Below are 57,671 nucleotides of genomic sequence, written 5' to 3'. Positions count from 1 at the left end.
TCGACACGCTCAGCCCGAACGGTGTCTGTTGAAGCATCGGCTTGGCCCGACCCTCCCGCGCGCTTCCGCTCAGTCCTTCTTGTTGCGCCCCGCGAACATCATCGCGGCGGCCACCGCGGCCGAGCCGATGCCCACGCCGATGCCGATCGCGCCGAGCGGCCAGTTCTTGGAGATATCCTTCACGTCCTTGGGACCCGCGCGCTCCTCGGCGGCCTTGTGGTGCTTTGCAGCGGCGACGATTTCATTGGGTTCGTCGGGTTCCTGATCGGACATACTGGTCTCTCCCTTTTCACTTTTCACCGCGATATTCCGCGCGGAATCGATTGGCAAACAGGCTCAACGTTCCATCGGCGATCGCGCTCCGCAGATCGGCCATCAGCGCCTGGTAGAAATACAGATTATGCTCCGTCATCAGCATCGCGCCGAGCATTTCGCCCGAGCGGACGAGATGATGGAGATAGGCGCGTTCCCACGTGGCGCAGACCGGGCAGGCGCAGGCGGGATCGAGCGGTCCGCGATCTTCGCCAAACTTCGCGTTGCGGATGTTGATCGGCCCGGCGCGCGTGAACGCCTGGCCGGTGCGACCCGATCGCGTGGGCAGGACGCAATCGAACATATCGATGCCGCGTTCGACCGCGCCGACGATGTCGGTGGGCTTGCCGACGCCCATCAGATAGCGGGGCTTGTCCTCCGGCAACTGGCCTGGCGCGAAATCGAGGCAGCCGAACATGGCCTCCTGACCTTCACCAACGGCAAGGCCACCGACCGCATAGCCGTCAAAGCCGATGGCGGTGAGTTCGCCCGCACTTTCGGCCCGCAGCCGTTCGTCCAGTGCGCCTTGCTGGATCCCGAAGATCGCGGCGTTGGCGGCATGATCGCCACCGCCATCGAAGGCATCCCGGCTGCGTTTTGCCCAGCGCATCGATCGCGCCATTGCGGCCGCCTGAACCTCGCGCGTCGATGTCGTGGGCACGAGTTCGTCGAACGCCATGACGATATCGGACCCGAGCAGGCGCTGGATCTCGATCGATCGTTCGGGCGACAGCATGTGCCGCGTCCCGTCCAGATGGCTCTTGAAGGTCACGCCATTTTCATCGCGCTTCGTCAGGTCGCTAAGGCTCATCACCTGATAGCCGCCGGAATCGGTCAGGATCGGGCGGTCCCAGCCCATGAACGTGTGCAGCCCGCCAAGCCGCGCGACGCGCTCGGCAGTGGGGCGCAGCATCAGATGATAGGTGTTGCCGAGAATGATGTCCGCGCCGCTGCTGCGGACGTCGGCGGGCTTCATCGCCTTGACCGTGGCGGCGGTGCCGACCGGCATGAAGGCCGGCGTGCGGATCGCGCCGCGACGCATTGCGATCTCGCCAGTGCGAGCCTTGCCGTCGCGGGCGGATATGGTGAAGTCGAAACGGGGGGCATGAGGATCAGCGCTTCTTCTTTCCGGGCGCCGTCGCGGGGGCGGTGCGCAGGGTGAGCAGTTCGGCGCGGGTGACGGCACCGGATTTGTCGGTGTCGAAGCGATCGAAGAAGCGGTCGAATTCCGTCATCAGTTCGGCCAGCGTGATACGATCGTCATTGTCGGCATCGACCGAATAGGGGCTGGGCACGACATTCGCATCGCCGAGCCATGTTTTCGCCCAGTCGCTATAGTCGATATAGCCGATGTCCGGTTTCGCACCGGCGACGGTCCCGAAGCTGCGCGCGAGGCAGGCGTGGAGTTCGGCGCGCGTGACACTTGCGTCGGCATTCGCGTCGCACGTCGCGATCATCATTGCCGCGGGTTCGAACACGATCGTCGCGAAAGGCTGCGGGCGTGCACCGGGCGTGGCGGTGGCGGTGGAGGGCGGCACCTGTTGCGCGGTGGCGGGGCAGGCCAGCAGCGCGGCGGCAAAAGCGAGGATCGGACGCATGATCGGCCTTTCGGGCGGCAACGGGCCGGCATCGCCGCCGCCGTGGAAACAGTAGCCGGTGGCGATAGCATCGTTCGCGCCATCGCCAAGACCGGATCGGCATCGAACGGATTTTTGGGCGACGCGTCTTGGTGGAGTTGTGGACGGTCTGGTCATCAGGGAACGTCGGCGATCGCGTTTTGTCGACGTCGCGACAAAAATTTCGCCATCAGGATAGAATATCGCTGTGGATCAAGCGGTTGGGTGTCGTCGTACGACCGATGCCGAAACTTCCCGCCAATGATACCACCCCGCAATGGTCCTTCACCGTGTGGAACATGCGTCACATTGTCGCCCGCTGGTGCGGCCTGAACCTGAAGCGCGGCTGGGGATTGAAACCCGTCGCACAAGCCTGCCTCGCGACGGGGGTGGTGACCCACGGTCTGCGCGTCTTCATCGACGACGAAGACGAAGCGGTACATTTCTGGATGAAGTGGGCCGACTTTATCGCTTGAGAGGGCGCGTAGCAGTGGAGGCAATTCGTACACGTATCACTAAAGCGGCTTGTACCAATAGAACGACTATGCGCATCACGTACGAGCGGTCACGATCGGCCGTTTCTGGCGATCAGCCCAACGAACGTTACCTGCGACGTCAGGAAGGGCCAGCCGCGGTGTAGCCTTTGAGCAACAGGGTACAGGAAGGTCGAGCTTCGAGCCGCCCGCAGATGCTGAATCCCAGGCGGCAAAAGCGGATCATGCTCACGATGTACTGTCGTTCAGCCGACCCGCTGTATCTTGACCCCGCGCTGTCCGCCGATGTTTGCAATATACCCGCCGAGCGGGCCGCGTTTGATCGTTATCTTATCGCCCGTTCGCGGCGTTAATGTCCGGCTGGCTTCCGAAGTACGCCATCGGCCGCCTTCGGCCACCGTTATCGCCCAGGTGCCGTAGCCGGCCGGACTTGCGCTGACGACCGTCGTCGCCAGTTCGCGGACGACCGTTTCATCGTCCTCTTTTTGTCCCTTGCCCCCACCGAGCAGGGGGAGGTTCGGAAGCGAGAAGCCGAAAAGGGACCGCCGTGTTCGCTGCACCTCGCTTTTGTCGGCGATGACGATCGTCCCCTTGTCAGCCGCATCCACCAGGGTTGCGGCGGCCTTGTCGTAGCAGGCCAACCGCGGCGCCGACGCTTCGATCGCGCGACAATTGACTATACCCTCAAGCGCTTTTGGCTTGGGCGGATTGTCCGCCGCGCCAGCGGCCGAGCCACACAGCGCAGCCAGTGACATCAGATATCTTAGGTGCATCGGTTGTCCCCTTGTACTCGTTGGGGAAATCCTAACGCCAGCAAGATGGAAAATGCAATCGGTCCACGCGCGGCTCAGACTGTTGCAACTTTGCTACACTCCATTGGGATTGGCTCCCGCAAATAATCCGGTTCTTGCAGGATCCTCCCGTAAGCCCCTACACGGACTCATCAAAGTCGTAAAACGACGACTTCAATGGTCCGGGATCAGCGATGATTTTCGGTAAAAGGGGAATGGTAATGGCAGCAATACTTCGCGGGCGCCTTCTGGCGTCGAGTTTCCTCATCGGCGGCGTACTTATCGCTGCTCCGGTCGTCGCTCAGTCGACCAACAATACGCCGACGACACCTCCGGCCGGTACGACCGATCCGACCACGGGCGAGCGCGCGACGAGCGATGTGGGCGATGTCGCTCCCGAGCAGGATATCGTCGTCACCGGTTCGCGTATCGCGTCCCCCGCGCTGATCTCCGCTTCGCCGCTCCAGATCATCGATGCGCAGGACATCGATGATTCGGGCACCCCGAACCTCCAGAGCGTTCTGCTGCAGAACCCGGCATTCGGTACCCCGGGTATCAGCCGCACCAACTCGAACTTCTCCACGTCCAGCGCGGGTGTCGCGACCGTCGATCTGCGCAACCTCGGAGCCAACCGCACGCTCGTCCTGGTCGATGGTCGCCGGTTCGTTGCAGGTATCCCGGGCACTTCGACGGTCGATCTGAACACGATCCCGGCGCAGTTCATCGAGCGGGTCGACGTTCTTACCGGCGGCGCATCGTCGGTGTACGGCTCCGACGCGGTCGCTGGCGTCGTCAACATCGTCTACAAGAAGAACTATCAGGGCGTCGAACTCAACGGCCAGGTCGGCATCTCGGAAGAGGGCGATAGCGCTGACAAGCAGCTGAACCTGACGATTGGCGGCAACTTTGCCGAGGATCGCGGCAACGTCATCGTTTATGCCGGCTACACGAAGGAAGGCGCCGTTTTCTCGCGCGATCGCGCGCGCTCGGCAATCGATCAGTTCAGCACGGGCGCCGGGGTGACCGGGCTGGCGGACGATCTGTTCAAGGTCACGCAGCCGTTCTTCTCGGGCTTCGCGCCGCAAGGCACTCTGTTCATTCAGTCCGCCGTTCCCGGCTTCGACGCGAATGGTAATGGCAGCTTCACCGATATCGGTGATATCGCTGCTCGAGCTGCGGTTACGCGGACTTACGACCCGATCACGGGCGCACTCGTCACTACGTCCACGAACGGCAGTGCAACGCGGAATCCAACCGGGTTCAATCGCTCCGCATTCCGCACGATCGCTATCCCGACGGAGCGTTACCTGTTCGCCACCCGCGCGAACTTCGAAATCAGCAAGGCTGCCAACGTATTTCTCGAAGGCACTTACGCTTCGACCAAGGTCGTAACGGAGCTCGAGCCATTCCCGCTCGATTCGGCGGGCAATAACGGCATCTTCCCGGCGACCGGCGGTCGCTTTGCCATCGAGAATTTCCAGACCAACCCGCTGACTGGTGCTCAGGTGCTGACGCGCAACCCGCTCGTCCCGCAGGCTGTCTACAACCTTGCGGTCGATACGCCCCTTCGGGACACGAACGGCAACGGCGTGATCGATCAGAATGACGCAGGCGATGGCCTGCGTGACATCGGCTTCACCCGTCGTTTGAGCGATTTCGGCAACCGTGGGTCGGTGGCGGATCGCGATACGTTCCGTGTCGTCGCCGGCGTCAGTGGGGCAATCACCGATCGGTTCAACTACGAAGTGTTCGCGTCTTACGGTCAAACCCGTGAATCGCAGACGTCGGGTGGCCAGGTCAATGTCGTCAACTTCCGTAACGCGCTCGATGTCGTCACCGACGTTTTCGATCTGAACGGAAATGGCTCCACCGCGGATGCGATCTGCCGTGATGCGAATGCTCGTGCGCAGGGTTGCGTGCCGGCCGACGTATTCAATGGCACCGGCCGTCTCAGCCCGGCAGCGATTTCCTATATCTCTGCGCCGTCTTCGTTGACCAGCTTCACCAGCCAGTACAATGCCGGTGCGAACGTTTCGGGTTCGTTGATCGATCTCCCCGCTGGACCGCTCGGTGTTTCGCTTGGTACCGAATATCGTAAAGAAACGGCTCGTCAGACGTTCGACGCTTTGACGAATGCCGGGCTGAACGGCGGCAACAAGCTGGCCAATACGTCCGGCACCTTCGATGTCGTCGAAGGCTATGGCGAATTGCGCGTGCCCCTGCTGTCCAACACACCTTTCTTCCGTGAACTGACGGCGACGGGTGCGGGCCGGATCTCGCATTATTCGACCATCGGCACGACCTACAGCTATAACGGCGGTCTCGAATGGGCGCCGGTGGAAGATATCCGCTTCCGCGGTGTCTATTCCCGCTCGGTTCGCGCGCCGAACATCGGTGAATTGTTCGGCGGTTCGGGCCAGACGTTCCCGACCGGCCTGCAGGATCCCTGTCAGGGTGTGACGGCGACGACGGCCGGGACGCTGGGTATCCAGTGTCGTGCGAACGGTGGCGTGGCGGCGAACATCGCCGCAAACGGTGCCTTCACGCTGAACCAGGCGGACGTCCAGGGCGTCAGCGGACTGGATACGAGCAATCCTAACCTGAAGGCGGAAAAGGGCACGTCCTACACGCTGGGTGCGGTGATCAATCCGCGATCGGTACATTTCCTGCGGAATTTCTCGTTCACCGCGGATTACTTCAACATCACGATCAAGGACGCCATCACCTCCATTCCGCGGCAGTTCATTCTCGATCAGTGCTATCGCCAGGCGAACGCGGCATTCTGCTCGTTCATCACGCGTCGTCCGGCACCCGCCGGTGCGAACAGCGCGGGTTCGCTGGACTTCGTGAATGCGACCTCGAACAACTCGGGCGGTCTCAAGACTTCCGGTCTGGATCTCACGGCATCGTATCGCCAGGATATGACGGAGATCGGCCTGCCGGGTAAGGCGAACTTCAACGTTGCCTGGACCCACGTGTTCAAGGGCTATGTCGTTCCGCTGCCGGGTGAGGATCGTGATCCGTTCGTCAACGAAGTCGGCGCTTCGCGTAACAAGGTCTTCGGCACGTTCGCCTACGATCTGGATAACGTGGGCATCGTCTTCCGCGGCAACTATATCGGCCCGGCATTCCTGGATAATACGTTCCTTGCCCAGATCGATGACGGCACCGGAAATTCGACGTCGCCAACCGATCGTCGTGCGCGGATCAAGTCGGTATTCTATCTGGACTCGCAGGTTCGCTTCAAGGCAGGCGATAATTACGAGTTCTACGTTGGCGGGAACAACCTGCTGAACACGGCTCCCCCGCCGATCATCAGCGGGCTGCCGGGTAACACCACTGGCGCAGAAACCGACGCCGGAACGTACGATGCGATCGGCCGGCGCTTCTATGCCGGTGCAAAGATCAAGTTCTGATCAGCCGTCGATAATCCAAGCGTGAGAAGGGCGGCCAGTGGCCGCCCTTCTTTTTGTCCATGTTCGATTGGTCGCAAGGTTTCTACGGGTGCCGACGGTACGAAATTATCCCGACGACTGTTCCCTAGCGGGATTGCGGTATCGGTCGTTGTAACAGCGTATCAGCATCAGGATTTTACGACGGGGTGATCGGCATGATCCGCCGGTGCTATTCGGGCGTCAGCAACCGTCCAACCGAGCTTCAAGATTGCAATCATGGTGTTCGAGCCGCTCTATGTTGGGCTTATCAGACCAGTCGTGTGTAAGCATTGGCAACCGCTATTCGCGGTAAATTGAAGCCATTTTCGAACCAGTTGCGCCCAGCTTACGGCAGGAGCAGCGAGGCGTCCCCGTAGGAATAGAAGCGGTAGCCGCGGTCGATGGCGTGCGCGTAGGCTGCCTGCATCCGTTCCCGCCCCATCAGCGCCGAGACCAGCATGAACAACGTCGACCGGGGCAGGTGGAAATTGGTCATTAGGCCGTCGATCCCCCGAAAGCGATAGCCGGGTGTGATGAAGATCGCGGTGTCGCCGTCGAAGGGGTGAATCCGGCCGTCCGCGGTGGTGGCGCTTTCGATCAGGCGGAGGCTGGTGGTGCCGACGGCGATGATGCGGCCGCCAGCGGCGCGGGTGGCGTTGAGGCGGTCGGCGGTGGCCTGGTCGATGCGGCCCCATTCGGCGTGCATCTTGTGCTGATCGGTATCGTCCGCCTTGACCGGCAGGAAAGTGCCCGCGCCGACATGTAGCGTCAGCGTGGCGTGGCCGATGCCCGCCGTGTCCAGCGCGGCGATCAGCTCGGGGGTGAAATGCAGCGCGGCGGTGGGGGCGGCGACGGCGCCTTTCTCTGCGGCGAACATCGTCTGATAATCCTCCGCATCCTGAGCGTCGGTCGGGCGCTTTGCCGCGATATAGGGGGGCAGGGGCATGCGGCCTGCGCGTTCGAGCAGCAGTTCGACGGGTTCGTCGCCGGCGAAGGTCAGGATGAAGCTGCCGTCCTCCGCCTTTTCGGAGGCGGTTGCGGACACGTCCTGGCCGAAGTCGATCGTATCGCCCTCTCGCAGCCGCCGCCCGTTGCGGACGAACGCGCGCCAGCGGCGTAGTCCCTCGCGCTTGTGCAGCGTGGCGCCGATGCGGGCATTGCCCCTCCTGCCTTCCAACTGCGCCGGGATAACGCGCGTGTCGTTGAAGACGAGCAGGTCGCCGCGGCGAAGCTGGCCGGGCAGGTCGCGGACGATCAGGTCTCGCGTCTCCGCACCGTCCAGCACGAGCAAACGGGCGGTGTCGCGCGGGCTTGCAGGGCGTAGGGCGATCCGCTCCGCCGGCAGGTCGAAATCGAACAGGTCTACGTTCATGGTCGCATGGCCACCCCGGCGCGCGGGGCGGGGATCACTTCGCCGGGGGTGCCGTGGGGCTTGGAACAGGCTTCGGCGCGGCTTTCGGCGCGAGCTTCGGCTTGGCGGGCGCCTTCGACCCGGTCGGTGCGCTCGGCAGGCGAACCGGTGGCGTCAGGATGGCAGGCGCCGGCGCGACGTAGGGCGGAGGCGAATCCGCCGCGACATAGGCGTGGAGGATCTTGGACGGGTTCACCGGCGGCTCGCCGCGTTCGATCGCGTCGACATATTGCATGCCTTCGAGCACGCGGCCGAACACGGTGTATTTCTTGTCGAGGCTGAGCCGCGGCTGGAAGACGATGAAGAACTGGCTGTTGGCGCTGTCCTCCGCTTCGGCACGGGCTGCGGCGACCGCACCGCGCACATGCGGGAGATAGTTGAACTCCGCCTTCACGTCGGGCAGTGGCGAGCCGCCGGTACCGTCGCCCTTGGGATCGCCGCCCTGCGCCATGAAGCCGTCGATCACGCGGTGGAAGGCGAGGCCGTCGTAGAAATGCTGGCGAGTCAGCGTCTTGATCCGCTCGACCATCAGCGGGGCGACGTCCGGCCGCAGCCAGATGACGACGCGGCCGCCGGTCGACAGGTCGAGATAGAGCAGGTTCTGCGGGTCGGTCGCTGAGGCGGGCGCCAGACGCGGGGTGACGACGGTTTCGGTCTTCACGTTGTTCAGCGGCTTGGCCTTTTCAGGCGCCTTCTGCGCGAGTGCCGGACCCGCCACGACGGTGGCGATCAACGCGCCGGCAAACGCAAACATCCTGGTCATCGAACGCATATATCCCCGCGAAAATCGGCTTGTTGCCGCCGTCTAGAGCAAATCCGCGATTGCGCCAACGTGAACGTTGGGGTGGGTGAGTGCGGCCTGTTTCTCGACTTCGCTCGAAACGAGCGGGGGAGGGGGCGTGTTAGGGGTTGTTCGGGCCGGGGCGAAGATATTGCCGTCAGCTTCCCTTGCGCCCGATCTTGGTGACGCGCGCGATCACTTCGTCGGAGACGAGGGGCGGGACGAATTTGCGGATGTCGCCGCCGTACAGGGCGATTTCCTTGACCAGTTTGCTGGCGATGGGCTGCAAGGCCACGTCGGCCATCAGGAAGACGGTTTCGACGCGCGGATTGATCTGCTGGTTCATGCCGGCCATTTGATATTCGTATTCGAAATCGGCCACCGCGCGCAGGCCGCGGACGATGACGCGTGCGCCTTGCGCCTCCGCAAAGTCCATCAGCAGCGAGTCGAAGCTGACCACCTGAACATCGCCGTCCACGTCCGCGACCTCGCGCCGCACCGTATCCATCCGCTCCTCAACGCTGAACATGGGCGATTTGGACGCGTTGGTCGTCACGCCGATGACGAGCCGGTCGACGAGCTTCGCGCCGCGTCGGATGATGTCCATATGGCCGAGCGTGATCGGATCGAACGTTCCGGGATAGACACCGATGCGGATGGTCATGTGCTTTCCCCCAGGCCTTGTAACGGTATCAGTCCCGGCAAGCGCCGGAACCCGATCTCAATGATTTCGCGCGGTGACGAAGCGGGCGATGTCGCGCAGCAGATCCGCCTCCGGACCATAGCTTGCGAGATGGGCAATCGCCTGATCGACCAGCATCCGTGCCTGTTCGCGCGCCCGGTCCAGCCCGAGCAGCGAGAGGAACGTCTCCTTGCCGGCATTCTCGTCCTTGCGCAGCGCCTTGCCGGCCAGTTCCTCATCGCCTTCGACGTCCAGTATGTCGTCGGCGATCTGGAATGCGAGGCCCAGATCGCGGGCATAGCCGCGCAGATGCTTGCGCCCCTCCACCGGTACGCGGCCGAGGATCGCCCCGGCCTCGACCGCGGCGGCGATCAGCGCGCCGGTCTTCATCGCCTGCAACCGGGTTACGGTCGGCAGGTCGAAGCTGGTCTTTTCCGCCTGCAAGTCCATCATCTGGCCGCCGGCCATGCCGTTCGGGCCGGACGCGCGCGACAGATCGGCAAGCAGTTCGACGCGGACATAGGGGTCGGCATGCGTCAGCGGATCGGCAAGGATCTCGAACGCCAGCGCATGCAGGCAATCGCCGGCCAGGATCGCGGTCGCCTCGTCGAAGGCCTTGTGCGTGCTGGGTTTGCCGTGACGCATATCGTCATCGTCCATCGCCGGCAGATCGTCGTGGATCAGCGAATAGACGTGGATGCATTCCAGCGCGACGCCGGTGCGGCCGGCACAGTCGCGGTCCACCCCGAACAATTGCGCAGTGGCGTTGACGAGCATCGGGCGCAGGCGCTTGCCTCCGCCCATCGCGGCGTGACGCATGGCGCGGTACAGGTCCGCGCGGGGATCGTCGGGCACTTCCAGCAACAGGTCGAACCGGCGATCGATGTCGGCTGCGACTTCGTTCAGCGCGGCCTGCAGGGTGGCGGAGGGGGCGTGCGGTTGCGCGGCCATCACGGTCATCCAGCCACGAAGGGTTGCGTACCCGCGGCGCGACCCTCGGCATCGGTGCGGATCGCCTCGATCCGGGCTTGCGCCGCATCGAGTCGATCCTTGCAGCGCAGGCGCAGGCGATCGCCGCGTTCGTACAATGCGATCGCGCCGTCCAACGGCTCGTCACCGGATTCGAGCCGGCTGACGATATGTTCGAGTTCCCGGAGCGCGGCTTCGAACGAAAGGTCTTCTACGGGGGTTTCCATGACGCGTGCTATGGCCCGTGGGTATCAACTGGGTCAAGGATACGTCGCGGCAAGTTTGCGTTAAGCCTGCGATCCAGCGATAGGAAAACCATGTTCACCAGCATCAATCCCGCCACCGGCACCGCCGGGGAAAGCTTCGCCGAACTGACGGCGGACGAGATCGAGACGCGCGTCGCGCGTGCCGCCGAAGCGTATAAGAGCTGGCGCGCGACCGATTACGACACGCGCAGCCGGTTGTTGTCCGCGATCGCCGATCAGTTCGATGCCAATCGCCAGCGGCTCGCCGAGATCGCGGTTCGGGAAATGGGCAAGACGCTGAAGTCCGCGCTGGCGGAAGTCGAGAAGTGCGCCGTCGGGTTCCGTCACTATGCGCAGGAAGGACCGGCGATGCTGGCGACGCGCGAATTCGCCACGGCGGGCGGCACGGGCAAGGCACGCTGGCTTCCGATCGGGCCGGTGCTGGCGGTGATGCCGTGGAATTTTCCGTATTGGCAGGTCGTCCGTTTCCTGGCGCCGACGATCATGGCGGGGAATGTCGGGCTGCTGAAGCATGCCTCCAGCGTGCAAGGCGTTGCCGCGGCGATCGAGGAGATGGTGATCGCGGCGGGCGCGCCGGCGGGCGTATTCCAGAACCTGGCGATCAAGTCGGGCAAGGTCGATGCGCTGATCGCGGACGACCGGATCGCGGCGGTCACGCTGACCGGTAGCGAAGGCGCGGGCATGAAGGTCGCCGAGGCGGCGGGGCGCGCGTTGAAGAAGGTCGTGCTGGAACTGGGTGGATCGGACCCGTTCATCGTCATGCCCTCCGCCGACCTGGACAAGGCGGCGAAGACCGCGGTGACCGCACGCATCCAGAATACCGGGCAATCGTGCATCTGCGCCAAGCGGATGATCGTCCATGCCGATATCTATGACGCGTTCCTGGAGAAGTTTTCCGCCGGGATGAAGGCGGTCAAGGCCGGCGACCCGATGGACGCGGCGACCGATATGGGCCCGCTGTCGAGCGAGGAGCAGCGCCAGACCGTGCTCGACCAGATCGAGATGATCCGGGCCGAAGGCGCGACCATGCTGTTCGGTGGCGAAGCCTTGCCCGGGAAGGGCGCCTATATGTCCGCCGGTATCCTGGTCGACGTGCCGATCGACCATGCGGTGGCGCAGGAGGAACTGTTCGGGCCGATCGCGATGGTGTTCAAGGCGGACGATATCGACGCGGCGATCCGGCTGGCGAACGACGTGCCGTTCGGGCTGGGATCGTCCGTCTGGACAGAAGATGCGGATGAGCGCGAACGCTTCGAACGCGAGATCGAAGCGGGGATGACCGCGGTCAACCAGATGCTGGCCAGCAGCCCCGAAGCGCCGTTCGGCGGCATCAAGCGGTCAGGCCACGGCCGCGAACTGGGGCCGTACGGTCTGCACGAGTTCATGAACCTGAAGACAGTATTGGGCTGATCAGTGGGCGCCCGGTGGCGCCTGCTTCAGTTCGATGCGGAGCAGGCGGAACGGCGCGGTGCCCATGTTCCTGACGGCATGGGCACCCTGTCGCGGCACCCAGAGTGCGGGGGCGGGCGTCCGCCGGGCAATGCGCGACGGCCGATCTCGACGAGGTTGCCGCCGCGCAGCTCGTAGCTGATATCGACCGATGGCTGTGCGTCCTGGATGTGGAGGACGCTGGGCCAGCGGTGTTCGTGGACCGGTTCAGTCTCGCCGGGCGCGACCTCGACCTGAAGCACGCGGACCTGATCGTTTTCCAGCAGGATCTTGTGGTTGCCCGGCGCGGCGACGACCGCGTCCAGATCCGGTGCGGGGCCGGCGGAGACCGTTCCGGAAAGTACGAGCGCGACAAGCATCAGTTTCATCGACCATTCTCCCTGATCGGCAGCATGTCAGGTCGGTCGATCGTCTACCAGGGGCAAATAGAGTCGGCGCGTTGCTAAACGCTCGTCTTACGTGCCCTCTGCCGTGACTTCGGCGATCAGGTCCTTGCGGCTTAGTTTGCCGATCATCGTCTTGGGCATCGTCAGGCGGACGACGACCTGATCGACGCGTTCGTGGCGGCCGAGTTGTGGGTTGAGCCAGTCGCGCAGTTCTTCCGGCGTCGCGGCGATGCCGTCGTTCAGCGTCACATAGGCGCGCGGATGTTCGCCGCGATACGGATCGGGCAGGCCGATCACCAGCGCCTCCTTGATCGCTGGATGATGGTACAGGATCGCCTCGATCTGGCTTGGGAAGACCTTGAAGCCGCTGACCGCGATCATGTCCTTCAGCCGATCGACGATGCGGATGAAGCCGTCCGCATCGATCGTGCCGACATCGCCGGTGCGAAGCCAGTCATGCCCATCGGCGTCGGTGACGAAGACTTCGCCGTCGGCATCGGGGCGGCCCCAATAGCCCTGCATGATCTGCGGCCCGCGAATGACGATCTCGCCCGGTTCGCCGTCGGGCGCGGGGCTGGTGGGATCGCCCTTGTCGACCAGCTTGACGATCGTGGCGGGGATCGGTTGCCCGATCGTGCCGGGTTTGCCGTCCTGTTCGTACGGGTTGGCGGAGACCACGCCCGAGCTTTCCGACAACCCATAGCCTTCGACGACGGTCGCGCCGGTGGTCGCCTCGAACTTCGCTTTCAGTTCGGCGGAGAGCGGTGCGCCGCCGGAGATGCAGACGCGGAGGCTGCTGAAATCGGTCCGCGCGGCCTGCGGGTGATCGAGCAGCGCCTGATACATGGTCGGCACGCCGGGAAGCGATGTCGCCTTGGTCCGGTGGAGCGCGGCAAGCACCTGTCCGGCTTCGAAGCGGGGCAGCATGACGATGCAGCCGCCGTTCAACACGGTGCGGTTGAGGACGCAGGTGTTGGCGAAGACGTGGAACAGCGGCAGCACTCCGAGGATCCGGTCCGCCTCGCCGACATGCGGGTCGAGGCCCATGATCTGGCGCGCATTGGCGGACAGGTTCTGGTGGCTGAGCATCGCGCCTTTGGGCACGCCCGTGGTGCCGCCGGTATATTGGATCAGCGCGATCGTCTTCAGCGGATCGATCGTCGCACGATCGTGGCGCCCGTCATTCGCGATGAGTTTCGAAAAGGCGAGGATGCGCGGATCGTCGGGACGTTCCGCGGTCTCGGACCGTTTGAACAGGCGGTAGAGCAACGACTTGGTCGGCGGGAGCGCGCCCGCGACGGAGCCGACGACGAGCCGTTCCAATGCGCTGCGTTCCAGAACCTTCAGCGCGGTCGGCAGCACGGCTTTCGCGGAAACGGTGAACAGCAACCGCGTACCGGAATCCGCCACCTGATGCGCGAGTTCGTCGGCGGTGTAGAGCGGCGAGAAGTTCACCACCGTCGCGCCGAGTTTCAGGATGCCGTAATAGGCGGCAAGATAATGCGGCACGTTGGGAAGGAAAAGGCCGATCCGGTCGCCCGGCCCATAGCCCAAGGCGGCCAACCCGGCGGCGACGCGGTTCGCGCCGTCCAAAGTTTCGGCATAACTGTAATGCCGCCCCAGAAAGTCGATCAGGGGTGCCGTGCCCGCCTTTGCGGCCGCGGCATCGAACGCATCGACCATCGACAGCGGGGGAAATTCCGTCTGCCACCGCATCGGATGACGATAGGCGTTGGTCCAGGCGGCAACGGGATCGGATGTCGGGTCGGTCATTTACATTCGTGTAAGCAAGCGATGCTTCGCTCGCAACCCCGCCGATCGAGCGCGTCAGACCAGTCGTTTGGTCCACGTCACGAGCACGGATACCGCGACCAGCCCGAGATCGAACGCGGCCTGCACCCGGGCCGGGGAACGGTCGGTCGAATCGTGCGTAAGGATGCGGATGTCGGCGCTGGGGTGGCGAACCGCGACGATTAGCAGAAGCGCGGCGGCAACGACCAGTACGACGGTGGGGCGGATGGTATCGGGGCTACGCATGCCGGCTCCTCCCCGGTTGTCTGTCCCGCATCCGTAACAATAACCGGCCGCCGCGGCAAGCGGGTCAGGCCGCGACCGCGACCGGAAATCGAGACGTATCCTTGCCACGAACACGATCGCGACCTGCCGACTTCGCCTCGAACAATGCGGCATCGGCGGCGCAATACATCGCCTTCCAATCGGCTTCCCGAAGGAGCGTGCCCCAGTGCAGCCCGATGCTGGCGGTCACCCCCAGATCATAGGGCATGGGCGCGGTACGGAGCGCGGTCAGTACCTTCTCCGCATCGACCGGCTCGCCGGGCCCAGACACGATGGCGAATTCCTCGCCCCCGACCCGCGCTACCAAAGCGTGCGGATCGCTTGCGATACGCAGGGTGCGCGCCACGACCCGCAGGACATTATCCCCGCCGTCATGCCCTATCGTGTCGTTGATGCGTTTGAAGTTATCGATGTCGAGCAGCAGCAATTGCTGTTCGCCTTCACGCCCGATCGCCTCCCGCAGAAAGGCGCGGCGGTTCATCAGCCCCGTCAGCGGATCCGCATCGGCAAGCAACCGTGCCGCCATTTCCTGTTCGCGCGCGACATCGCGTTCGCGCGTGATCAGGAGGATCCGGTATGCGATCGCCAGGCTAGACAGCAAAGCCTCGAACGCCATCGAAAGGATCGTCGAATTGTCGAGCCAGAAGCTGTAGTCGATCAGGTTCAGGCCGCTGGCGGTGCGCGTCGCGGCGAGCAGGATCGGCGTGATCCACGCGGTGATGAACAATCCCAGGAACTGGCTCTTCCTGCGCCACGCCGCGACCATGATGGGAATGATCGCGACCAACAGGATCAGGAAGCCGAGACTAAAGGCGGTATCGAATTGCTTGAGGTGCCACGGTGCCAGCAACGCGACGCCGAATGCCGGAAGCGCCACAGCGAACGACGCCATGCGGACCATCCGGCCCAGCCACGGCGTCACGATGTGCGGTTCGAAGAAATGCCGCAGGAAATTGATCGCGGCGATCCCCGTCGCGGCGAGAAGGACGTAGTTCATCCTGAGCCGTGCGTTGTTCTCCACCGCAGGAAATGCCCAAGCGAAAGCGCCCGACGACGTGAAGGCATAGAGCAGCATGCCGACCATCATCAGGCAGTAGAATGGCAGGAATGCGTGACGGAGCGCGCGGGCGAGCCCGACATTGTAAAGCAATAACGCGATGCAGATTCCGGCAAAGGCGGAATAGACCGCGCTCATGATCGAGTTCGATTGTGCCGACTGGCCGCTTGTCGCGATCGTCGGGGCCAGCACGATGCCGCGCAGGTTCGCCGACCCCTCGATGTGCCAGAGCAGGCGGATCGGGCGCATGTCGCGGCGTGGCAGCAGGCGTTCGATGATCGCACCAAGTTGCAGATGGCGCGAGGCGTCGTGTGCGTCCGTGACGATCGCGTCGATCCGCTCGGCGGGATAGAGCGCGTAGAGCGTCATCCGGTCCTGACGCAGGCTGGCCGTGCGGACGAGAAGCGGACGGTTCAGTTCGCCCGGAGGAAGGCGGTTGCCGATGACCCAATAATCGCCGGGGCCGAAATCGGGCTGCGACGTGGAGCAGTCGAATTTCCCGGCCATGTCGAATGCGCGGCGGGCGGTCATGCCAGGGACATCCCGCAGCACGCAGATCCGCATCGAATCGCCGGTTATCCCGCCGCCGCCCTGCGCCCGCACCGGTACGGCGAGCAGCATCGCGCAAACGCAGATCGCCAAGAACCACAGGCAGAAACGAAGCATTCAGCCGATGTACGGCGACGAACACGAACATAAGGTAAATGACGGGCCAACCATTCCCGCGAGGATCGGGCGTGGCAGGCTGTTTTGTGCAGAGATGCGTGGGTAGCGCCGACGGCGCAAGCGCCGGTCCGATCGGGGTTCGGAAATGGGGCTTCTTCGTGTGGGTCGCTTCGGCGAACGAATCACGGGGACCGCCGTTTCGAGCCTCCGTCCATAAGGTAAGGAAAAGCCGGGGAAGATCGCTCTTCCCCGGCTTCATGTCACTTGGCCTCTGCGGCTTCTGCCTTGCCCTTTTTGCGGGGCTTTTTCGGCGGGGCGGGGGTGATTTCGAAGGCCAGCGCGCCGTCCTTCATCTTCACGTTGACCTCGCCTCCGTGGACCAGCTTGCCGAACAGCAATTCCTCGGCAAGGGGCTGCTTGATCTTTTCCTGGATCAGTCGGCCCATCGGGCGCGCGCCGTACAGCTTGTCATAGCCCTTCGACGTCAGCCACGTCTTCGATTCGTCGTCCAGGTTGATGTGGACGCCGCGATCGGCCAGCTGCAGTTCGAGCTGCAGGATGAACTTGTCGACCACGCGGGCGACGACCTCGGTCGGCAGATATCCGAACGGCACGATCGCATCGAGACGGTTGCGGAATTCCGGCGAGAACATCTTCTGCACCGCCTGCTCGTCCTCGCCTTCACGCGACAACTGACCGAAGCCCAAGGTCTCGCGTGCCATGTCGGACGCGCCGGCATTGGTCGTCATGATCAGGATGACGTTGCGGAAATCGACCGTCTTGCCGTGCTGATCGGTCAGGCGACCATTATCCATCACCTGCAACAGGATGTTGAACAGGTCGGGATGCGCCTTCTCGATCTCGTCGAGCAGCAGCACGGAATGCGGTTGCTGATCGATCGCATCGGTCAGCAGACCGCCCTGGTCGAACCCGACATAGCCCGGAGGTGCACCGATCAGACGGCTGACCGAATGACGCTCCATATATTCGGACATGTCAAAGCGCTGGAGCGGAATGCCCATGATCGTGGCGAGCTGCTTGGCGACTTCGGTCTTTCCGACGCCGGTCGGGCCGGTAAACAGATAGTTGCCGATCGGCTTTTCCGGATCGCGCAAGCCCGCCCGGCTCAACTTGATCGCCGAGGCCAGCTTCTCGATCGCGGAATTCTGACCGAACACGACCCGCTTCAGATCGGTTTCGAGCGATTCCAGCGCCTTGGTGTCGTCCGTGGAGACGGATTTCGGCGGGATGCGCGCCATCGTCGCGATCACGGCCTCTATCTCGCGCGTGGTTATCGTCTTCTTGCGCTTGTTCAGCGGCACCAGCATCTGCATCGCGCCGACTTCGTCGATCACGTCGATCGCCTTGTCCGGCAGCTTGCGGTCGTTGATGTAGCGCGACGACAGCTCCACCGCCGCCTTGATCGCGTCGGGGGTGTACTTCACCTTGTGGTGATCCTCGAACGCGCTGCGCAGACCGGCGAGGATCTTGATCGTATCCTCGATCGTCGGTTCGTTGACGTCGATCTTCTGGAAGCGCCGCAGCAGTGCGCGGTCCTTTTCGAAGTGGTTGCGGAATTCCTTGTACGTCGTCGAACCGATGCAGCGGATCGTGCCGCCCGACAGCGCAGGCTTGAGCAGGTTCGATGCATCCATCGCGCCGCCGCTGGTCGCGCCGGCACCGATCACGGTGTGGATTTCGTCGATGAACAGCACCGCGTCGGGCAGCTTTTCGAGTTCGTTGACGACCGCCTTCAGCCGCTCCTCGAAATCCCCGCGATAGCGCGTGCCGGCGAGCAGGGCGCCCATGTCGAGCGAATAGATGACGGCGGGCAACAGAACTTCCGGCACGTCGCCCTCAACGATCTTGCGCGCCAGGCCTTCCGCAATCGCGGTCTTGCCGACGCCGGGATCACCGACATAAAGCGGGTTGTTCTTCGACCGGCGGCACAGGATCTGCACGGTGCGATCGACCTCGGGCCCACGACCGATCAAGGGATCGACCTTGCCGCTCTTCGCCTTCTCGTTGAGATCGACGGTGAACTGCTTGAGTGCGGATCTCGGCCTTGCCCTTCTCGCCCGCCTTGGCCGGTTTCTCTTCTTCGGCACCCTTCACTTCGCGTTGCTCCGGCGCCGCGCCACCCTTGCCGACGCCGTGGCTGATGAAGCTCACGGCATCGAGGCGGCTCATGTCCTGCTGCTGCAGGAAGTAGACGGCGTAGGATTCGCGCTCGCTGAACAAGGCGACGAGCACGTTGGCGCCGGTCACCTCGTCGCGACCGGACGACTGGACGTGCAGGATCGCACGCTGGACGACACGCTGGAAGCCGCTGGTCGGCGACGGATCGGTCGCGGCCTCCACCTTCAGCGCCTCGAGTTCGGTATCGAGGTAATGCGCGACGGTGGCCTTCAACTCTTCCAGTTCGACGCCGCAGGATGTCATCACTTTCGACGCATGTTCGTCGTCGATCAGCGCGAGCAGCAGATGTTCGAGCGTGGCATATTCATGACGCCGCGACGATGCGGCTTCGAGCGCCTTGTGGAGCGTGGTTTCCAGCGCAGAGGCGAAAGATGGCATTTTCGGTTACTCCCAAAGGGCATTCGAGCGGGCCGCGGACGACGAGCGACCATTTTCCACTATGTTGGAAGGCGGGCCACCCGCATCAAGCACTTGAAAAACACGTCGGCCATTCCTGTCCCGCCGACGAGTCCCCAGGCGCGTGAGGGTCATCTCCTGAATAGGCCGTCGGCGCTTGCGCGATGGTTAACGGCGCGTTCTTTTTTCCGCGCGTCCGTTCGATCTCCGCCTCGAGCGCGGCGATCCGGGCGTCGAGTTCGGCGACCGACAGCGGGTCCAGATCCTGCCCCAGCAACACGGCCAGCGGATCGTCGCCCTTCCCGGCGAAGGTATCGTCCCATTCCTTTGGCAGGTCCATGCCATGAAAGTTGACCCTGCGAGCAGCGATGTCAATAACGCCCAGGCCGGTTTTTCGGCCATACAGGCGTACAAGATGAGCGATATTCCCAAGACGATGCGTGCGATCGATCCAGAGGCTCCGGGCGGGCCGGACGTACTGACGATCGTCGATCGACCCGTTCCGGTTCCGGGTGCGGGCGAAGTGTTGGTCCGCGTGGCCGCCGCCGGGGTCAACCGGCCCGAAGTGATGCAGCGCCAGGGCAAGTATCCGCCGCCGCCCGGTGCCCCGTCGATCCTGGGGATGGAGATTTCCGGCACCGTCGTCGCCGTCGGGGACGGGGTGATGGCCGAAGCGATCGGCCAGCCGGTCTGCGCGCTGATCACCGGCGGGGCCTATGCCGATTATGCCGTCGCGCCGTGGGGCCAGTGCCTGCCCGTGCCGCAAGCGGTGAGCATGGTCGAGGCGGCAGCGATGCCCGAGACCCTGTTCACCGTGTGGACCAACCTGTTCGAACGAGGATATGCGACCGAGGGCGACACCGTATTGGTGCATGGCGGCACCAGCGGGATCGGCACGATGGCGATCGCCTTGTGCAACCTGTTCGGCGTGACGATCGTCGTGACGGCTGGATCCGACGAGAAATGCGCCGCCGCCAAGGCGATCGGGGCGGACCATGCGATCAACTACAAGTCCGAGGACTTCGTTGCTCGGGTGAAGGAGATCACCGGCGGAAAGGGCGTCGCCGTGGTGCTCGACATGGTCGGCGGAGACTATGTGCCGCGCAACCTGCAATGCCTTGCGGACGATGGCCGACACGTGTCGATCGCGGTGCAGGGCGGGATGATGGCGACGGTGCCGTTGTTCGAGATCATGCGCCGCCGCCTGACGATGACCGGTTCGACGCTGCGCCCGCGCGATACGGCGTTCAAGTCGCTCGTCGCGGACGAACTCGCGCGCACCGTGTGGCCGCATGTCGAACAGGGGCGGTTGAAGCCGATCATCGACCGCACGTTCCCGCTGTCCGAAGCCCCCGCTGCGCACGAACGCATGGAAGCGGGCGATCATGTCGGGAAGATCGTGCTGACGATGGACTGAGCGGACGACGGTTCCGGCGCGGTAGCGGGGAGGGCGGCGGAGTCCGATTCCGCTGGAAGCTGCGCGACGGTCGATCTACCTTGATGCCTATGGGGCGCGGGCATGATTGAATTTCTGATGGCGGGGGAAAACGTCGTCTTCGTGTCGGCGCTTCTGCTGATGGTGCTGATTGGCCTCGTCCAGGTCATCGGGCTGGGCGTGGACACGCACATCGATGCCGATCTGGATTCGCATCCCGATCTGTTGTCGTGGCTCGGCGTCGGGCGGCTGCCGCTACTGATGCTGCTGGTCGTGTTCCTGACGATGTTCGGTAGCGTCGGGCTGATCGGCCAACAGGCGATCCATGACAGTAGCGGCGATCTTCTGGCGGCCTGGATCGCGATCCCCGCGGCCGGGCTGATCGCGCTGCCGCTAACGGGGTTCGCGGCACGCATCCTGGCGAAGATACTGCCGCACGATCACACGACCGCGATCGATCTGGACGATCTGGTCGGCGAGGCCGCGCGCATCGTCACCGGCCGGGCCGAGCAGAATTCACCCGCGCGTGCCCGCGTCGAGGACCGGCACGGCCAGGCGCATTACGTCATGGTCGAGCCGAACAACCCGGCCGAGTCCTTTGCGGAGGGTGAGGCAATCTTAATCGTTCGCCGCGAAGGCAACATCTTCCGCGCAATATCCCGCGGCGATCATCGCCTCCCTTATCTCGGAGCCTGATACTCATGAACGAAGTCGCCACGCAGTCCGGATCCGTCGTGCCGTACCTGATCTATTCGGGCGGCGCGCTCGTCGCCTTGCTCGTGCTCGGGCTGATCCTGGCGAAGCTGTACAAGCGTGCGTCTAAGGAGATCGGGTTCGTCCGTACCGGCTTCGGCGGGGAAAAGGTCGTGATCAATGGCGGGGCGCTCGTCCTGCCGGTGTTCCACGAGACGATGCCGGTGAACATGAACACCGTGCGGCTCGCGGTCGAGCGGAAGAACACCGATGCGCTGATCACGCTCGACCGGCTGCGGATCGATGTGAAGGCGGAATTCTACGTCCGCGTGCGCCCCGATGCGCAATCGATCGCGACTGCTGCGCAGACGCTCGGCATGCGCACGATGCATCCCGATGCGCTGAAGGAACTGGTCGAGGGCAAGTTCGTCGATGCGCTGCGCTCGGTCGCGGCGGGCATGACGATGAACCAGCTGCACGAACAACGCGCCGATTTCGTCCAGAAGGTGCAGCAGGTGTCGTCCGCGGATCTCGCGATGAACGGCCTCGAACTCGAATCCGTCTCGCTCACCGGGCTGGACCAGACATCGATCGAGCATTTCAATGCGAACAATGCATTCGACGCGGAAGGCCTGACCAAGCTGACCGAGCAGATCGAGCTGCGCAAGAAGGCGCGCAACGATATCGAGCAGGATACGCGCATCCAGATCGAGACGAAGAACCTGGAGGCGGAGCGGCAATCCTTCCTGATCGGTCGCGATACGGAATTCGCGCGGCTGGAGCAGGAGCGCGAGATCGAGTTGAAGCGTGCCGGTCAGGCCTCCGAAGTCGCGCGCGAGCAGGCGTTGCGCACGCGCGAGGCGGATCAGGCGAAGATCGATGCCAAGCAGCAGGTCGATAGCAGCCAGATCCAGGCCGATCGCGCGGTGAAGGAAGCGCAGATCGCGCAGGAGCAGGCGCTGGAACTGGCCCGGCAGGAACAGGAGATCGCGGTCCAGAACAAGAGCCGCGAAGAGAGCCAGGCGCGCGCCGAAGCGGACAAGGCCCGCGCCAGTGCGGTCGCGGCGGAAGAGCAGGTCGGCACTGCGCGCGAGACCGAGATTGCCGAACGTCAGAAAAGGATCGAACTGATCGACGCAGCGCGCGAGGCGGAGCGTGCCGCAATCGGCATCCGCGTTCAGGCCGAGGCCGAGAAGCAGGCGGCGACCGATCGTGCTGCCGCCGTGTTGGAAGCAGCGCGTGGCGAGGCCGAAGCGGCGAAGTTGAAGGCCGAGGCCGACCGTGTCCGCTTCGAGGTCGAGGCGGCGGGCCAACGCGCGGTGAACGAGGCGTCGAACATCCTGTCGTCGGACCAGGTATCGCTGACGACGAAGCTTGCCTTGCTCAAGGTCCTGCCCGAACTGATCCGCGAAGCCGCCAAGCCGATGGAGGCGATCGACAGCATCCGGATCGTGCAGGTCGACGGCATCACCGGCGGTGGCGGCGGGGCGGCGGGATCGGGCAATGGTAGCGACGGGGGCGACGGGAACCTGGCCAATTCGGCGGTGACCGCGGCACTCAAATACCGTGCGCAGGCGCCGTTGATCGATGGATTGATGAAGGAATTGGGGCTGGACGGTTCCTCGCTCGAAACTCTCGTGCAGTCCGGGGCGAACGCCGCGCCGGCCGCTCCGGTCAAGCCGATCGTTCCCTCCACGCCGGCCGGGTGACCGGCTGAGGTCGCCGGGCCGGATGCAGAACTGCAACATCCCCGCGATGTCGCTGTAACAATCCGCGTGCATAGCTTTCCTCCGTTGGGGTCACCTGAACGGGGGAAACGACATGAACGTCGTCACCAGTATCGCCGCCACCGCTATCCTGGGGGCGTCGCTCGGCGATTTTGCGGATTTCGCGCAATCGGCACCGGCCATTCCGGAGCGGATGATCGGCGGTCGCCGTCAGTTCCGGACGATCTGGATATCCGACGTCCATCTCGGCACGCGCGGCTGCAATGCCGGGATGCTGATCGACTTCCTCGATCATGTCGACAGCGAGACGATGTATCTGGTCGGCGATATCGTCGATGGATGGCGGCTGAAGAAGAAACTGTACTGGCCGGTCGCGCATAACGACGTTGTCTGGCGGCTGCTGAAACGTGCGCGGCGCGGTACGCGCGTCGTCTATATTCCGGGTAATCACGACGAGGTCTTCCGGCAGTTCACCGGGCTGGATTTCGGCGGCGTGGAGATCGTGCGCCAGGCGATCCACGAGACTGCGGACGGGCGCCGGCTGCTGGTGCTGCACGGCGACGAATTCGACGCGATCACGCTGGCGCATCGCTGGCTCGCGCATGTCGGGGACGTCGCCTATCACGTGCTGATGGCGCTCAATCGCGGGCTGAATGCGTGGCGGCGGCTGTTCAACATGCCCTATTGGTCGCTGTCGAAGCACGCCAAGGCCAAGGTCAAGAAGTCGGTCGAGTTCATCTCGAACTACGAGCAGGTCGTCGCGCAGGCGGCGGCGCATCGCGGGGTCGACGGGGTGGTGTGCGGGCACATCCACACCGCGGAATATCGCGAGATCGACGGCACGGCTTATTATAACGACGGCGACTGGGTGGAGGGCTGCACCGCCCTGGTCGAGCATTTCGACGGGCGGATGGAGATCCTGCATTGGGCGGACGAGATCGCCGCGCGTCAGCCGCAGGCCGATCTCGCGCTGCTGGCGGCCTGAGCGATGCGGATCGCGATCGTCACCGACGCCTGGAGCCCGCAGGTCAACGGCGTCGTCCGGACGTTGCAGGCGGTCGGCGCCGAACTGCGCCGGATGGGGCATGACGTGCTAATCGTATCCCCGGACCTGTTCCATTCCATCCCCTGTCCGACCTATCCCGAGATCCGGCTGGCCTTTGCCACCACCGGCGCCGTTGCCCGGTTGCTGGAGGATTTCGCGCCGCACGCCATTCATCTCGCGACCGAGGGGCCGGTATGTATCGCGGCACGGCGTTGGTGCCTTTCGCGCGATTTTCCGTTCACCACCGCCTATCACACGCAGTTCCCGGACTATGTCGCCGCGCGGACCGGGCTGAACCCGGAATGGATCTGGCGCTATATCCGCTGGTTCCACGCACCTGCGCAGGCGATCCTGGCCTCCACCGCGTCGATCGCGGGAACGCTCGCGGCGCATGGCCTGCCGCATGTCCGTCCGTGGGGCAGGGGGGGTGGACCTGACGCAGTTCCACGCCGGCGTCGTGCTCGATACCGCGATACGGAGCCTGCCGGGTCCGGTGCAACTCTATGTCGGGCGGGTGGCGGTCGAGAAGAATATCGAGGCTTTTCTGAGCAGCGCGCATCCCGGCAGCAAGGTGGTGATCGGCGACGGTCCGGCGCGCGCCGCGCTGGAGACGAAATATTTCGACGCGCATTTTCTCGGGCCACGGTTCGGCAGCGAACTCGCCGGAGCCTATGCCGCCGCCGACGTCTTCGTCTTTCCGAGCCGCACCGACACGTTCGGGCTGGTGATGATCGAGGCGCTGGCGTGTGGCACGCCGGTAGCGGCCTATCTGGTGACCGGCCCGATCGACGTGCTGACGCCGGATACGGGCGCGATGGCGAACGATATCGATACCGCGATCGCGCGCGCGCTGTTGCTCGATCGCGGTGCGTGCGCCGCCTATGGATCGGGCTTCACCTGGGCGGCCAGCACGCGGCAGTTCCTGAATGCGCTCGTCCCTGCGTTCGAGCGCGAAATACTGGCTGCCTGATCGGTATTATACTGTTCTTGCCAGTGGGGGGTATTGGCACTAGATCAGGAAGCTGACGCGGCCGCTCCGAAAGGGGCGGCCCTTATTGTTTCTAAGGAGTTTCTCCGTGGCCCAGCCGCTTATGCCGCATGCGACCGCTTCCTGGCTGGTCGACAACACCGCGCTCTCGTTCGAACAGATCGCAGAATTCTGCGGGCTGCACATCCTCGAGGTCCAGGCGATCGCCGACGATACGGCGGCGACCAAGCTGACTGGTCGCGATCCGATCCGCGCGCACGAACTGACTCAGGAAGAGATCGACAAGGGTCAGGCCGATCCCGATTACACGCTGAAGATCATCAAGGGGCCGGAGCAGGTCCGCCGCACCAAGGGCCCGCGCTACACGCCGGTGTCCAAGCGGTCGGACAAGCCGGACGGTATCGCCTGGATCATCCGCAATCACCCGGAAATCAGCGACGGCGCGATCGGCAACCTGATCGGCACGACGCGCACGACGATCGCCGCGATCCGCGACCGCAGCCACTGGAACATCGCGAACATCACGCCGAAGGATCCCGTGACGCTGGGCCTGACGACGCAGCGCGAGCTGGACGCCGCCGTCGCCAAGGCGGGCAAGGCGGCCGGTCTGGAACCGGTGGTCGACACGCGGCTGGATGGCGACCGCGAGGCGCTTATCGCCGAACTGCGCCAGCAGCGCGCACAGGCTGCGATTGACGCGGAGGCCGTGGAAGCTGGCGAAGCGGCACCGATCGAGCGCACCGCCGAGAACCTGTTCAAGAGCTGAGGCCGATAGCGGCCGGTGGCCCCGACGGGGCGCCGGCCGAACAAGTCGTTGGCGTTGGCGCAATTCCGTTGCTAACTGCAACCTTATGTCTAGCGCCTCCACCGCACCGCTTCCGGCCGATGTCGCCGTCCCCGACGACGGCTTCACGCCGACGACCCATAAGGGCCTGACCTATCCGTTCGGCGGTGCCGAGCCGGAGGCTGGCGGCGTCATGCAGGTCGTACCGGGGCTCAACTGGGTCCGGCTCCAGGTTCCCGGCCCGTTGAAGCACGTCAATTGCTGGTTGCTCGACGATGCGGACGACCGTGGCAGCGGCGTCGCGATGATCGATACCGGCATGGCGACCGATGCCGCGCGGGATGCGTGGAAAGCGGTGTTCGCGGGTCCGATGCACGGCGTGCGTGTGACGAAGATGATCGGCACGCATTATCATCCCGATCATATCGGGCTGGCCGGGTGGATGTGCGATTACCATGCCGCGCCGATGATCATGACGCGCGGCGAATGGCTGACGGCACGCATGCTCGTCGCCGATGCGCGCGACGGCATCCCCGGCGAGATGATCGCCTATTGGCGCGCGGGCGGCTGGGACGATGCGCAGATCGCGCATGCCAGCGCGCGCGGCTGGGCTGCCTTCCGCCGCATCGTGACCCCGCTGCCGATCAGCTATACGCGCATCCGGCACGGCGACACGCTGACGATCGGCGGGCAGGACTGGCGGATCGTCGTGGGATCGGGGCACAGCCCGGAACATGCTTGCCTGTTGAACGAACAGGCGGGAATCCTGATCGCGGGGGATCAGGTCTTGCCGCGGATCAGCCCGAACGTGTCTTTGGGGGTCACCGAACCCAATGCCGATCCGCTCGGCGAGTGGTTCGCATCGATCGCGCGGCTGAAGGAATTGCCCGACAGCCTGCTGGTCCTGCCGGGGCACGGCGATCCGTTCACCGGGCTGCATGCGCGGCTGGATGCGATGGACCGTGAACATCGCGAGCGGTTGGACGAACTGCATGTCTTCATCGGCACCGACGGGGACACCGGCAAGCGCGCCGTCGACGTCTTCGGGCGGTTGTTCCGCCGCGCGATCGGCCCGGATATGCTCGGCATGGCGACGGGCGAGGCGCTCGCGCATCTCCGCCGGCTGGAGGTCGAGGGGCGCGCGGTGAAGGACGTGCGCGACGGCGTCTGGTGGTACCGCGCGGTCTGAGCGTCGCGCGCTGGCGGTCGATCCGGAGCGTTATCCGGTGCTGCCGGGTGCGGCCGGACCATCGACCGTCGCGTTCCGCCGCCACAACAGCCATGCCATTCCGGCAAGCAGCCCGGTCGCGCCGATCAGGATCGCCCATAACAGCCAGCTTCGCCCATCGGCCAGCCCGCCGCGCTCGACCGGCAGGAGGTCGAGCCGTGTTTCCGGTGCGGTCACGATCGCATCGGGCATCCGCCGTGCCGGATCATCGATCAGGCTGTCCAGCGCGAGATACTGGCTCGCCGCGCCCGGCCGACCGACCGCAAGCGTATAGGGCGCCTGTCCTGCCGCGAGGAACGCGATCGATTTGGGCGCGAAGACCAGTCGGATCGCGGGGGGCGCCGAGAAGCCAGCCGTCCGCTTGTCCGCCTCGATCCGTATCGTCCGGTACGATCCGCCCGACAGGGCGATCGTCGCGGGGTCGGTCGCGCGAGCGACGCCGCTCCCGATCCGGTCCCACGGAAGCTCGTTCGTATCGCGGCCAGAAATCGTCACCGGCACGATCAGGTCGTTGCCGGATGGCACGACACGGATTGCCGCCAGTGGTGTCGCGAACGGCAGGCGGAAATCGATCGTCCGGCCTGTCGCGCCGGCCGGTAGCGTCGCATCGGTCGCGACACCCGCCCGCGCTTCCGCGGGTCGCGTTTCCAGTGTCGCGCTCCGCATGGCGATCGGCGCGAGCAGGCGCGCACTGCTTTTCCACGTCACGCGCAGGTAGTCGCGGAGCAGATCCGCACCGTCGAGCGTAAGCGCAGGCGTGGTTTGGGCAGCGCCCGCGCCGCGGAAGACCACATCCTCGCCGATCTGCCGCCATTCCTTCAGGTTGCGGCTGGCTTCCACCGTGAAGGTGACCGGCTGCGACACGGGTATGTCGGCATCCAGCGTCAATCGCCTCGCGCCGCCGGATATCGATCGGGTGTCGAACAGCACGCCCAGCAACGCGGTCTCGCCGGGCGTATCGCGCACCGAACCATCCAATTGCGCCACGCGCGCCCGGCCTTGTTCGTCCAGTTGTAACGACATGCCCGTCACGCGCAGGCCGTCCGATGGGCCGAGGATCGGCATCGCCGGAACCGTATTCCGCCTGGGTGCCGGGGCGATTGCGGGCGCGTGGGCAACCGGCATCTGACGTCCGCGCGCGTCGAACACGCGGACATCGGCAAGCGCGTTCGCCTGTGATGCCGCCAGCGCAGCGGCGGGCAGCGCGATCCGCTGGACCCCGCCGCCCGGTGCCGCCGTCACCGCGAAGCGTGACCGGTACGACTCCGGCGTATCCGCGCCTTCGGGTGCCGCACCCGTCAGGACGAGTGCCGCCAGCGCGAGGACGTATCGGTTCATATCGCAATTCCACCCGTGTCGTCGCCAGTCGTTTCAGTTTGGCGTGGGGGAAGCGGCGCGAGATATCCGACGACCAGCATCAATATGCCGACCGCGATGAACGCCACGATCCGCGCGCCACCATTCGCCGCGTTCAGGTCGATCAGGATCAGCTTGGCGACGGTAAGGCCCAGCAAGGCCGCGCCGATCACCCAGATGGTCCGTTGCGCGCGGCGATGCGCGATGACCATCATCGTCAACGCGATCAGCGTCCACAGGATCGCCAGTCCGGTTTGCACCAGCACGCTGTCGAACATCGCATCCCCGTCCCAGGCGACGCCCGCCAGATGATGTGCCGCGCGCAGCCAGACGGTGTTGATTGCGACGAAGGCGAGGCCGGCCAGGCCGCCAAGACTGCCGGGACCGTGCAGCACCGCCACGCCGCGTGGCGCCGGATCGGCGGTCGTTACCGTTCGACGCCACAAAGCGAGCGTGAAGATTGCCAGACCGATCGACAGGTCCACGGGGTTGATCAGCGGGACATAGGGCAGGGGCGCGGCATTGCCGGACGAGAACACCGCCACCAGAAAGGCGTCGGCGAAGGACAGTACGGCCAGCGGGACTGCGGAATACCAGGCATAGTCCGTCGCATGCGTGTCGAGCGGCCAGCGCCCGCCCTTGCCGATCGCCCGCCCGGCCCAGCCGGTGAGGATCGCGAGGATCGCAACGAGGCTGGCGAGGAAGGACACCATCGCCCATGCCGATTGCCACAGGTGAAGCCGGTCCACCGCGACCCACAGGCAATCCGCCAGAAGCAGCGTGCCGACCCAGACTCCGCCGATATGCGCCAAGTGCAGCGCCGCTGTCTGCCACGGTTCTTTCCCGTCGCGATCGTTCCGATAGGTCAGGTGCAAATGCAGCGCGACCGCCGCGATCCAGATCGCCCAGGCGGGCGACGACAGGACGTGCGTGGACGAACCGATCGTCGCGAGGACGCCGATCGCCAGCGCGGCGACGCTGGTGAAGCTCGGCCAACGCGCGACCGACCAGCCGGTACGCCTGGCGACATGCTGGCCGAGCCAGGCGCTGGCGATATATGCCAGCATCGTCAGCAAGGCCTGCGTTCCGTCGCTAAAGACTGCCGTCGGCATACGTCCGGCATAGGCTTGCGGTGAGGATCGGTACGCTTCGGCGGCGAAGGCCAGGACCCAGAAGACGAAGCCGAACAGGAACGCCGGTGCGGCAAGCCCCGCCTCGACCTGCCAATAGGTGCGACCGATCCGCGAGTCTGCGGCGGGCATCGGGCGGCGCATCCACCACGCGGTGATCAACGCGGCGAGGGCGACGATCATCGCGCCGACGAAGCCGGGATTGGCGATCGGCAGCGCGGCGACGTTGTCGTGCAGCCCGCCGAGATACAGGATCGCCGCGATCAACTGCAACGCGAGGCCGAACATGCGGGGCATCCAGCGTGCCTGTCGCATGCCGACCCAGAATGCGCCCGCACCCTCCAGTGCCCATGCGGCGGAGGTCCAGCGCGCATCCAGCGCGAGCGGGACGGCGAGCGTCACGAAGCCGATGCCGATCGCCAGCATCGTCTCGTTCATCACGCGGAGCCGTTCGGGGTCCTTGCGCATCGTGACGGTCGTGATGCCAAGATACAGCGCGGCAAAGCCGAGCGCGGCGAAGGCGCTGCCGAATGCACGGTCGTGGACCAACGCCACCTGCAACCCGAACCCGGCAATGGCCGGTCCGAACAGCAATGTCGTATCGACCATACCGCCGAGCTTTGCCGGCGTTGACCGTGCGAACAGGATCGCGGTCGCGACGTAGATCAACACCGAGGCGATCAGGAAGATCTGCGTCGGCCAGAAGTCCGTCGCGGCATAGCCAGTCGCCTGCCACAGCGTGGCGAAGCCGAACGTCGCGAAGAACCCCGTCAGGTTCAGGCCGCGCCACGTCTGGCGCTGCGCGATGAACAGGATCGCCAGGTTCAGGACCGTATAATAGGCGAAGACGCCGGAGATGCTGCCGCCGCCGTCGCTCAGCAGCAAGGGGACCGCGAATCCGCCGAGGAAGGACGTGACGGCCAGTGCCTGCGATCGTTGCAGCAAAGCGAGGGCGCAGCCGAGTGCGCAGACCATGATCATCAGCACGAAGGCCGCGGCCATCGGAACGGTGTCGTAGAGGCGGGCCGCCGCGAACAGGGTAAGGTAGATCGTCGCGATTCCCCCGCCCTGCAATGCGAGACCGAAGCCGGGGCGGCGTTCCCGTGTGCGGAATCCGACGACCAGCAGGACGATGCCGAAGGCCGCGACGAAGCTGAGCCGGACTTCGATCGGGAGGATGCCGGACGCGGCGGCGTAGCGCGCCAGGAACGACAGGCCGATGAACAGGACGACCAGTCCGACACGGACGATCGTATTGCCACCCAGCAGCCAGTTCCGCGCGGCGGCGAATGCGATCTCCAGGATATTGGGTCGCGGCGGTGTGCGCTCGATCTCGACGGCCGGGGGTATGTATGCGGGCGCGGGGGCGGGATGTCGGTTGCCGGCACGATCGAGACCGGCGGTTCGGACACCACCCGCGCAGCTGCACGGGGTGTCTGGGGAATGACGGGATCGGCGGGCGCGAAGGTGCGTTCGTCCGCCGCAACGGGCGCGGACCGGGTGGCCAGCATCGTTTCGATTTCGGCACGCAGGCTCGCAGTGGCGGCGGCGACCTCCGCGCGGATGGTCCGTCGCATCAGCCAGCCGACCACCAGCCCGACCAGTCCGCCGATCACGAAACCGTAGGATCTCGAAGCCGCTCCACAGCCATCCGACCAACGCAGCGATGATCGCGACCGATAGCACCATCTTCGCTTCCCCCTGTAACGTGCCGGGCACGATGGCGCATTTGCCGCGACGGGTCGAGGCGGATCAACGGTTCACGTATCGACACGTGCGGAGAACCGATTGCTGCATACCAAAGCGGAAGGCGAGACTGATAATTGGTATGCGCATTCGGTTGACAATATTCCAAGCCCTTGCAACGATACGCGAAACAAGAATCGTATCAGGGAGGATGTTCGGATGGGGGCGACCTATCGCTGCGGCAATCGCCGTTGGCACCGCACGGCCTATGCCGCGACTTTGCTGGGCGCCGTGTCGCTCGGCAGCATGGCATCGGCGCAGGTCGCGCCTCCGGTAGAACCGGCACAGGGCGAACAACCGTCGCCGACCGGCGTCGCGGAGGACCAGACGGCGGACATCGTCGTCACCGGCATCCGCAGTTCGCTCGCCAGCGCGCTGGCCGAGAAACGCAGTTCCGACAATCTGATCGAAGTAATCCAGGCCGAGGATATCGGCAAGCTGCCCGACCAGAACCTTGCCGAAGTGCTGGAAAACGTGACCGGCTTGCAGATCACGCGTCAGGCCGGTGTCGGCAATGCGGTGCAGATCCGCGGTACCGATGCCAACCGGACCGAGATCAACGGCGTGTCCACGGTCGGGTCCGGCGCAGGCCGTTCGGGGATCAGCTTCGAGGATTTGCCCGCCGCATTGATCGCGTCGGTCGAGGTGACCAAGGTGCCGACCGCGCAGACGATCGAAGGATCGGTCGGCGGCACGATCAACCTGCGCACGATCCGTCCGCTCGGGCTGAAGGGCCCGTTGATCGCGGCACGCGCGCAGGTCGAGAATAGCGACCTGTCCAAATCCACCTTACCGCGCCTGTCCGCGACGGTCGGCAACAACTGGAGCACGGGGCTGGGCGAGATCGGCGTGGTGCTGAGCGGCAGCTATGCGCGTCTGGACGTGGCCAATTTCGCGCCGCGCGTCGACCGCGATGCCGTCGTCCTGCCGGGCACCAGCGCGAGTTCGCAGGCGTTTCCGTTCCTGCGTATCCAGTTCCTGCAACAGGGTTTGGATAATTACGAATATGAGACGTATAACGGCACTGCGGCACTCGAATGGAAGCCCAGCGACACGCTGAAGCTGTATTTCGATGCGACGCTGAACAACCAGCGGCGCACGCAGGAAAGCCACCGCATCCAGGTGTCCGGCACCGCCACGCCGTCCGTGGTCGATGCGATGAACAACACCGCGTATGAGACAGTGAACTTCGGTACGCTGGATGGCCCGAACGGTTCGATCGATCTGGGCAGCGTTCAGGCGGCGCTGGCCGGGACGATCGGGATTGGCGGCGCGACGGGGCAGGTGATCGACCCCAATTTGCGCATGTCGAGCGACACCGGCGCGCGCGTGACGCGCAGCCGCGTGTTCGATATCGGCGCGGAATGGGATGCCACCGACGACCTGAAGCTTCGCGCGGAAGGATCGCTATCGACGTCGAAATCCCGATTCCCGAACTTCTCGACCACGCTCGACTTCATCAATCCGAAGGGGCCGCAGCCGGTCATCGGACGGAGCATCGACAATGGCACGCCGCTCGAATTCGACCTGCGCAACGGCACGCTGCAATTCGGCATCGATCAATCGAGCCCCTTCGCCCCGACCAAGGCGCAATTGCTCGATCCCGCCAACTATAAACTCCAGCAAGTCACGCAGGGTGCGAACTCGACCGACAACCAGGAACGCGCCGCGCGTTTCGACCTGACCTACGATACGTCGAAGCTGGTGTCGTTCCTGACCTCGGTCGATGCGGGCTATCGCTGGAACCGGACGTCGGCGGAGAATGGCGAATTCTCGAACAACGTCACCTATACGAACACGACGACCGCGTTCAATCGACCGTCCGGCAATCTGTTCGCCGACATCCTGGTTCCGGGGCCGAGCAACTTCAACGCGGCCGACGGGCGCAGGCTGTATTTCCCCGATTTCCTGCTGATCGACGGCGAGCGGTCGTTCAACGATCCGGCAGGCGTGCTGAACGCGCTGAACACCGCGATCGCCGCGAGCAATGCCGCGCGCACCGTAGGCCCGGCAATCCCATTGCTGACCACGCCGACGGAATCCTTCGCCGGCTTCTTCAGCATCCGCGAGACGACCAACGCCGCATATGTGCAGGCGAACATGGCGACGGACATCGGCGACGTGACGGTGCGCGGCAATGCCGGCGTGCGGTGGCTGAGCACGCGCCTGTCCTCCATCGGCAACAATATCGCGAACGGATCGGTCACCGGCCAGACGGTAGCGAAGAGTTCGTACAAATTCTGGCTGCCACGCTTCAGCCTGGTCGTCGAACCGGCGGAGAAGGTGCTGGTGCGCGCCGGCATCGCGCGCGACATAAGGCGGCCGAATTTCGACACGCTGTCGACGTCCTTCTCCTTCGGCACCGGCGCGAACACGCCCGTCGCGGTCGGCAATCCCGATCTCGTGCCCGAAGCGGTCTGGTCGTACGATCTGTCGGCCGAATATTATTTCGCGCCGTCCAGCCTGGTCAGCGTCGGTTTCTTCCACAAGAGCCGCACCAACCTGTTCGCGCAGCGCCAGCAGGATCCCGCGCCCAATCTGGATGCGCAGGGCAATCTGAACATCGATATCACGCCGCCGTGCGAGAATGGCGGCATCTACAACCCGATCGCCAATCGCAACGTGAACAACCCCGTTCAGGGCACGGGCATCTGCGTGCCGATCAGTTCGACGTTCAACGTGCCGGGAACGACGACGCAGACGGGCATCGAGGTCGCGCTGCAATACAATTTGTCGCAGTGGGAAAGCAGCCTGGGCTTTGCGTCCGGCTTCGGCTTCATCGGGAACTTCACGTACCAGAAGACGGGCGGATCGGCGCGGGAATATCGTTCGGCTGACGGGCCGCGCACCGTGTTCTCCCTGCTCGGCAAGCCGAATTCGCAGGATCTGATCACGCTGACGAACCTGTCCAAATATTCCTACAACACCACGTTGTTCTACGACAAATACGGGCTGAACGCGCGCCTGCGCTACACGTGGCGGTCGAGCTACGTTTCCAACGATCCGTTCTTCTTCGGCCTGCCACGGATCAACGGCTCGCGTGGGCAGCTGAATGCCAGCCTGAACTACGACGTCACCGACAACATCAACATCGGTGTCGAGGGCATCAACCTGCTGCGTGGCGACCAGAACCAGTATTGCGTCAACGACCGCGCATTGCTGTGCTTCCAGGGGCTGACCGACCGGCGATTGACGGCGGGGATCAGCGTCAAGTTCTGACGGGCGGTTGCGGCCAAGTTGCATACCAGTTTGATTTACTGGTTGTAACCACGATCCAAAATCCGTAGTCCAGTTGAAGAGAGGCAGCCTGTGAGAGCGAGCATCGATGCATAACAAGGCGAGGATCATCGCGTTCGCGCTGTGCGGTCTGGCATCGACGGAATGTCTTGCGCGGACGTTCCCGGTCGCGACGCAGCCTGCCTACCGTGCGGCGATGCAGGCGGCAAAGGCGGGCGATACGATCCTGCTGGCGGACGGCGTCTGGCGTGATTTCGAAATGGTGGTGGATGGGCGCGGCGCGCCCGGCCGCCCGATCACGATCGCCGCGCGAACGCCGGGCAAGGTGATCCTGTCCGGGGCATCCAATCTGCGGATCGGCGGCGAGCATCTGGTCGTTTCCGGCCTCGTCTTCCGCGACGGCGCGTCGCCGACGAAGGAGGTCATATCGTTCCGCCGCGATGCGAAATCGGTCGCGTCGAACGTGCGCCTGACTGAAGTCGTGATCGATCGGTTCAACAAGCCGGACCGGCGCGCGGAGGATGTGTGGGTCGCGATCTACGGTCAGGACAATCGCGTCGATCACAGCTGGTTCGCGGGTAAGGGCAATGCGGGCGTAACGCTCGCCGTGATCCGGCCCAAGGGGCAGCCGCAGGAAAACCGCGCGCGCATCGACCACAATTATTTCGGCCCCCGTCCGCCGCTCGGCAGCAATGGCGGCGAGACGATCCGCATCGGCACCAGCGAGGAATCGCTGTCGGATCTCGAAGACGATCGTGGAGCGCAATTACTTCGACCGGTGCGACGGCGAGGTCGAGATCATCTCGGTCAAATCGGGCGGCAACGTCATTCGCGAGAATACGATCTTCCAGTCGCAGGGGTCGATCGTGCTGCGGCACGGCAACGGCAATCTCGTCAGCCGCAACGTCATCCTGGCGGGCGGCAAGGCATCGACCGGCGGCATCCGCGTCATCAACCGCGACCAGATCGTGCGCGACAATTATATCGAGGCGAACCGCGGCACCGATTTTACGTCGGCAATCGCGGTGATGAACGGCGTGCCGAATTCCGCGATCAACCGCTACACGCAGGTCGAGAATGCCGTGATCGAACGCAACACGATCATCGATCCCGCGCGCATCCTGTTCGGGGCGGGCAACGATGCGGAGCGTACAGCGCCGCCGATCAAAAGCCGGTTCGCCGACAATCTGATCGCCGCGCAGAAGGACCCGTTCCGCAGCGAAGGCGACGTGTCGGGGATCGCGCTGTCCGGCAACGTGATCGATTTCGCGTCATCGACCGCGGGTCTGACGCGCCGCGCGCTGAAACTCACGCGCGCCGGAAACGGCCTGCTTTATGCGGCGGGCGTCGAAGCCGGTGCGCCGCGCGATCTGGCGCCAGTGACGAAGGCGGAGGTCGGGCCGGCCTGGTATCCAAAGACCGAGCTGGCGTCGGGGTTCGGGACCGGGCGCACGCATGCGGTTCGGCCCGGCGGGCTGGCCCGGGCGAGCGCCGTCGCCGGGGCAGGGGACGTTCTTCGTTTAAGCCCTGGGGCCTATGCCGTGTCCGCGCCAATCCGCGTCTCGAAACCGCTGACGATCACCGGCCCCGCCACCGCGCGCATCACCTATTCGACGCCGGTCCTGTTCCAGTTGGCGGAGGGCGGCAGTGTTAGGATCGAAGGGACGACGATCAGCGGCAACGGAGCCGTGGTCCGGTCCGCGCCGACATCGACAATCGCGAGCTATGCGGTCGAACTGGTCGGCACGGCGTTCCGGAACATCGACGGCGACGTGATCGCCACGACGCCGGCGACGCTTGCAGATCACGTCACGATCGATCGCGCCAGTTTCGACACCGTGTCGGGGACGGTCGTCGCGGCGGCGGCGGAGACGACGAAGCTCGGCCATTATCCGATCGAGCGCACCGTCATCACCGACAGCCGGTTCGCCGGTGTCGGGCGCATCGCCGATGTCGCGCGGCTCGGCACCGACGAAAGCACGTTCGGGCCAAGCTTCACGATGACGGGATCGACCGTGGCCGGCGGCGGGACGCCCGCAATCACCTTGTCCGGCGTCCAGTCCACGACGATCGCGCGCAATGGTTTCGACCGCACCGGGGGGATCGAGATCGCGCACAGCGTCGGCGCGCCGGACACGATCATCACCGGCAACCGCTTCGCCGGTACGCCCGCGCCGAAGATCGCGAGCCTCTATCGCCAGGGCACGCCGCGCGTGACGCTGAGCGACAATATCGGAATTGCCCAATGATCCGTACGCTCGCGCTCGCCGCATTCGTCGTCGCCGCGCCGGCCTTCGCGCAGGATGCGAAGCCCGTGCTGAACGATCCCGCGGTGCTGGCGGAAATGGGGCGCGAGGCGGCGCGATTGCCGTTGCTGGCCAGCGATCTGGCGCGGACGCGCGCGCAACTGGACGCATCGATCCGCGACGGCGTCAACGTGCCCGTGCCAAAGGATCCGGGCGGCGGCGCGACGCATGAGCAGCATCGCCGCAACTATCAGGCGATCTATGGTGGCGGGTTGCTGTACCGCATCACCGGCGAGCGGAAATATGCCGATCACGCGCGCGCGCTGCTGCTCGCCTATGCCAAGCTGTATCCGACGCTCGGCAAGCATCCCGCGGCGTCGAACCAGGTGCCGGGGCGGCTGTTCTGGCAGAGCCTGAACGACAGCGTGTGGCTGGTCTATGCCGCGCAAGGGTATGACGCGATCCGCGATACGCTGTCCCCGGCGGATCGCGCGACGATCGATGCCGACGTGTTCCGGCGGATGGCCGATTTCCTGTCGGTTGAGACCGCGGCGAGTTTCGACCGGATCCACAATCACGCGACCTGGGCGGCCGCCGGGGTCGGGATGACGGGGTATGTTCTGCGGGATCCGAAGCTCGTCACGCGCGCGCTGAAGGGCAGCGACGGCAGCGGCAAGGCCGGGTTCCTGCGGCAGCTGGACCTGCTGTTTTCGCCCGACGGTTATTATGCGGAAGGGCCCTATTATCAGCGCTACGCCCTGCAACCGTTCGTTATGTTTGCCAATGCGATCGCGAAGAACGATCCGGCGCAGAAGATCTTCCAGTATCGCGGCGGGATCGTGCTGAAGGCGGTCACGACGGCGATCCAGCTGACGTATGACGGCTATTTCTTCCCGATCAACGACGCGATGCCGGACAAGAGCCTGAAGACCGACGAACTGTATCAGGCAGTCGCGATCGGTTATGCCGCGACGCGCGATCCGGCGTTGCTGGATATCGCCAAGTGGCAGGGGCGGACGGTGCTGACCGATGACGGTCTGGCGGTCGCGCGCGATGTCGCGGCGGGGAAGGCGAAGGCGTTTCCGTTCGCGTCCAAGCTGTTCCGCGACGGGCCGGACGGCGATCAGGGTGCGCTGGCGGTGTTGCGCGACGGACCGGGCGACGATGCGCAGGTGCTGGTCGCGAAGAACACCGCGCAGGGCATGGGGCATGGCCATTTCGACAAGCTCAACTGGCTGCTCTACGATCACGGCCAGGCGATCGTCACCGATTACGGTGCGGCGCGGTTCCTGAATATCGAGGCGAAATCGGGCGGGCGCTATCTGCCCGAGAACGACAGTTGGGCGCAGCATACGATCGCGCACAACACGCTGGTGGTGAACGAGACGAGCCACTTCGCCGCCAAGCTGAAACCGGCTGAGGCGGTTGCGCCGAAGCAACTGTATTTCAGCGGTACCGGCGACACGCAGGCGTCGATCGGCGAGATGACCGGCGCCTATCCCGGCGTCACGTTCCGCCGCACGTTGGCGCAGGTGCGCGTGCGCGGGCTGGGCAGTCCGATCGTCGTCGACGTGCTGAAGGTGAAGGGCAATGCGCCGGCCCGGTACGACCTGCCGCTGCACTATAACGGGCATTTGATCGACACGGGCTTCGCGCTGAAATCGAACGTCACGACGCGTCCGGTGATGGGTGCGAAGAAGGGCTATCAGCATCTGTGGGTCGATGCGACTGGCACACCGGATGCGACCAACGGGCGGGTCACGTGGATGACCGCCGGGCGGTTCTACAGCTACCGCATGGCGACGCCGGGGGTGCAGGTGATCCTGGCCGAAAGCGGCGCGAACGATCCGAAATTCAACCTGCGCCGCGAACCCGCGATCATCCAGCGGCTGGACGGGGCGAAGGACGCGACGTTCGTCAGTCTGCTGGAGGCGCATGGCCGCTACGACCCGTCCACCGAAATGGTTTCGGGCAGCGCGAGCGCGGTGGCGAGCGTGACGCAGGCCCGCGCCGGCGATGCCGATATCGTCACGATCACGTTGGTCGACGGCCGCCGCGTGATCCTGGCCGTTGCCGACGACGCCAGCCCCGGCGGCAAGCATTCCGCAACCGTCGCGGGGCGCGCGTTCGACTGGACCGGGCCGATCGGACGCATGGATCGCGAGGCAGGCAAATGAAGAGCGGCGAACAGAGGTCCGGCCTGCGCTGGGCAGTGATCGCGATGATCGCCGCGGCGACCGTGATCAACTATATCGACCGCAACGCGCTGGCCGTGATGTGGCCGCAAGTGTCGAAGGACATCGGCGCGGACAAGTCGGACTATGCGCTGCTGGTCACCGTCTTCATGCTCGCTTATGCGTTCGGCCAGGCGCTGTTCGGGCGGATCTTCGATGTCGTCGGCACGCGGATGGGGTTCGCGATCGCGATCGTCATCTGGTCGGTGTCGATCGGCCTGCATTCGGTCGCGCGGACGCTGGGCGTGTTCGCCGTGCTGCGCGTCACGCTCGGCATCGGCGAGGCGGGCAACTGGCCCGGTGCCGCCAAGGCCAACGCCTTGTGGTTCCCGGCCAAGGAACGCGCCTTCGCACAGGGGATATTCAATGCGGGCGCGTCGCTCGGCGGGATCATCTCCGCGCCGTTCGTCGCCTTGCTGTTCGCCGGGTTCGGCTGGCAGGGGACGTTCCTGATCATCGCCGCCTTCGGCCTGTTGTGGCTGTTGCCGTGGCTGTGGCTGTATCGCAGCGATCCGGCGACGCATCCCTGGCTGAGCGAGAACGAGCGCGCGCACATATTGGGCGGAAGCGGCGCGGAGGATATCGCCGCCACCGCCGCGATCACCGGCTATTCGCCCAACTTCCGCGAGATGCTGTCGCACAAGCAAAGCTGGGCAGTGATCGTCAGCCGCTTCTTCCTCGATCCGGTCTGGTGGCTGTTCGTGTCTTGGCTGCCGATCTACCTCGCCGAGACGTTCGGGTTCGACGTCAAGCAGATCGGCTATTTCGCGTGGGTGCCGTTCGTCGGCGCGATGCTGGGCAGCCTTTCGGGCGGATGGATGTCGGGCGCGTTGATCGGGCGTGGCTGGAGCGCACTGAACGCGCGGCGCGTGATGATCACCGCAGGCGGCGTCATCATGATGCCCGCCTTGCTGCTGACGATGGGCGCGGCGGATCCGCTTTATGCGGTGCTGCTGATCGCGGTCGTGCTGTTCGGGTTTCAGGTCGCGATCAACAATATCCAGACGCTGCCCGCCGATTTCTTCGGCGGCGGCACGGTGGGATCGCTGGCCGGGATCAGCGGTGCGGCGGCAGTGGCGGGTACGCTGATCACGACGTGGCTCGTCCCCGAACTCACCAAGGTCAGCTTCGCGCCGATCTTCGCGATCGCCGCGGGGCTGGTGCCGATCGCCATCCTGTCGGTGTGGCTGCTCGGCGGCCGCACCGCCCCCATCCAATCCAGAACTCATTCCAATCAACAAGGGTAAGCTCATGAAATTCGCAGGCAAGGTCGCTCTGGTCACCGGTGGCGGACGCGATATCGGCAAATCGGTTTCGGAAAAGCTCGCCGCCGGCGGCGCGCGCGTGATCGTCAATTATCGCAGCGACGAGGCGGCCGCGCAGGCGACCGTGGACGGCATCCTGGCCGCAGGCGGCGACGCGGTGCTGCACCGTGCCGACGTGACCAAGGCGTCCGAAGTCGCGGGTCTGGTCGAGGCAGCGGGCGAGCGGATCGATATCCTCGTCAACCTGGCGGGCGGCATGGTCGCACGCAAGACGCTGGCCGAAATGGACGAGGCGTTCTTCGACCAGGTGATGGAGTTGAACCTGAAATCGGCCTTCCTCGTCACCAAGGCGGCATTGCCGAAGCTTGGCAAGGGATCGGCGATCGTCAACGTCGCGTCGCTCGCGGGTCGTGACGGGGGCGGTCCGGGCGCGTCGATCTATGCCACGTCCAAGGGCGCGTTGATGACGCTGACCCGGTCCTGGGCGAAGGAAATGGGGCCGCAGGGGATCCGCGTGAATGCGGTGTGCCCGGGGCTGATCGGCACCAGCTTCCACGACATCTTCTCCAAGCCGGAAGGGCGCGCGGCCGTCGCGGGCAACACCCCGCTGCGTCGCGAAGGCCATCCGGACGATGTCGCCGACCTGATCGCGTATCTCGCCTCCGACGAAGCATCGTTCCTGACGGGGACGTGCGTCGACATCAATGGCGGGCTGGGCTTCTCGTGAGGGGCGCGCTGTTCGTCGCCGCATGCGTCGCGGCATTGCCTGCCGCCGCTCAGCAGAAACCCGCGCGGACGGACGCGGCGAAGCTGGACGCGTACAAGATCGTGCTGGTCGGGGATTCGACGATGGCGCCGATATCCGGCTGGGCATCGATGTTCTGCGCGCATCACGTGAAGGCGACGGTCGCGTGCCTGAACGTCGGTCGGGGCGGCCGTTCGACGCGCAGTTACCGGCAGGAAGGATCGTGGGATACCGCGATCGCGGAGGCGCGCGTGCCGGGATACAAGGCGACATACGTCCTGATCCAGTTCGGGCATAACGACCAGTCGAGCGTTGCCGAACGCTGGACCGACCTCGCGACCGAGTTCGGGCCGAACCTGACCCGCATGGTGCAGGAGGTTCGCACGGCGGGGGCGATCCCGGTACTGCTGACGCCGCTGACGCGGCGCGAATTCAAGCAGGGCAAGCTGAACAATACGCTGGAGCCGTGGTCCGCCGCCGTCCGCAAGGTCGCGACGGAATTGAAGGTGCCGTTGATCGATCTGAACATGAGAAGCGCGGCACTGGTCCAGCAACTCGGCGCGGAGAAGGCGACGCAACTCGCGCAGGCCGCGCCGACGGCAGAGGAACTTGTCGCGGCGAAGGCCGGAACGACGCTGAAACCGCGCAGCGCGGAGGAAGCGCGGTTGCCCGACGTGCCGACCACGGCCACCGGCCCGCGCGGCCAGTTCACACGCAAGTTCGACTACACGCATGTCGGCGACATCGGCGCGACCGTCTTTGCAAAACTGGTCGCCAACGACCTGGCGGTCGCGGTTCCAGACCTGCGGAACCAAATCGCCCCGTAACTGGTAAGACAATATCATATACCAATTGGTTGACACGCACGCATAAATTGGTGAGGGAGAAGCGATAAAGCGGAATCGCTAGGGAGAGGATTTATGTTGGGTCGCAATCACTTGTCGCGGAGCGTTCGCGTCGCTCTGCTCGCCACAGCGGCGACACCTTTCCTGATCGCCGGGCCTGCATTCGCACAGGATGCGGCCGCCCCCGCGCCACAGGCCGCGGAAGACGAAGCGGCGCAGGACATCGTCGTGACGGGCATCCGCCAGACGCTGCAAACCTCGATCCAGCAGAAGAAGACCGAGACAGCGATCGTCGACACCTTGTCCTCGACCGAGATCGGCGACCTTCCCGCTTTGTCGGTCGGCGAGGCTATCCAGACGATCACCGGCGCCACGACGCACCGTGAAAAGGGCGGGGCGTCGGAAATCGCGTTGCGCGGTCTCGGATCGTTCCTGTCCAACACCACGTTCAACGGGCGCGACGCGTCGAACGGATCGGGCGACCGTGCGGTCAATTTCAACCAGTTCCCGTCGGAACTGATCAACGGCATCAAGATCTACAAGTCGCAACAGGCCAATCTGGTCGAGGGCGGCGTCGCCGGTACGATCGAACTGGAAACGCTGAAGCCGCTCGACTTCAAGCGCCGCCGTCTGCAAGCGGAGATCAAGACCAATTACAGCCCGTATCAGGACCGCATCGTCGGTTCGAGCGCGTGGGGCTGGCGCGGAACGCTCAGCTATGTCGATCAGTTCGATGCAGGCGATCTAGGGCGGATCGGCATCACCTTCGGAGCGCAGCGCAACAAGACGAACAATCCGGAGGAGACGGTCGCGGCGTCTTCGACCTGGGTCGCGTGCAACCCCGCGATCGTCGCCGCCGCCGCGAATTGCACCGAAGTGACGCGTCAGCAGGCGGCCGGCGGCACGCCCTTCTATCTGCAGCCCAACGCGATCACGTTCCGCCAGATCAGCGAGCGCGACAAGCGTGACGCCGTGTTCGGCGCGATCCAGTGGCAGCCGTCGCCGACGCTGGATATCAATCTGGACCTGCAATATTCGAAGCGCGACTATACCGAGGAACGGTCGGACCTGAACCTGTCCGAGACGCGCTATGGCCTGCGCAACGTCGTCTATGACGCGAACCATGTGGTGCAGAGCTTTACCGGCCTGACCTCGCTGGAATCGGTCAGCACCATCCTGCAGCGTGACGAGGAATATATCGGTGGCGGCGGCAACGTGGAATGGCGTGCGACCGATCGCCTGACGTTGACCGCGGACGCGTCCTATTCGCGCACGATCCGCACCGACGTCGAACGCTCGGTCCGCCTGCGCACCGATCCGTTCGACATCTTCAACGTCCGCACGCCGATCAACAACCAGCGCGTGCCGTATACGTATGAAGTGAAGCCGGGCAATTTCGCGCCGACGATCACGATCGATCCGCGCTTCAACCTCAACGATCCGACATTGTACAGCGACGACGCCCGTTTCCGGCGCGACGAACTCCAGCGCCGCAACGAGATTTTCGGCGCGCGTTTCGACGCCGCCTACAAGCTGGACGGGTTCCTCAGCAGCATCTCGCTCGGCGGGCGGTTCTCGCGGCTGACGTATAACGACTATGACGACCGGGTGGAGCGCACGCAGGACGACCGCTCGCTGGACGCCGCGGTCAATATCGCGTGTCGCAACAACGGCTTCCCGCAGACGGACTATCTGAAGGCGGCGCGTGGGAACACGATCAACAGCTGGGCGACGTTCGACCTGAATTGCCAGTTCGCGAACTATCCGACTGCCCCGCAGGCGCGCAACGCCGACCTGCGCAACGTCGCCAATCGCGACGTGACCGAGAATACCTATGCCGGTTATATCATGGGCGAATATCGCGGCGATCTGGGCAGCATGCCGGTGCGCGGCAATTTCGGCCTGCGCGTCGTGAGGACCGACGTCGTGTCGAACGGGCTGCGCAGCGACCTGAACGTCGTGAACAATCCGGACGGGTCGATCCGGCTGGTCCAGACGGCCAACTTTCAGACCGTCACGATCGAGAACAACACGACGCGTTTCCTGCCCAGCATCAACGCGGTGTTCGAACCGCGCCCCGACGTGCAGGTTCGACTTGCGGGCTATCGTGGCATGTCGAAGCCGGCCCCGTCCGCGCTCGGCGCGGGGCGGACGATCCAACTCGACGACGGTACGGGTTTCAGCGACGTCGCCGATGCGATCGCGCTGATCACCGCCAACGGATCGCCGCGCCTGAAGCCGCTCATGTCGTGGAACGTCGACGCGGCGCTGGAATGGTATCCCAACCGGGACTCGATCGTCGCCGCCACCATCTACAAGAAGTGGTTCACCGGTGGCTTCATCCCGGTCGTGCTGAACGAGGACTTCACGATCGGCGGCAATGCGGTCAGCGTGCCGGTCGTCCAGACGCAGAACAGCCCGGACAAGAGCAGCGTGTACGGCCTGGAACTGACGCTCGCCAACCGCTTCTCCTGGCTGCCCGCGCCGCTGGACGGCTTCGGCGGGAAGGTCAGCTACAATTACGCGATCTCGGATTTCGAGAATGAGGATATCCGTCTGGGCGACGTGCTGGATCCGACCACCGGCGTGATCTCGCAGGGGTTGATCGGGCCTGCCAACCTGTCAGGCTATTCCAAGCACGTCGTGTCGGCGCAGCTTTACTATCAGCTGGGCGGGCTGAACGTGCAGGGCGTCTACAATTACCGCTCGAACTATTATCAGGATTTCGTCGGCGGCAATTCGCAGTTGCGCTACGTGCGCGGCAACGAGACGTTCGATCTGCGCGCCTCCTACGACCTGAGCAAGGCGGTGCGGATGCAAGTGGAGGCGATCAACATCTTCGATGCGCCCAAGGTGACCGACATGCCGGTGGTCGGCAGCCAGCGCCAATATCACTATTACGGTGCGCGCTACTTCCTGGGGCTGCGCGTCCGGTTATGAAGGGTCATGCCCGCTTGTCATGACCGGCAAGCGGGCTAGTGTCGTCGTCCTTCGCCAGTGGGGAGCGCCTGTGTCCGATCGCCTGTTCCAGAGTATCGCCGAACAGATTACCGACCTGATCCGGGACGGCGAGTTCGCGCCCGGATCGCGCCTGCCGGGCGAGCGCGAACTGGCCGAGCGCTTCGGTGTCAGCCGCGTGACGATCCGCGAGGCGGAGATCGCGTTGCAGGCGGTCGGCGTGATCCGCATCAAGACCGGGTCCGGCGTCTATGTTTCGGACACCGCGCTGGCGGATGCCGCGCGCCTGCCGAACGTCAGCGCGTTTGAGGTGACCGAAGCGCGTGCCTTGTTCGAAAGCGAGGCCGCCGCGCTCGCCGCGCCGATCATGTCGGACGGCGATCTCGCCAAGCTGGACAATCTGCTCGCCGTCATGGCCGAGGAAACCGACCCCGAAAGCGAACGCGCGAGCGCCGCCGACCGGGAATTCCACCTGACCATCGCCGCTGCCTCCGGCAACCGTGCGATCATCCATGTCATCGGCGAATTGTGGCGCCTTCGGAACGAGTTACCGGAAGTACGCACGACGCACGAAGCGGTCTGCCAGAAGGACAGCTCGACCCGTCACGCCGAACATCTCCGCGTCGTGGACGCACTCCGCGCGCACGACCCAAAGGCTGCGCGCCTGGCGATGCGCCAGCATTTCCACCGCCTGCAACAGGCGATGCTCGACGTGACCGAAGAACGCGACCTGACCGAATTGAAGCGCAAATCCGCCGAAAGCCGCGAACGCTTTTTGATGAGCGTGCGAATCTGACGGGGGTGGGACGGCTGTTTGCGCAGTCTGACCCGGCAAGTGATTTTGACGCCTTGGCCGCCGAACGGAAGGAAAAGCAGCGGAAAAATTATCGCTCGCCGGAGATTGCTCGCCCGTAGCGACGCGAAGCCTACCTATAACGTCGCCGGGTTACTGGGGCGCAGCAGACTCTGCGGCACATATCGTCTGGATCTTTTCAGCGACTTCTCGACCGCCATCATCGTTGTAAAGCCATCGACGCAACGGCAGCAGTCCCAGGCCACGGGCCGCGCCAGATCATGCAACCACGAGCTCCGGTTCATAGCGCCAGCCTGAGCGTGCCGATTGTGGCCAGGTCAGCCGTTGTTCAGCATATCTCTTAGTTGTGTGGCCAATCTGCCGCCTGTATGCGATCTGCACATGTTGGGGGTTGAAATGACGTTAGGTAAGCGCTTCGACGCCTGCAAAGGGGTTGGTCCGGGGTTCGATCATCTTCGTGTCGGCCTTTCTCTGGCGATACTGTTTTGGCATAGTTTTGGCTTGGCCTACGGCATGGAATGGACGAGGAGCCTGCCGGTATGGCCGTTCAAACCATTGCTCGCGGCTCTACTTCCGATGTTTTTTGCCTTAAGCGGAATTCTGGTGATCGGTAGTGCAATCCGGTTACGCAACCTTAGAACATTCATCACCTTTCGTGTACTACGCATTCTTCCCGCATTGTTTACTGAGGTTTCTCTTTCGGCGTTGGTTTTCGGCCCGCTTCTTACGGCTGTGCCGCTTGCTACTTATTTTACGAGTTCAGAATTCTACGAATACTTCGGGTCGTTCATCGGCCGGGTGCGGTACGTTCTGCCTGGACTTTTTCTGACCAACCCCGTTCCGAGAGTCGTCAATGGTGCGCTTTGGACGGTTGGCCCAGAAATATTGTGTTACCTGTTACTTTCTATCCTGATCCTAACGAGAGCCTACAATAAGCCAAGGTGGATGCTTTTTCTTACGGCTTGTTTCGCCGCGACTTGTATGGCCTTTGATCCCTTTGAGCCCGGCGTAATTCGTGAAATTTTGCCAACGCGAGCACTTATCCTAGCGTTCCTTTCAGGAAACCTAATCTTTCTTTTTCGCGACAAGCTTCCCTTTTCTCGACCTCTCGCCGCTGTCGTTTTCGGGGTTTGCGTGCTTGCTATCAGCGTCACGCAAACCACTGAGGGGTACCTGTTCCTGATCTATCCGGCCGCGGCCTGCTTGGCCTATGTGGTTGCTGTGATAGGGTTCAGTGGCCTGCCGCCACTCCCGTTCTTCCATCGTGGCGATTATAGCTACGGGATTTATATCTACGGCTACCCGATTCAGCAGGCTATCGTTCACTTCCTGCCGGCGTACAGGAACGGCTGGTTCGTGTTCGCCGCCGCGCTGCCTGTCACCCTGCTATGCGCCATTGCGTCATGGCACTTGATCGAAAAACCGGTTCTCGGCTGGCGGAAACGGCTTTTGCCGGCACAAAGCGCGCCAAGTCAGTCCATTGGTCCAGTAATTTGGGACCGTCGTAGAGTTGCGGCGATTGCTGGTCTTGGCGCCTATGCGCTGTTTGTGGTATTTGCGGCCAATATATTTCCAGTCAGAAAGGCGGCTAAATGGATGTTGGGCCGACCTGACGCTCCGATTGAAAACGTCCGCCCGCAGTTTTGAGCCTTAGATTACATAGCCTATATCATGCTCCGCGCGGCAAACCTGATCCCCGCCCATAAATCGAGCGGGGATTTGGATGAGGGCTTCTCGTTGCCACTAATGCAACAGGCAGCCTGAATGCGAGGCATGTTGCTGCATCTATTGCATGCCGCCGCAATTTTCTTGAGCGTTGGCGTGTCAAAGCAAAGCAGGATCCAGCGAGACCATGGGAACGGCGGGCGGTGCCGGCTGTGTAGCGAAAAGTTCGCGCCGGATATGTTCACTTGCAACGATCGTGACGACCAGATGCAGTGGTAGGGCGATAAGCCTATAGCGCCCCTATTAGTCGAGAAACCGCTGGCCGGAAGGCCGATGGCCGTTTCGGAGGCCACCTCGACGAGCGAAGACAAGTTTGCCCGCGGTCAACCGCCGCGTCGCTCAAGTCTCAACCTTTTCTCCCTGTTCATTCACGTGGAGTGCACCAGCGCCTTCGCAATGAGGGCATAGATGTCGATTGTTGCTTGAACGATCAGCGATGTCGACTGTGGCTTCCTGGTCGACATGACCCCGCCCGCGACACGTATCGCACTCCACGGTGTAAATCACCGGCCTCTCCTGCTTGGCGCGAACTTGTTCGTTTGCGTCGGGCGGCATTGGGACATGAATCGAGCCGCATGTCTACGTCCCTCGGCACGCCAATTTTGGGACGGTTCAACGTCTACGAAGGAAACGGACGATAGTCCGGGCGGAGCGGTTGAAGATTGGTCTGCATGGAAGGCCAACCGAAATCCGTCAGGACGTTGCGGCCGAACACGGTGAAACGCTCGCCAATCCATCCCGCTTCGATCGACATGGTTCGCCACCACGGCAAGTGCGCAGGTGCCGTGATGATCGAGAAGGGAGCCTTCGCCAGAATGACCAAGGGCAAAATCGTGCCGGTAGCGGAGCAACCGGTAAATCCGGTCTGGCGAAGAACGCTGATTTCTGCGGCTGGTGACCCCTACGGGAATCGAACCCGTGCTTACGCCGTGAGAGGGCGTCGTCCTAACCGCTAGACGAAGGGGCCGTGCGGGGAAGGGGGCGCTCTACGGGGCGGGGTGTCGGGCGTCAAGCGGATTGGCTCGATGTGCGGAACCCAAACGCGGTTGAACACGTTTTTCCTGCCTATAACGCCTTGGTTTTCAATAGTGTAGCCGTCTCGATGAGGCGGGGATTATAGCGGAAGGACGCTTCATGCTCTGGACAATCGCGATTATCCTGCTGGTGCTTTGGGCGCTGGGCTTTGGTGTCTTCCACGTGGCTGGCGGACTCATCCACCTATTGCTCGTGATCGCGGTCGTGGTGGTGCTGTTCCGCCTGATCACCGGGCGACGCGCGGTTTAGCGGTCAGAGGAAGCCGAGGTTCCAGGTCGACGGGTTGTAGTTGCCGATGTTCGGCAGCACCGTCGACATGTTGCCGGGCGTCACGCCGAACCAGCCGGCCAGCGTCGCGGCATATTGATCGACCGACATGGTCGGCAGCAAGCGACCCTGGCCCACGTCGTCGGGCGTGTTGTTGCCGATCGCCGGCGGCGTGCCATAGAAGCGCTGTCCGTTGACTGCGCCGCCCGTGACGAAGTGCATCCCGCCCCATCCGTGGTCCGACCCGTCGTCGTTGGATTGCAGCGTGCGGCCGAAATCGGATGCGGTGAAGCTGGTCACTTTGTCGGCTACGCCCATCGCCACCGTCGTGTCGTAGAATGCCTTGATCGCGTTCGCGACCATGCCGATCCGCGTCGGATGGTCCGCGACCAGCCGGTCGTGCATGTCGAACCCGCCGAGCGAGACGAAGAATACCTGCCGCTTGGCACCCAGTTCCTGCGAGACGGAGATCATCCGCGCGACGATCTTCAGCTGGTCCGCCAGACTGTTGCCCGTCGGGAACAGCGGGAAGTTCGCGGCCGGAGCGCCGGCGAGCGCGCCGTTGACCTGTGCGTAGGTGTCGAGCGCTCGCTTGCTGACCTTGGCGTGTTCGTTCGCGAGCAGATTGCTGGAATTGCCGGTCATCAGGCTGCGCAGGGTACTTGCCGCCGTGGCGGATCCGTAGAGCGACGTCGCATTGTTGAGCAACGGCACGGGGCCGCCCGTACCGATCGCGTATTGCACGGCGGTCTTGCCCGTCAGGTACACCGCATTGCCGCTCGCGTTGATGCAGGTCAGCGTGGAGCTGCCGTTACCGCTCTGGAACAGGTCGCCGATCCGTCCGCCCCATCCTGACGTTGCGCCTTCCGGATTGCTCGCCTGGAAATAGCTCTGCTGGTCGTTGTGGCTGAACAGCTTCGGCGGCAGCTTCACCGCGTTCGATGTGAACTGCGCCTTGGTAGTCGGTTGGACGAGCGTGCCGACGTTCAGCATCACCGCCGTCTTTCCGGCCGCGAACAATTGCGCCAGCGGCCCCATCGTCGGTGCCATCGCATATTGGCGGCCCCCGGGCAGCGCGACGCTGGGCGTGAGCACCGTCGCTGCCAGCGACTCCCGCGTGTGCGCGATGTTGGAGCGGGCGGCGAGATATTGCGCGTAGCTGGCGGCGTCGTATGGCGGCAGTGTGTTGGCGTAATCGTTTCCGCCGTACAGGAAGATGCAGACCAGCGCCTTGTAATCGCTCGCGGTCGCCGCCGCCGCTTCGCCGATCGCGCCGAGGCTGGTGACGAACGGGGTGGCGACGCCCGCAAGGCCAAGGGCGGAGGAGCGCTTCAGGAAGGCGCGGCGCGATTCATCGTGGCTCATGCTCACGTCCTTCACTTCAACGTCAGATAGTCGGTCGACGCGAGCGTCGTCAGGATGGCGGTATAGACGCGGTTGAGCTGTCCCGCCGCGGTCGCGGAGGAGATGCTGTCGACGGCGGCGCGGATCGCCGTGACCGTCGCGCCGGTCAATTGCCCCGCCGCGAGGACGAGGTTGATCTCATCCACCAAGGCGGCGCTGTCTGTCGCCTTGGTCAGGATCGTCGTGTAATCCGCCTTCGTGTCGCCCGCGCCATTGGCGATCAGGCTGGACATATAGTTGATATACGCCACGACGGAGAGTTCGTTGGTAATCTGGAACTCCGGCGCGACCAGTCCGGCGGTGGAGACGGCGGTATTGGGCGGCGAATATCCGGGGCGGAAATAGTTAAACACCGTCTGGCTGCGCCCGATCGACTGGCCCAGCCGGTTGGCCGTGCTGCTCGTATCGCCGATCGCCCAGGCATTGGACGGCGAATTCACGCCGAAGGCGCGTGCCCAGCCGGTCAGCCGCGTCACCGGTTCGCGCAATTTGCCTGCGCTCGTATTGGTCAGCGCCGCGTCGCTGCGCGCTTCGGTGTCGAGCAGGATCGCCCGGATCACCGCTTTCATGTCGCCGCGTACGCCCGCGCCATTGTCGGCAAAGGCATTGGCGACACGCCCGACATAGGCCGGGGAGGGGTTGCTGGTGACGAGATGCTGGATCATCTGCTTGGACACGAACGGCGGCAGATTGGGGTGCGCGAAGATCGCATCGAGCGCGGCCTTGATCGCGGCCATGCCGCCCCCGCTGACGGTCTTGCCCAGGAAGGTCGCGCTGCCCGTTTCGTTGATCGCGGCATTCATCACCAGCGGCACGCGGTACCGGTCGGGCGTGGTCGCGACGTTGGTCGCCAGGCTCAACCCGGTAAAAACGCGCGCCAATTGAGTCACGTCGTTGGGGGTATAGGTTTCCATCGGCGCGCCCGCCGACATCTTCACGCTGCCGTCGATGTTGAGTTGTACCAAGCCGAGCGTGAACAACTGCATCAGTTCGCGCGCGTAATTCTCATCCGGTTGCGCGCCGGTAGTCGGATTGGCCTTGCGGTTGCCGAGGAACGTCAGGAACGATGCCATCGCGGCATTGGTGGTGATCGCGTCCAGCAGGGTACGGTAATTGCCGAACGCATTGTCGAGCAGCACGTCCATATAGGCAGCGGCGGCGAATTGACGCCAGTTGGTCGTGATGCCGTCGATCCCGATGACGAGCATGTCGAGCAATGCGAGGCCGACGCGCTGGCGCAACTGGTCCGGCTCGACGATCGCCTGCCGCCAGACGGTCTGGTCGAAACCGTTGGTGCCGTTCATGTTGGCCGCGTCGCTATAGCCGTTCGCGACGAGCCAGTCCCAATGCTTGATCGCGCGGGGCATGGCGATCTGCGCATCGATCCAGCCGCTATAGCCTGCCGTCACGACATCGGCGATTGTCGCCTGCGTGGCGCCCATCGTCGATTGCGCGAGGAACCGGCTGGCCTGTGCCGGCGTGATCGCGACCGGGGCGGGTGAGGGGCGGCCGCGGGCGTTGCGGTGGGGGTGGACGAACCATCGCCGCCTCCGCATGCCGCCAACGTCGCCGCACCCGCGACGATCGTCCCAATGTCCCGCGCGACCGATGCCGGGTCGCGCGGCGCGTCCCCGCCAATCACTGGCACGTCCACCATTGGCCGCTCGAAAGTCTCAAGCTGTTGCATTTGCCCGTCCCCGATACCCGAATATCATAGGCGGAAAATCATTAACAACCTCAGCTTCTTGGTAGTTAAATCGGTCCTGCGGACGATACCGTTCAGTCGAATTTTGTCGGTACGCGAATGTAACGGAAAAAAGGGACGGCCATTCAACCCAATGACCGCCCTTGTTGCTATTGCGCGCCGGAAAGGGATTTAGCGCGGGTGAGCGCGGAATGGTTCTAGGCCGCCACGCGGCGCCGTTCCGCCATCTCGACGTTCAGCATTTCCGCCAGCAGGAACGCCATTTCCAGGCTCTGCCCGGCATTCAGCCGCGGATCGCAATGCGTGTGATAGCGATCGGCCAGCGCGTGTTCGGTGACGTCCACCGCGCCCCCGGTGCATTCGGTGACATTCTGCCCGGTCATCTCCGCATGGATGCCGCCCGCTATGCTGCCCTCCGCACGGTGAACCGCGAAGAAGCCCCGAACCTCGGCCAGGATGCGTTCGAACGGGCGCGTCTTGTAGCCGTTCGCCGCCTTGACGACGTTGCCGTGCATCGGATCGCAACTCCACACGACCGGATGTCCCTCGCGCAGCACCGCGCGGACCAGCTTGGGCAGGCCGGCCTCGATCTTGTCATGGCCGTAGCGCGTGATCAGCGTCATCCGCCCCGGAACGCGATCGGGGTTCAGCGTGTCGAGCAGGCGCAACAACGCGTCCGGCTCCAGCGTCGGGCCGCACTTCATTCCGATCGGATTGCCGATGCCGCGCAGGAATTCGACATGCGCCGACCCTTCGAACCGCGTGCGATCGCCGATCCACAGCATGTGCGCGGACGTGTCGTACCAGTCGCCAGTCAGCGAATCCTGCCGCGTCAGCGCCTGTTCGTACTGCAACAGCAGCGCCTCGTGGCTGGTATAGAATTGCGTCTGGCTTAGTTGCGGCACCGTCTCCGGGCTGATCCCGCAGGCCTCCATGAAGTCGAGGGCCTCGCCGATCCGGTCAGCCGTCTCGGTATATTTCTTCGTCCAGGGCGACCGGCCCATAAAGTCGTGCGTCCAGCGATGCACCTGGTGCAGGTTCGCATAGCCGCCCGTCGCGAATGCGCGCAGCAGGTTCAGCGTCGCGGCCGACTGGCTGTACGCGCGGATCATGCGCTGCGGATCGGGGGTGCGGCCCTCCGGCGTGAAGGCGATGTCGTTGACGATGTCGCCACGATAGCTCGGCAGCTCGACGCCGCCTTCCATCTCCATGTCGGCGGACCGCGGCTTGGCGAACTGACCCGCCATCCGGCCCAGTTTCACCACCGGCAGCTTCGACGCATAGGTCAGCACGACCGCCATCTGCAGCAGCACGCGGAACGTGTCGCGAATGTTGTTCGCGCTATGCTCGGCGAAACTCTCCGCACAGTCGCCGCCCTGCAACAGGAACGCTTCGCCGCGCGAAACCTTGGCGAGGTCCGCCGTCAGGTTGCGCGCTTCGCCCGCGAAGACGAGCGGCGGGTAGGAGGCGAGCGCGTCCGTCGCGGTGCCGAGCGCCTGTGCGTCGGGATAGGTCGGCAGCTGTCGCGCCTCGGCCTTAGTCCAGCTATCGGGGGCCCAGCTGCTCATGTCATTCTCCGTGCGGATGGTGATGTACCAGTCGGCGTGGCTCGCGATGCCGTTCGCCGCGATCTGGTTGACGACGGGGGAATTGGCGCGCTTGCCGTCCTCCTCCCAGCCCTGCACCGTCGATCCGGGCGCATCGTACCACGCGCCGAATGCTGCCCGGCTGAGGGTCCGTTCCTCGCGGAAACGCTTGATCTTGATGCCTGCCAACGTCGTCATGGCGCGGCTCTTACCCAGCGCGGGTAAGGAGAGCAAGCGGTGTTTTCCCGGATGGGGTAAATGGGATAAGCAACACTCTCCCAAATCCCGTTCGTGCTGGGCCGGTCGAAGCGCTGGTCCTGAGTTGCCCGCCCTTCGACAAGCTCAGGACGAACGGTGGAAGTGGACGGCCAAGGTAATGGGGGCCCCCTTCGCCCGTATCGCGCGTCAATACCCGGCGTCGAGATCCACCACGTTCTTCATCTCCGCGCCCGAGAGAAACGCGCGCAGGTTTTCCAGGAACAACGTGCCCGCCCGCATGAACATCTTCGTCTGGCTGCGGCCCGACAGGTGCATCGAATGGATCGCGTTCGGCGCGGACCATAAGGGATGATCGTCCGGCAGTGGTTCCGGATGGACGGTGTCCAGGAAAGCACCCGCGATCGACCGCGTCTCCAATGCTGAGATCAGCGCGTCCTGATCGACCATGTCGCCGCGCGCGATGTTGATCAGCCAGGCGGTCGGCTTCATCGTCGCCAGTTCGTCCGCGCCGATCAACGCCTTGGTCTCGTCCGTGGAGGGCGCGGCCAAGATCACCCAGTCGAACTCGCCGACCCGCGCCTGCCATGCATCCGGCGTCAGCGTGCCGTTGCGGCCGCTGCGCGTCACGCCCGTCACGCGCACGCCGAACGCCGCGAGCCGATCGGCGATCATCTGCCCGATCGTTCCCATCCCGACGATCAGCGCCGTCGTGTCGAACAATTCGACCTTGCCGGGCGCATCGGATGGCCATTGCTTGCGGTCCGCGATCCGCACCACCTCGTCGAAGCGCTTGGCGGCGGCGAGCATCCCCATCACCGTATATTCGGCGACCGCGATGGCATTGATACCCGCCCCGTTGGTCAGGATCGTCCCGCGTGCCTTCAGGTCCGCGATCGGGAAGGAATCGACCCCGGCATAGATCGTGCTCAGCCATTTCAGCTTCGTGCCTCGCCCGATCGTCTCGGCGGTCCATTCGGGGCGCATCTGGTCCACCCAGGCGATCTCCGCATCGGCGACCAGCGCGTTCGCTTCCTCATGATCGGCGAACCACGACACGTCGAGGCCATCGGGCAGATGCGGTTCGAGCAGCGGACGCGCGGTGGCGGGGAATAATGCTTTCATTCCGGAAGGCTAAGCGCAGCGGGACCGGACGTCCAGCGTGCACGGGCAAGAGGGTCGCGTCGTCGCCCAGATGCCCGAAGTTCACAGAAGGTCACACGATCTGCGCCTGATCGTGGCGGGCGCGGCAGGCGTTCCAGCAATGTGAAAGAACGGTAACGAGGGTAGTGGAGTGGCGGCATGTAGGACAGGTGCCGCGTCGGTATCGGGGCTAGGGGTGCCGCACGGCGGCGAGCAGCGCCTCCCGACCGACTTTCTTGTTCAGGAAGACGTCGGCCCCTGCTTTATAGCAGGCTTCCTCGATTTCGTTCGTATCCAGAACGGTGAGCGCCACGATCCGGATAGCGTTGGTATCCTGACGCGCCTTGAGCGTGCTGATAATCTCGCGGCCATCGAGATGGACCAGCCGAATGTCCGTGATGATAACATCCGGTCGGATCTTGGCCGCCTCAAGATAGGCCAGTCGCTCGTCGGCAACCGAATGGACGGTGTGCCCGTCCAATTGCAGCCAGATCGTGTAGAGCTTCCGATGCAGCGGCTCATCCTCGATCAACATTACCTGCTTCGACATGCAATTGCGCCCCGCCCGACTGACCGGCCCGCGATCGGCGTCAAACGCCAGTCGTGAACAGCGGCGTGGTACACGGCTGGGGGCGAAGCGCAACGTGCGCGTGAAGGGTCTGCGCTCACTGCGCGGCTGCTTTTTGGCGGTAAGCGGATCGCGCGACGAAAAGCCACACGTCGTGGCGTGGTGGTGTATGGCCCGGGTCGCTTTCAAGCAGCATCGAAGCAGCCCGGGATTGGTCGATCGTTCGGGAACGGGCTCTACGATTTAGCCAGTGAACGGAGTCGATTGAGCGTCAGCGGCCAGCGCCTGCGGTGCCCCTCTACGCCCTAACGCGCCGCTTGGCTGCGTGCACCAGAACGGCGGTCGACAGCAGGATGCCGGACACAAGAATTCCTACGGACAGCAATCCGACGTTGGTTACCTTCACATCGAGGCTCGCGTTTCGCCCGATCCTCATCGCGACCTCCGCGTCGGGAAGGTCATGAGCGTCATCCCGCCCGGTGTGATCAAGGTGCATCATGCGCGAAGGCTGGACCTCGGGCGGACGAAACGCAACCAACGCTGCATGAATGTCCGCTGATGGTGGTTCGATGCAGCCTGCCGTCGGACGGTTAACCGACACATAAAAAACCGCCGCCCGGTTACCCGGACGGCGGCTCTTTTCGTTCAACGCTTCCCCCGAGAGGGAAGGGGCGATCACTCCTTGATCAGGTAATCGCCCGCATCGGCGTCGGTGCCGGTGCCGCTGGTCGTCACAGCGCCCAGTGCGTCGTCACCCGTATCGTCCGCGACGTTGCGCAGCTTTTCGGCGGCGCGTTCTTCGGCGGCCGAATTGGCCATGGCGATCGACACTTCGGCCATCTTGCGCTGCGACACGCGCATGGCGGCGTCGCGGCTGGAGGCGGCGATGCGCATGCGGCCCATGCCCGCGCCGGTACCGGCGGGGATCAGGCGACCCACGATCACGTTCTCCTTGAGACCGGTCAGCGTGTCCTTCTTGCCCTGCACCGATGCTTCGGTGAGGACGCGGGTGGTCTCCTGGAACGACGCCGCCGAGATGAAGCTGCGGGTCTGCAGCGACGCCTTGGTAATGCCGAGCAGGACGGGCTTGCCCTGTGCACGGACCTGCTTCTTCTCGAGCTTCTCGTTGATCTCGTCCATTTCTGCACGATCGACCTGCTCGCCGGCCAGCAAGGTGGTGTCGCCACCGTCGGTGATCTCGACCTTCTGCAGCATCTGACGAACGATCGTCTCGATGTGCTTGTCGTTGATCTTCACGCCCTGCAACCGGTACACTTCCTGGATTTCGCTGACCAGATATTCGGCCAGCGGCTCGATGCCGAGCACTTCCAGAATGTCGTGCGGATCCGGCGAACCACCGATCAGGTTGTCGCCGCGCTTGACGTAATCGCCTTCCTGCACGTCGATGACCTTCGACTTCGGCACCAGATATTCCACGACCTCGCCGCCATCCTCGGGCTGGATACCGATCTTGCGCTTGGCCTTGTAATCCTTGCCGAACACGACGCGGCCGGAGACCTTTGCGATGATCGCATTCTCCTTCGGCTTGCGCGCTTCGAACAGCTCGGCAACACGCGGCAGACCGCCCGTGATGTCGCGCGTCTTGGCGCTTTCGCGGCTGACACGGGCCAGAACGTCACCGCCCTGAACCGTGGCACCATCCTCGACCGACAGGGTCGCACCCGCTACCAGCATGTACCGGCCGGCCTCTTCCGCACTGTCCCCGGTCAGGGTCAGGCGCGGACGGAGATCTTCCTTCTTGCTGGCGACGCCGCGGTTTTCGGTCACGACACGCTGCGAGATACCGGTCGCTTCGTCGGCCTGTTCGGTGAGCGTCTTGCCCTCGATCAGATCGACATACTTCACGATGCCCGGGTTTTCCGTGATCACCGGCATGGTGAACGGATCCCATTCGGCCATCCGGTCGCCCTTGCTGACGATGTGACCGTCGTCGAACAGCACGTATGCGCCGTACGGGATACGGTGCACCGCGCGCTCGCGGCCGTCCATGTCCACGATCGCCACTTCGCCCGAACGGCTCAGCACGACGCGACGGCCGCGCTGGTCGACGATCACGCGCAGGTCACGATATTCCATCGTGCCGTCGGCGACCGCTTCCAGGTTGGACGTTTCGTTCAGCTGTGCCGCGCCACCGATGTGGAACGTACGCATCGTCAGCTGCGTGCCCGGCTCGCCGATCGACTGTGCGGCGATGACGCCGACAGCCTCGCCGATGTTCACCGGCGTACCGCGGGCGAGATCGCGCCCGTAGCACTTGCCGCATACGCCGATCTTCGTTTCGCAGACCAGCGGGCTGCGGATCTTGCACGACTGGGTACCCAGCGCCTCGATCTGCAGGATCATCGGTTCGTCGAGCAACGTGCCCTTCGGAATGACGACCGCATTGGTCTTCGGATCGATGATGTCCTCGGCCGTGGTGCGGCCCAGGATACGCTCGCCGAGCGAGGCGATGGTGGAACCGCCCTGAACGATCGCGCGCATTTCCAGCGCCCGTTCCGTACCGCAATCCAATTCGATGATGACGCAATCCTGCGACACGT

42 protein-coding genes, 1 tRNA gene and 4 pseudogenes (1 of these 47 running past the window's edge) are annotated in these 57,671 nt (G+C 64.2%); 21 read left to right on the top strand and 26 right to left on the bottom strand.

Translation table 11 applies throughout. The annotated features are described in order from the left end of the window. Positions 1-69 precede the first annotated feature (69 nt). From H5J25_RS12995 to H5J25_RS12985, 3 genes are read right to left on the bottom strand one after another with little or no spacing between them, the layout of a single operon-like run. Positions 70-273, bottom strand: coding sequence for a hypothetical protein (locus tag H5J25_RS12995; protein ID WP_202091619.1), 204 nt, complete (start codon positions 271-273; stop codon positions 70-72). 16 nt (positions 274-289) lie between these two features. After that, the gene (gene tgt / locus H5J25_RS12990; RefSeq protein ID WP_225883526.1) at positions 290-1,396 is read right to left on the bottom strand and encodes a tRNA guanosine(34) transglycosylase Tgt; all 1,107 of its coding nucleotides are present in this window, start codon (positions 1,394-1,396) and stop codon (positions 290-292) included. A gap of 28 nt (positions 1,397-1,424) precedes the next feature. Continuing rightward, positions 1,425-1,910 (bottom strand): EF-hand domain-containing protein, encoded by a 486-nt coding sequence (locus tag H5J25_RS12985; protein WP_225883106.1) that lies wholly within the window; start codon positions 1,908-1,910, stop codon positions 1,425-1,427. A gap of 131 nt (positions 1,911-2,041) precedes the next feature. Between H5J25_RS12985 and H5J25_RS12980 the strand changes: the two genes are divergently transcribed. Further along, entirely contained in the window at positions 2,042-2,404 is a 363-nt protein-coding gene (locus H5J25_RS12980; RefSeq protein ID WP_202091615.1) for a hypothetical protein, read from the top strand. Between the two features lie 263 nt (positions 2,405-2,667). Here the strand turns inward: H5J25_RS12980 and H5J25_RS12975 are convergent, their stop codons facing one another. Next, positions 2,668-3,195: a hypothetical protein gene (locus tag H5J25_RS12975; protein ID WP_202091613.1), complete on the bottom strand. Its 528-nt coding sequence runs from the start codon at positions 3,193-3,195 to the stop codon at positions 2,668-2,670. Positions 3,196-3,434: 239 nt separating this feature from the next. Between H5J25_RS12975 and H5J25_RS12970 the strand changes: the two genes are divergently transcribed. Beyond that, positions 3,435-6,629: a TonB-dependent receptor domain-containing protein gene (locus tag H5J25_RS12970; RefSeq protein WP_202091611.1), complete on the top strand. Its 3,195-nt coding sequence runs from the start codon at positions 3,435-3,437 to the stop codon at positions 6,627-6,629. Between the two features lie 364 nt (positions 6,630-6,993). On the opposite strand, the gene queA is transcribed toward H5J25_RS12970, so the two are convergent. From queA to H5J25_RS12945, 5 genes are all read right to left on the bottom strand, one after another. After that, entirely contained in the window at positions 6,994-8,019 is a 1,026-nt protein-coding gene (queA, locus tag H5J25_RS12965; protein ID WP_202091609.1) for a tRNA preQ1(34) S-adenosylmethionine ribosyltransferase-isomerase QueA, read from the bottom strand. Positions 8,020-8,053: 34 nt separating this feature from the next. Further along, positions 8,054-8,812, bottom strand: coding sequence for a peptidylprolyl isomerase (locus tag H5J25_RS12960; protein ID WP_202096361.1), 759 nt, complete (start codon positions 8,810-8,812; stop codon positions 8,054-8,056). A 184-nt stretch (positions 8,813-8,996) separates the two neighbouring features. Then, positions 8,997-9,497, bottom strand: a complete 501-nt coding sequence (coaD, locus tag H5J25_RS12955) for a pantetheine-phosphate adenylyltransferase (RefSeq protein WP_202096360.1) — start codon at positions 9,495-9,497, stop codon at positions 8,997-8,999. Between the two features lie 63 nt (positions 9,498-9,560). Continuing rightward, entirely contained in the window at positions 9,561-10,472 is a 912-nt protein-coding gene (locus H5J25_RS12950; protein WP_202091607.1) for a polyprenyl synthetase family protein, read from the bottom strand. A gap of 5 nt (positions 10,473-10,477) precedes the next feature. Further along, positions 10,478-10,717, bottom strand: a complete 240-nt coding sequence (locus tag H5J25_RS12945; RefSeq protein WP_202091605.1) for an exodeoxyribonuclease VII small subunit — start codon at positions 10,715-10,717, stop codon at positions 10,478-10,480. A 66-nt stretch (positions 10,718-10,783) separates the two neighbouring features. On the opposite strand from H5J25_RS12945, the gene H5J25_RS12940 reads away from it, so the two are divergent. Next, positions 10,784-12,166 (top strand): NAD-dependent succinate-semialdehyde dehydrogenase, encoded by a 1,383-nt coding sequence (locus H5J25_RS12940; protein ID WP_404829615.1) that lies wholly within the window; start codon positions 10,784-10,786, stop codon positions 12,164-12,166. Positions 12,167-12,192: 26 nt separating this feature from the next. On the opposite strand, the gene H5J25_RS12935 is transcribed toward H5J25_RS12940, so the two are convergent. The 6 genes and pseudogenes from H5J25_RS12935 to H5J25_RS12910 form a co-directional block, all read right to left on the bottom strand. Then, entirely contained in the window at positions 12,193-12,573 is a 381-nt protein-coding gene (locus H5J25_RS12935; protein WP_202091601.1) for a hypothetical protein, read from the bottom strand. Between the two features lie 87 nt (positions 12,574-12,660). After that, positions 12,661-14,364: a long-chain-fatty-acid--CoA ligase gene (locus tag H5J25_RS12930; RefSeq protein WP_202091599.1), complete on the bottom strand. Its 1,704-nt coding sequence runs from the start codon at positions 14,362-14,364 to the stop codon at positions 12,661-12,663. 54 nt (positions 14,365-14,418) lie between these two features. Beyond that, entirely contained in the window at positions 14,419-14,628 is a 210-nt protein-coding gene (locus H5J25_RS12925; protein ID WP_225883104.1) for a hypothetical protein, read from the bottom strand. A gap of 64 nt (positions 14,629-14,692) precedes the next feature. Next, on the bottom strand, positions 14,693-16,390 hold the full coding sequence (locus H5J25_RS12920) for a GGDEF domain-containing protein (protein ID WP_225883103.1): 1,698 nt from the start codon (positions 16,388-16,390) through the stop codon (positions 14,693-14,695). Between the two features lie 260 nt (positions 16,391-16,650). Beyond that, a pseudogene (gene clpA / locus H5J25_RS12915) lies at positions 16,651-18,967 on the bottom strand (ATP-dependent Clp protease ATP-binding subunit ClpA). Between the two features lie 149 nt (positions 18,968-19,116). Further along, positions 19,117-19,325: pseudogene (locus H5J25_RS12910) on the bottom strand (DUF1192 domain-containing protein). Positions 19,326-19,400: 75 nt separating this feature from the next. Between H5J25_RS12910 and H5J25_RS12905 the strand changes: the two are divergent. The 7 genes and pseudogenes from H5J25_RS12905 (at position 19,401) to H5J25_RS12875 (ending at position 26,846) form a co-directional block, all read left to right on the top strand. Continuing rightward, positions 19,401-20,402 (top strand): NAD(P)H-quinone oxidoreductase, encoded by a 1,002-nt coding sequence (locus H5J25_RS12905; protein WP_202091597.1) that lies wholly within the window; start codon positions 19,401-19,403, stop codon positions 20,400-20,402. A gap of 102 nt (positions 20,403-20,504) precedes the next feature. After that, complete coding sequence (locus tag H5J25_RS12900; protein WP_202091595.1) at positions 20,505-21,116, top strand: YqiJ family protein; 612 nt, start codon at positions 20,505-20,507, stop codon at positions 21,114-21,116. 5 nt (positions 21,117-21,121) lie between these two features. Continuing rightward, positions 21,122-22,822 carry a flotillin family protein gene (locus H5J25_RS12895; protein ID WP_202091593.1) on the top strand — a complete coding sequence of 567 codons (1,701 nt, stop codon included), beginning with the start codon at positions 21,122-21,124 and terminating at the stop codon, positions 22,820-22,822. A gap of 112 nt (positions 22,823-22,934) precedes the next feature. Then, positions 22,935-23,825 carry a UDP-2,3-diacylglucosamine diphosphatase gene (locus H5J25_RS12890; RefSeq protein ID WP_202091591.1) on the top strand — a complete coding sequence of 297 codons (891 nt, stop codon included), beginning with the start codon at positions 22,935-22,937 and terminating at the stop codon, positions 23,823-23,825. Positions 23,826-23,828: 3 nt separating this feature from the next. Further along, positions 23,829-24,855: pseudogene (locus H5J25_RS12885) on the top strand (glycosyltransferase family 4 protein). Between the two features lie 106 nt (positions 24,856-24,961). Beyond that, positions 24,962-25,639, top strand: coding sequence for a DUF1013 domain-containing protein (locus tag H5J25_RS12880; RefSeq protein ID WP_202091589.1), 678 nt, complete (start codon positions 24,962-24,964; stop codon positions 25,637-25,639). 85 nt (positions 25,640-25,724) lie between these two features. After that, positions 25,725-26,846 carry an MBL fold metallo-hydrolase gene (locus H5J25_RS12875; protein ID WP_202091587.1) on the top strand — a complete coding sequence of 374 codons (1,122 nt, stop codon included), beginning with the start codon at positions 25,725-25,727 and terminating at the stop codon, positions 26,844-26,846. A 30-nt stretch (positions 26,847-26,876) separates the two neighbouring features. On the opposite strand, the gene H5J25_RS12870 is transcribed toward H5J25_RS12875, so the two are convergent. Continuing rightward, positions 26,877-28,223, bottom strand: a complete 1,347-nt coding sequence (locus tag H5J25_RS12870; RefSeq protein ID WP_202091585.1) for a DUF3999 family protein — start codon at positions 28,221-28,223, stop codon at positions 26,877-26,879. Further along, on the bottom strand, positions 28,220-31,060 hold the full coding sequence (locus H5J25_RS12865) for a DUF2339 domain-containing protein (RefSeq protein WP_202091583.1): 2,841 nt from the start codon (positions 31,058-31,060) through the stop codon (positions 28,220-28,222). Before H5J25_RS12865 ends, H5J25_RS12870 begins: the two co-directional genes overlap by 4 nt. 216 nt (positions 31,061-31,276) lie before the next feature. Between H5J25_RS12865 and H5J25_RS12860 the strand changes: the two genes are divergently transcribed. The 10 genes and pseudogenes from H5J25_RS12860 to H5J25_RS12815 all read left to right on the top strand — a co-directional run bounded on the left by H5J25_RS12860 (position 31,277) and on the right by H5J25_RS12815 (position 47,108). Further along, a complete protein-coding gene (locus tag H5J25_RS12860) occupies positions 31,277-34,336 on the top strand; it encodes a TonB-dependent receptor (RefSeq protein ID WP_202091581.1) in 3,060 nt (1,019 codons plus the stop codon). A 106-nt stretch (positions 34,337-34,442) separates the two neighbouring features. After that, positions 34,443-35,027, top strand: a pseudogene (locus H5J25_RS21185) (chondroitinase-B domain-containing protein); the annotation flags it as partial. A gap of 82 nt (positions 35,028-35,109) precedes the next feature. After that, positions 35,110-36,603: a chondroitinase-B domain-containing protein gene (locus tag H5J25_RS12850; protein ID WP_202091579.1), complete on the top strand. Its 1,494-nt coding sequence runs from the start codon at positions 35,110-35,112 to the stop codon at positions 36,601-36,603. Beyond that, on the top strand, positions 36,600-38,777 hold the full coding sequence (locus H5J25_RS12845; protein WP_202091577.1) for a heparinase II/III domain-containing protein: 2,178 nt from the start codon (positions 36,600-36,602) through the stop codon (positions 38,775-38,777). The genes H5J25_RS12850 and H5J25_RS12845 overlap by 4 nt, the downstream gene beginning before the upstream one ends. Beyond that, positions 38,774-40,081, top strand: coding sequence for an MFS transporter (locus H5J25_RS12840; protein ID WP_202091575.1), 1,308 nt, complete (start codon positions 38,774-38,776; stop codon positions 40,079-40,081). Before H5J25_RS12845 ends, H5J25_RS12840 begins: the two co-directional genes overlap by 4 nt. Positions 40,082-40,085: 4 nt before the next feature. Further along, the gene (locus H5J25_RS12835) at positions 40,086-40,826 is read left to right on the top strand and encodes an SDR family NAD(P)-dependent oxidoreductase (RefSeq protein ID WP_202091573.1); all 741 of its coding nucleotides are present in this window, start codon (positions 40,086-40,088) and stop codon (positions 40,824-40,826) included. Then, on the top strand, positions 40,823-41,671 hold the full coding sequence (locus H5J25_RS12830; protein WP_225883102.1) for a rhamnogalacturonan acetylesterase: 849 nt from the start codon (positions 40,823-40,825) through the stop codon (positions 41,669-41,671). Before H5J25_RS12835 ends, H5J25_RS12830 begins: the two co-directional genes overlap by 4 nt. A 93-nt stretch (positions 41,672-41,764) precedes the next feature. Then, a complete protein-coding gene (locus H5J25_RS12825) occupies positions 41,765-44,629 on the top strand; it encodes a TonB-dependent receptor (RefSeq protein ID WP_202091571.1) in 2,865 nt (954 codons plus the stop codon). Between the two features lie 70 nt (positions 44,630-44,699). Next, entirely contained in the window at positions 44,700-45,443 is a 744-nt protein-coding gene (locus H5J25_RS12820; protein ID WP_202091570.1) for a FadR/GntR family transcriptional regulator, read from the top strand. 366 nt (positions 45,444-45,809) lie between these two features. After that, positions 45,810-47,108, top strand: a complete 1,299-nt coding sequence (locus H5J25_RS12815; protein WP_202091569.1) for an acyltransferase family protein — start codon at positions 45,810-45,812, stop codon at positions 47,106-47,108. A 697-nt stretch (positions 47,109-47,805) separates the two neighbouring features. Here H5J25_RS12815 and H5J25_RS12810 read toward each other — a convergent pair. Together H5J25_RS12810 and H5J25_RS12805 are read right to left on the bottom strand one after the other, a co-directional pair. Then, positions 47,806-48,009, bottom strand: coding sequence for a hypothetical protein (locus H5J25_RS12810; RefSeq protein WP_202091568.1), 204 nt, complete (start codon positions 48,007-48,009; stop codon positions 47,806-47,808). Positions 48,010-48,078: 69 nt separating this feature from the next. Next, positions 48,079-48,153, bottom strand: a tRNA-Glu gene (locus tag H5J25_RS12805). A gap of 167 nt (positions 48,154-48,320) precedes the next feature. Here H5J25_RS12805 and H5J25_RS12800 point away from each other — a divergent pair. Further along, positions 48,321-48,470: a lmo0937 family membrane protein gene (locus H5J25_RS12800; RefSeq protein ID WP_202091567.1), complete on the top strand. Its 150-nt coding sequence runs from the start codon at positions 48,321-48,323 to the stop codon at positions 48,468-48,470. Positions 48,471-48,473: 3 nt separating this feature from the next. Here H5J25_RS12800 and H5J25_RS12795 read toward each other — a convergent pair whose 3' ends face one another. The 7 genes from H5J25_RS12795 to rpoC form a co-directional block, all read right to left on the bottom strand. After that, entirely contained in the window at positions 48,474-49,853 is a 1,380-nt protein-coding gene (locus tag H5J25_RS12795; RefSeq protein ID WP_202091566.1) for a DUF1501 domain-containing protein, read from the bottom strand. A gap of 11 nt (positions 49,854-49,864) precedes the next feature. Then, positions 49,865-51,448 (bottom strand): DUF1800 domain-containing protein, encoded by a 1,584-nt coding sequence (locus H5J25_RS12790; protein WP_225883101.1) that lies wholly within the window; start codon positions 51,446-51,448, stop codon positions 49,865-49,867. A 346-nt stretch (positions 51,449-51,794) separates the two neighbouring features. Continuing rightward, positions 51,795-53,381 carry a class II 3-deoxy-7-phosphoheptulonate synthase gene (locus tag H5J25_RS12785; RefSeq protein ID WP_202091565.1) on the bottom strand — a complete coding sequence of 529 codons (1,587 nt, stop codon included), beginning with the start codon at positions 53,379-53,381 and terminating at the stop codon, positions 51,795-51,797. Between the two features lie 207 nt (positions 53,382-53,588). Beyond that, positions 53,589-54,524, bottom strand: a complete 936-nt coding sequence (locus H5J25_RS12780; protein WP_202091564.1) for a D-2-hydroxyacid dehydrogenase — start codon at positions 54,522-54,524, stop codon at positions 53,589-53,591. 208 nt (positions 54,525-54,732) lie between these two features. Next, a complete protein-coding gene (locus tag H5J25_RS12775; protein ID WP_202091562.1) occupies positions 54,733-55,092 on the bottom strand; it encodes a response regulator in 360 nt (119 codons plus the stop codon). 316 nt (positions 55,093-55,408) lie between these two features. Continuing rightward, complete coding sequence (locus H5J25_RS12770; RefSeq protein ID WP_202091560.1) at positions 55,409-55,759, bottom strand: hypothetical protein; 351 nt, start codon at positions 55,757-55,759, stop codon at positions 55,409-55,411. A 26-nt stretch (positions 55,760-55,785) separates the two neighbouring features. Next, positions 55,786-57,671, bottom strand: the final stretch of a protein-coding gene (rpoC, locus tag H5J25_RS12765) for a DNA-directed RNA polymerase subunit beta' (RefSeq protein ID WP_202091558.1). 2,401 nt of this gene lie beyond the right edge of the window; only the last 1,886 of its 4,287 coding nucleotides appear in the window; the start codon falls outside the window, past its right edge; its stop codon occupies positions 55,786-55,788.

The sequence above is a fragment of the Sphingomonas aliaeris genome (assembly GCF_016743815.1).
GTDB lineage: Bacteria > Pseudomonadota > Alphaproteobacteria > Sphingomonadales > Sphingomonadaceae > Sphingomonas > Sphingomonas aliaeris.
This window is presented reverse-complemented; position numbering and strand designations above follow the sequence as displayed.

Bases quoted from the DNA above. Each gene is read 5' to 3' on its own strand.
- H5J25_RS12895 (WP_202091593.1), top strand. From the start codon at position 21,122: ATGAACGAAGTCGCCACGCAGTCCGGATCCGTCGTGCCGTACCTGATC.
- H5J25_RS12775 (WP_202091562.1), bottom strand. From the start codon at position 55,092: ATGTCGAAGCAGGTAATGTTGATCGAGGATGAGCCGCTGCATCGGAAG.
- H5J25_RS12900 (WP_202091595.1), top strand. From the start codon at position 20,505: ATGATTGAATTTCTGATGGCGGGGGAAAACGTCGTCTTCGTGTCGGCG.
- H5J25_RS12935 (WP_202091601.1), bottom strand. From the start codon at position 12,573: ATGAAACTGATGCTTGTCGCGCTCGTACTTTCCGGAACGGTCTCCGCC.
- H5J25_RS12930 (WP_202091599.1), bottom strand. From the start codon at position 14,364: ATGACCGACCCGACATCCGATCCCGTTGCCGCCTGGACCAACGCCTAT.
- H5J25_RS12945 (WP_202091605.1), bottom strand. From the start codon at position 10,717: ATGGAAACCCCCGTAGAAGACCTTTCGTTCGAAGCCGCGCTCCGGGAA.
- H5J25_RS12800 (WP_202091567.1), top strand. From the start codon at position 48,321: ATGCTCTGGACAATCGCGATTATCCTGCTGGTGCTTTGGGCGCTGGGC.
- H5J25_RS12780 (WP_202091564.1), bottom strand. From the start codon at position 54,524: ATGAAAGCATTATTCCCCGCCACCGCGCGTCCGCTGCTCGAACCGCAT.
- H5J25_RS12890 (WP_202091591.1), top strand. From the start codon at position 22,935: ATGAACGTCGTCACCAGTATCGCCGCCACCGCTATCCTGGGGGCGTCG.
- queA (WP_202091609.1), bottom strand. From the start codon at position 8,019: ATGAACGTAGACCTGTTCGATTTCGACCTGCCGGCGGAGCGGATCGCC.
- H5J25_RS12835 (WP_202091573.1), top strand. From the start codon at position 40,086: ATGAAATTCGCAGGCAAGGTCGCTCTGGTCACCGGTGGCGGACGCGAT.
- H5J25_RS12865 (WP_202091583.1), bottom strand. From the start codon at position 31,060: ATGGTGCTATCGGTCGCGATCATCGCTGCGTTGGTCGGATGGCTGTGG.
- H5J25_RS12950 (WP_202091607.1), bottom strand. From the start codon at position 10,472: ATGGCCGCGCAACCGCACGCCCCCTCCGCCACCCTGCAGGCCGCGCTG.
- H5J25_RS12960 (WP_202096361.1), bottom strand. From the start codon at position 8,812: ATGTTTGCGTTTGCCGGCGCGTTGATCGCCACCGTCGTGGCGGGTCCG.
- H5J25_RS12985 (WP_225883106.1), bottom strand. From the start codon at position 1,910: ATGCGTCCGATCCTCGCTTTTGCCGCCGCGCTGCTGGCCTGCCCCGCC.
- H5J25_RS12825 (WP_202091571.1), top strand. From the start codon at position 41,765: ATGTTGGGTCGCAATCACTTGTCGCGGAGCGTTCGCGTCGCTCTGCTC.
- H5J25_RS12840 (WP_202091575.1), top strand. From the start codon at position 38,774: ATGAAGAGCGGCGAACAGAGGTCCGGCCTGCGCTGGGCAGTGATCGCG.
- H5J25_RS12920 (WP_225883103.1), bottom strand. From the start codon at position 16,390: ATGCTTCGTTTCTGCCTGTGGTTCTTGGCGATCTGCGTTTGCGCGATG.
- H5J25_RS12970 (WP_202091611.1), top strand. From the start codon at position 3,435: ATGGCAGCAATACTTCGCGGGCGCCTTCTGGCGTCGAGTTTCCTCATC.
- H5J25_RS12875 (WP_202091587.1), top strand. From the start codon at position 25,725: ATGTCTAGCGCCTCCACCGCACCGCTTCCGGCCGATGTCGCCGTCCCC.
- H5J25_RS12925 (WP_225883104.1), bottom strand. From the start codon at position 14,628: ATGCGTAGCCCCGATACCATCCGCCCCACCGTCGTACTGGTCGTTGCC.
- H5J25_RS12860 (WP_202091581.1), top strand. From the start codon at position 31,277: ATGGGGGCGACCTATCGCTGCGGCAATCGCCGTTGGCACCGCACGGCC.
- H5J25_RS12785 (WP_202091565.1), bottom strand. From the start codon at position 53,381: ATGACGACGTTGGCAGGCATCAAGATCAAGCGTTTCCGCGAGGAACGG.
- H5J25_RS12905 (WP_202091597.1), top strand. From the start codon at position 19,401: ATGAGCGATATTCCCAAGACGATGCGTGCGATCGATCCAGAGGCTCCG.
- H5J25_RS12975 (WP_202091613.1), bottom strand. From the start codon at position 3,195: ATGCACCTAAGATATCTGATGTCACTGGCTGCGCTGTGTGGCTCGGCC.
- H5J25_RS12995 (WP_202091619.1), bottom strand. From the start codon at position 273: ATGTCCGATCAGGAACCCGACGAACCCAATGAAATCGTCGCCGCTGCA.
- H5J25_RS12845 (WP_202091577.1), top strand. From the start codon at position 36,600: ATGATCCGTACGCTCGCGCTCGCCGCATTCGTCGTCGCCGCGCCGGCC.
- H5J25_RS12790 (WP_225883101.1), bottom strand. From the start codon at position 51,448: ATGCGGAGGCGGCGATGGTTCGTCCACCCCCACCGCAACGCCCGCGGC.
- H5J25_RS12870 (WP_202091585.1), bottom strand. From the start codon at position 28,223: ATGAACCGATACGTCCTCGCGCTGGCGGCACTCGTCCTGACGGGTGCG.
- H5J25_RS12795 (WP_202091566.1), bottom strand. From the start codon at position 49,853: ATGAGCCACGATGAATCGCGCCGCGCCTTCCTGAAGCGCTCCTCCGCC.